The organism is Streptomyces sp. NPDC052682, from assembly GCF_040678435.1.
In the GTDB taxonomy this organism is placed as follows: domain Bacteria; phylum Actinomycetota; class Actinomycetes; order Streptomycetales; family Streptomycetaceae; genus Streptomyces.
This window is the reverse complement of the sequence record NZ_JBFATS010000017.1, coordinates 1-54,414: the sequence shown is the minus strand read 5'-3', so window position 1 is coordinate 54,414 and position 54,414 is coordinate 1. Positions and strand designations below refer to the sequence as shown.

Genomic DNA, 54,414 nt, shown 5'->3' with positions numbered 1-54,414 from the left:
CCTCCACCCGGCGCGGGGTGAACTCCCGCGCGACCAGCTTGCGCAGCCGCGTGTGGTCCGGCGGATCGGCCCTGAGCATGTGCGGACCGGAGGAGACGGCCCCCAGGGGCAGCTCGGGGGAGGCCTTGCTCCAGTCCTTGGAGAGCCTGGGGTCGGTGAGGGCGGCCTGCCCGGCCTCGTACCCGACGACGAGCCACGCCTGAGCCCCGCCTTCCGGCATGCGGATGCGGTGCACCGGCCCCCGCGCCCGTAACCCGGCGTAGACGGGGTGCGGGTCGCGGGTGAAGGACTCACCGAGCGCGGCGAGATCGACGATGTTTACAGGCTTCACGGGGTGCACGGTGTTCACGGGCTGCCTCTCGTGGGCTCGTGTCGGGCTGAACGGGCCGTCCAGGGCTGCTCATTGGAGCAGCCCGACGGTTTCGGCGTCTACGATCCCGCCGCCGCGGATCATGTCCGGTGCCGGCCGCTCGGCGCTCAGCCGCCGCTGCCCGTGTCCGGCGGGGGAGTGGCCCCGGCGGCCAGCAGGACGGCGACGGTCTCCGGGTAGGGACCGGCAAGCGCCCATTCCAGAGGGGACCGGCCGGTGCCGTGGTCCTCGCGGAGGTCCGGGTCGGCGCCGTGCTCCAGCAGGGCGCGCACCGCCTCCGTGTGGCCCCAGCACGCCGCTCCGCACAGGGGGGTGCCCTCGGTGCCGTACCCGCTCTCGCTGTCGGGCGGAGCCCCGGCGGTCAGCAGTAGCCGGACGGTGCCCGCGGACCCGTGCACGGACGCGGCGTACAGAGGGGTGGTGCCGTCGGGGTCGGGCGTGTCCGGCTGTGCGCCGGCGCGCAGCAGGCGGCGCACGCCGTCCGTCTGCCCCACCATGGCCGCCATGACGAGCTTCCGGGCGAGCTTCTTCTGCCGTCGTCGCTTCACGGCCGCTCACGCTAGGCGCGGCTCGCGGGGCATGCCAGTGAATAACGTCCGGGGCATGCCGGTGGCCGACGCGGGCCCTGGCTGGACGGTTTACGCACCGTCCCGCCCGCTCAAGGCGTGTTCCGTACCGGGCGTGCGGCGGGCAGCCGGACCGTGGCGAGGAGGCCGCCTGCGGGGCGGGGGGCGAGGTCGAGTGTTCCGTCGTGGGCGCGGACGACGCTGTGCACGATGGCCAGGCCGAGACCGGCACCGGGGTGCTCGTCGGTGTGCACGCGTTCCGATGCGCGCTGGAAGGGTTCGGTGAGGGTCGGTACCAGCTCGGGTGGAAGTCGGGGGCCCGTGTTCGCCACCCGCAGCAGGCTCGTGTCGCCGTGTTCCTCGGTGTGGACCGTCACGGTGCCGTCGGCGGGGAGGTTGTGGACGATGGCGTTCTGGACGAGGTTCGTCACCATCCGCAGCAGGAGTTCCGCGGAGCCGCTGGTCCGTGCCGCTCCGCCCGTGACGTCGAGTGTGATCCCGCGCTGTTCGGCCAGGGGGAGCAGGGTTTCGGCCGCTTCCTCGGCGAGGAGGGAGAGGTCGACGCTCTCGCGGGTGAAGGTCCCGCGGTCGCTGCGGCTGAGCAGCAGGAGGGCCTCGGTGAGGCCGATCGCGCGCGTGTTGACAGCCCGCAGGCGTGCGAAGAGCTCGTCCTTGTCCTGTGTCGGGTCCGTGCGGGCGACGTCGAGCAGCGTCTGTGAGATGGCCAGCGGGGTGCGCAGTTCGTGGGAGGCGTTCGCGGCGAACCTCTGCTGCTCGGCGACGTGCGACTCGAGTTGTTCGAGCATGGTGTCGAACGCGTCGGCGAGTTCCCGGAATTCGTCCCGGCGGTCCTTCATACGGATCCGGTGGGACAGCGACCCGTTCCCGGCCATCCGTGCCGCGGCCGTGATCTGTGAGAGCGGTGCGAGCATCCGGCCGGCGAGGATCCATCCGCCCAGGAGACCGAACACGAGGAGGAAGGCCAGCGCGGTGGCCGCGGCGGGGGCGAAGCCGCGCAGGAGCTCGGAGCGGTTGCGACCGACGACGATCACGGGACCGAACCTCTTCTGGAGGGATGCGGGATCGTGGGCCGGCAGCCAACGCAGCACGAAGACCCACATGACGGCCAGCAGGAGAGTGCCGGCGACGAAGAGGAATCCGGCGTAGCTGAGGGTGAGTTTCAGTCGGGCGCTGAGTCCTGGGCGTCTAGGCATGTGTGCTGCCGGGGTGGGGGGTGTCGGGGCGGCCGGTGTCGATGCGGTAGCCGACACCCGGCACGGTGGCGATGATCCATGGTTCGCCGAGCCGTTTGCGCAGTGCGGAGACGGTGATGCGCACGGCGTTGGTGAGCGGGTCGGCGTTCTCGTCCCAGGCCCGTTCCAGCAGCTCCTCGGCGCTGACGACCCCGCCCTCGGCGGCGACCAGGACTTCCAGCACGGCGAACTGCTTGCGGGTGAGCGCGACATAGCGTCCGTCGCGGAAGACCTCCCTGCGGAAGGGGTCGAGCCGCAGGCCCGCGATCTCACGGACCGGCGGCCGGGCGTAGGCCCGTCTGCGGTCGAGTGCCCTCAACCGCAGCACGAGCTCCCGCAGTTCGAACGGCTTGGTGAGGTAGTCGTCGGCGCCGAGTTCGAACCCGGACGCCTTGTCGTCGATCCGGTCGGCGGCGGTGAGCATGAGGATCGGGATGCCGCTGCCGGAGGCGACGATGCGCCGGGCGACCTCGTCGCCGGAGGGGCCGGGGATGTCGCGGTCCAGGACCGCGAGGTCGTAGGAGTTGACGCTGAGCAGTTCCAGGGCGGAGTCGCCGTCGCCGGCGATGTCGGCGGCGATCGCCTCCAGCCGCAGACCGTCACGGACGGCTTCGGCCAGAAAGGGCTCGTCCTCCACGATGAGTACGCGCATGTCCGCAGCCTAGGCAGCACCGCATATCGCCGGCGTATGCGAAGACGTGCGCGTACCGGACCGCCCTCAGCCCGCCGTCGCCGACGCGGGTCGGGGCCGGTCCGTCGGCGAGGGGGCCGTGGTGCGCCACCAGCGCCGCGACGCCAGCCCGGCCAGCACCGCGCCGGCGGTGTTGACCAGGACGTCGTCCACGGAGGACACCCGGTCCAGCCGCAGGACGTACTGAGCGGTCTCGACCAGGACCGAGCAGCCCGCCCCCAGGGCCAGGATCCGGGGCACGGACGCCAGCGCCGCGCACCGCACCGGGGCGAAGAAGCCCAGCGCCGCGAAGACCAGCAGGTTGCCGACGATGCCGAGCGGGCCCATCGTGACCAGGTCCCGCAGCGGTACCAGGCTCACCCGGGCGGGGGCGGTGCCGGCCGCGCCGCCCGGCATCAAGGTCAGCCACACGAACGGCACGGTGCCGTGCACCATGCCCACCTCCGCCAGCGACATCCGCCACGCCGACGGGACACCGGCGGCCCGCCGACGGCGCGCCAGGACCCAGGCGGCCAGCGCGGCCAGCGGCAGCGTCACCAACGTCATGAGCACCACACCGTTGAAGGTGTCGTAGCAGCCGTGCCACCGCCCGGCCATGCACACCGGGGCGGACATCATGAGCGGCCGCCGCAGCACGAACACGGCGCCCGCCGCGCCGAGGAGGGCCGCAGCGAGGAGCACGAACCCGCGCGTGCGGCGGGGCCGTGCCGTCAGGGATACGTCGTGAGGCATGCCCTCATTGCAGACGCAGGGCCGTTGCGGCGGCGTATGCGCTTTTCGATACGCCCGCGACACCCGCACACCCCTGGCGCCGGGCAACGGGCACGAGCCGCTTCCCGGGGCACCGGAACGAACTGGCGCTCCTCGGGTTTTACGTATAACCTCTCCCGTCAATCACCCCGCCCGAGAGGTCCCGATGAGACGCATCGCCCTGGTCAGCCTCGTGGTCGACGACTACGACGAGGCGATCCGGTTCTACACCGACGCCCTCGGATTCCGGCTCGCCGAGGACACCCCCCGGCCCGACGGATCCCGCTGGGTCGTCGTCGAACCCGGCACCCCGGGGGAGGGCACCGGCCTGCTGCTCGCCCGAGCCAAAGGGGAGGCGCAGCGCGCCCGGGTCGGCGACCAGACCGGCGGGCGCGTCGGCTTCTTCCTGCACACCGACGACTTCGCCCGCGACCACGCCCGCATGCGCGCCGCCGGCGTGACCTTCCTGGAGGAGCCGCGCCACGAGCCGTACGGCACGGTGGCCGTCTTCCAGGACCTGTACGGCAACCGCTGGGACCTGATCCAGCCCGCCAGCTGAGTACCACCCGACACCGAGAAAGACCGCACATGACCGCGCCCCGCATCGACACCGACACCCTCCGCCGCCTTCCCAAGGCCGTCCTGCACGACCACCTCGACGGCGGCCTGCGCCCCGACACCGTCGTGGAACTCGCGGACGCGGTCGGCCACACCCTGCCCACCACCGACCCCGGCGAACTGGCCGCCTGGTACTACGAGGCCGCCAACTCCGGCGACCTGGTCCGCTACATAGCCACCTTCGAGCACACCCTCGCCGTCATGCAGACCCGCGAGGGCCTGCTGCGCACCGCCGAGGAGTACGTCCTCGACCTGGCCGCCGACGGTGTCGTCTACGGCGAGGTCCGCTACGCCCCCGAGCTGATGGTCCGGGGCGGGCTGACGCTGCCCGAGGTCGTCGAGACCGTGCAGGAGGGGCTCGCCGCCGGTATGGCCAAGGCGGCGGCAGCGGGTACGCCCGTCCGGGTCGGCACCCTGCTGTGCGGGATGCGCATGTTCGACCGGAGCCGGGAGATCGCCGACCTGGTGGTGGCGTTCCGGGACGCCGGGGTCGTCGGCTTCGACATCGCCGGCGCCGAGGACGGCTTCCCGCCCGCCGACCACCTCGCGGCCTTCGAGCACCTGCGCCGCGAGAACGTGCCGTTCACCATCCACGCCGGTGAGGCGCACGGCCTGCCCAGCATCCACCAGGCGCTGCAGGTGTGCGGTGCCCAGCGCATCGGGCACGGGGTGCGCATCACCGACGACATCCCCGACCTCGCGGCCGGCAAGCTCGGGCGTCTGGCCGCGTGGGTGCGGGACCGCCGTATCGCGCTGGAGATGTGCCCCACCTCCAACCTCCAGACCGGCGCGGCGACCTCCATCGCCGAGCACCCCATCACCGCGCTGAAGGACCTCGGTTTCCGGGTCACCCTCAACACCGACAACCGCCTGGTGTCGGGCACGACGATGACCCGGGAGATGTCGCTGCTGGTCGAGCAGGCAGGGTGGACCGTGGAGGACCTGCGCACGGTCACCGTCAACGCCCTGAAGAGCGCGTTCCTCCCGTTCGACGAGCGGAACGCGCTCATCCGGGACGTCGTCCTGCCCGGCTACGCGGCCGCGCTCTGAAGCAGCCCGCGCAGGTAGGCGGCCTGTCCGACGTGCTGGAGATCGTCGGACAGGACGCTGACCAGCCGGACGCCGAGGCTGACCGGCGGATCCCAGCGCTCGTCCACGATCCGCTCCAGATCCTTGGCGGACAGGGAGCGCAGGCAGTCGAGGGTCTGCTCGTGGACGGCGTCGTAGTAACCGGTCAGCAGGTCGGCGGAGTCGACCCGGACCTTGGCGACCTTCGCCGGGCTGTGGCCGTATCCGGTGTCGTGGCGCGGCAGTCCCAGACCGAAGCGTTTCTCCCAGTCCTGGGACAGCCACACCTGGTCCAGGTCGAAGGCGTCGGCGACGTGGTCGTCCTGGACGCGGGTGAGATGCCACACCAACCAGGCGATGGAGTTGGCGTCAGGGGCGGGACGGGCGCACAGGTCGTCGGGACCGAGGCCCTCGACGGCGGCGTGGACCTCTTCCTGGATGCGGCTGTAGCCGTCGATGAGGATGTCCTTCGCATGCATGGCTCCACCCTCCCGCATCCGCGCCCCTCACGCGCCCCCGCCGCCCTCGGGTGCCCGGTCCAGCAGCGCCATCAGGGCGCGGGCCGCCGGGCTGGTGGCCTGCGGGGGCGGCAGCAGGGCGACCGTCTCGTACACCGCCTCGCCCGTGTCCTTGACCGGCAGGGCGGTCAGCGAGGCCCGCTTGTGCGCGAAGTGCCGGGGGACGACGGCGACGCCGAGGTTCTCGCCCACCAGGTCCAGCAGCGTGTGCACGTCGTTCACCTCCAGCGCCACCCGGCGCCGTACGCCCGCCGCGGCGAACACGGCGTCGGTGGTGCGGCGCGGCCCCCAGTCCGGGTGGAAGTCCACGAACACCTCGCCGCCCAGGTCCTGCGGGGTGACGGGCGCACCCACGGCCGCGAGCCGGTGCCCGGGGTGGCACAGCACCGTCATCGGCTCACTGGTCAGCGACACCGACCGCAGCTGGTCCGAGTCCGCCTGCGTCCGCACCCCGAACGCCAGGTCGAGCCGCCCGGCCGCGACCTCCTCGGCCAGCGCACCCGAGCCGGCCTGCCGCAGGCAGATCTCCACGTCCGGGTGGCGGTGCCGGAACGCGGCCAGCAGCCGTGCCGCGTCGATCCCGGCGATGCACTGCTCGGTACCCACCGCGAGCATGCCGCGCAGCACGCCCTGCACCGCCGCCACCGCCTCGTGCGCCGCCCGCACCTGCGCCAGGATCCGCTCCGCCTCGGTGAGCAGCGCCCGCCCGGCCGGGGTGAGCGTCACCCGCCGGGTCGTACGGACGAACAGCGGCGTGCGCAGCTCCCGCTCCAGCGCGCGGATGGAGGCCGACAGACCCGACTGGGAGACCATCAGCCGTTCCGCCGCCCGGGTGAAATGCTGGTCCTCGGCGACCGCGACGAAGTGCTGGAGGTGGCGCAGTTCCATGACTGAGAAGCGTAGTCGCTGAATCTCATCGGATTCTTCTGTTGGACGAATGCTCGCAGGTCGGGCCAGAGTGGCTAGCGGTTCGTCTGCCACCGGCCGTCCCCGGTCGGCACCGAGCCGGTATCCCGTGTGCCCACCCCCTGGAGTCGCGTTGTACACCGCACACCCCGACCGCTACGCGGACATGCCCTACCGGCGCACCGGACGCAGCGGCCTGAAGCTCCCCGCGCTGTCGCTCGGCCTGTGGCACAACTTCGGCCCCGACCGGCCGGTGGAGATCCAGCGGGCCATCCTGCGCCGCGCCTTCGACCTCGGCGTCACCCACTTCGACCTGGCCAACAACTACGGCCCGCCGCCCGGCGCCGCCGAGCTGGCCTTCGGCGAGGCGCTCAGGGCCGACTTCGCGCGGTACCGCGACGAGCTGGTGATCTCCACCAAGGCCGGCTACCTGATGTGGCCCGGCCCGTACGGCGAGTGGGGCTCGCGCAAGTACCTGCTGTCCTCGCTGGACCAGAGCCTGAAGCGGATGGGCCTGGACTACGTCGACATCTTCTACTCGCACCGCCCCGACCCGGACACTCCGCTGGAGGAGACGATGGGCGCCCTGCACTCGGCGGTGCAGCAGGGGAAGGCGCTGTACGTCGGCATCTCCAACTACAGTCCGGAGCAGACCCGCGAGGCCGCCCGCATCCTGGGCGAGCTCGGTACCCCGCTCCTCATCCACCAGCCGCGCTACTCGATGCTCGACCGGCGCCCGGAGGAGGGCCTGCTCGACACCCTCGACGAGCTCCAGGTCGGCTCCATCGTGTTCTCCCCGCTGGAACAGGGCGTGCTCTCGGCCCGCTACCTCGACGGCATCCCGGAGGACTCCCGCGCCGCGAGCGACAGCCCGTTCCTCAGCTCCGACGCGCTCACCGAGGACCTGGTGGCCAAGCTGCGCGACCTGAACGACATCGCGAAGGAGCGCGGCCAGACGCTGGCGCAGATGGCCCTGGCCTGGGTGCTGCGCGGCGGCCGGGTGACCTCGGCGCTGGTCGGGGCGAGCAGCACCCGGCAGATCGAGGACAGCGTGGCCGCGACCCGCAACCTCGACTTCGACGCGGAGGAACTGGAACGGATCGACGCGGTCGTCAACCGGTAGGCCGTGTGACTGCCGGCGACGGCGGCCCGCCTCCGGCATCCGGCCGAACCTACGGCCGAGCCCGGCCGACCGGGACCCGGATCTCGGTTGGCCAACGAGTCGGACCGGGCCGGGCCAGGCCACGCCCTCGGTCGAGGCGAGCCGGACCGAGTCGGACCCTCGGCCAGGTCGGGCCGGATCGCCGCCCGGGCCGATCCGGGCCGGGCCGGGCCCTGGCTCGTCCGCTCCTGGGACCTCCCCGCTCCTCACTCGAGCCGCTCCTCCAGCCGGACGGTGACCGTGTCGCCCGCGCCCTTCCCGATGGCCTCGCGGACTTCGGCCTTCACGGGCAACTTGTGCGTGCCGTCCCCCAGCGCCATGAAGGAGCTGCGGAACGGGTGACCGTCGATGGTGCCCCGGACCTTGACCAGGCCGCGGGTGCCGAAGAAACCGACGGACTCCGGCCAGACGAGATACGTCCAGCCGGCCTCCTTCGGGCTCTTGCGCAGGACGGCGGTGAACTCCGCGTCCAGTTTCCCGGTCTTCGCCATGATGTCCTCCGCTGCCGGTGGTCCGTCCCCGCACGTAAGACCGCCGGAAGCCGGAGAACTCATCGCCGAGCCGCCTCTCACGCCCCCGCGGGCACCCGGTCCAGGAATCCGAGGACGGACCTGATCCGGCCCGCCTCGTCCAGCGTGACCACGTCCGACCCCGCGACGGGCGCCGAGCCGTCGGCCTCGCTGACCAGCTCCCAGGAGAAGCGGGCCGTGTCGTGGTGCCCGTCCACGTCCCCGGTGCGCCGGAAGACGAACCCCGGGAACTGCTCGCGCGCCGCCGCGATCACCGCGGCGATCCCGTCGTGGCCGCGGACGTCGGCGAGCGGGTCGGTATAGCCGCCGTCCTCCGTCCAGGCCGCGGCGACCGCCTTGGCCCGCGCGTCCGGGCCCTCGGCGTTCCACGCCTCGAAGTAGCGGGCGACGGCGTCCTCATAGCGGCGGGTGGCGGGTGCGGACATGGGCGATCAGCCTCCATCGAGGTGGTGTCGGTGCTGGTCAGGACCCGGATCGCCTGGCGGCGACCCGGTACGACCACCATGCCCGCGCCCGCCGCGAGCCGTCGATTACCTCCCAGGTCATACGGCAGGCACCCGGGAGGCGCGTTTCGGCCACCGGCAGCGGCGAGCAGCGGCGAATATGCCAGGAGAGTGGCCGGAAAAGCATGGTGACACTGTTTCAGCAGTGAACATACTCGACTTCGAGAGCGCTTCCACAGGGCGACGGCGCCCTCACGTACAGCACGCGAGCCGCGGGAGAGCGAGGCAGGCCGACAGGCGAGCAGGGCAACGGGGAGGGACAACGTGCACGACGAGTTCCTGTGTCACGTCACCGCGTACGGCGTCTGCGGCGGACAGCGCATAGGCGTTCCGTTGGGCACCTACCGCGCCCCCACCCTGGCCCTCGCCCTGTGGTGGTTACGGGACCGGGCGACCTGGATCGCCCAGCGCCTCGACCCCCAGCCCGACGCTGAGCACGTACCGCCCGGCGCGCTCGTCCCCGTCGCCGACACCGTGCCCGACGTGCCCGCCGTACTGCGCGCCTGGTGCGCCGACGTCTCCCAGCAGGAACTGGTCGCCGAGGAGCTGGCCGCCGGACGCCTGGTACGCATCGCCACCAGCGACGACACCACCGAGTACGAACTGCTCGCGGAGTCGGTCGACGCCCTGCGCATGCAGCGGATGGCCCCGGCCCTCGGCGTCCCCGTCGCCTGAGTCCCGCTGTGCGTCCCCCGCGCTGTACGTTCTCCGCCCAGGCGTACATCCGGGTGAATCGGTAGAATCCTGGCATGGCTGACCGGCCGGCCGTGTCGACCGCGCCCGAGCTCGTCCTGGAGACCGAGACGGGCTCGACGGTGATGAGTCCGGGCCGCGACTACCACGTCGGACGCGACCCGTTGAGCGACATCGTCCTCGACGACGCCCGGGTCTCCTGGCACCACGCCGTGCTGCGGCCCGACGACGGCCACTGGACCCTCGAGGACGAGAACAGCACCAACGGCACCTACGCCGACGGCCACCGCGTCCACGAGTGGCACGTCGGCCCCGGCAGCGTCATCCGCTTCGGCAACCCGGCCGACGGTCCGCGCGCCGTCCTCATCGGCCGCACCGCCCCCGCCCCGGAGCGCCCCTCCGCCGTCTCGATGCCCGGACTGACCGGCACCTTCCGGCAGCCCACGACCGTACGGCCGCTGCCCGCCCGCACCGTCCGCATCGGCCGTGCCGCCGACAACGACCTGGTCATCGACGATCTGCTGGTCTCCCGCCGGCACGCCGAACTGCGTGCCCTGCCGGACGGGACGTACGAGATCGCCGACCTCGGCAGCCACAACGGCACGTACCTCAACGGCCGGCTCGTCACCACCGCCCCCGTCGGCCCGGGGGACATCGTCGGCATCGGCCACTCGGAGTTCTGCCTGGTCGGCGACCAGCTGCAGGAGTACGTCGACACCGGCGAGATCTCCCTCGACGTCCAGGACCTGACCGTCGCCGTCGACCGGGGCCGCAAGACCCTGCTCGACCACGTGTCCTTCCCGGTGGGGGAGAAGACCCTGCTGGCGGTCGTCGGCCCGAGCGGCGCCGGGAAGTCGACCCTGCTCAACGCCCTCACCGGCCAGCGGCCCGCCGACCACGGCACCGTGCTGTACGACGGCCGTGACCTCTACCGCGACTACGCCGAACTGCGCCAGCGCATCGGCCTGGTCCCGCAGGACGACATCCTCCACGCCCAGCTGACCGTCCGCAAAGCCCTCTCCTACGCCGCCGAACTGCGCTTCCCGCAGGACACCGCCAAGGCCGAGCGGCGGGCCCGGGTCGACGAGGTCCTCCGCGAACTGGGCCTGGAACAGCGCGCGGGGCAGCCCGTGCACAGCCTGTCGGGCGGACAGCGCAAGCGGGTCAGCGTGGCCCTGGAACTGCTCACCAAGCCCTCGCTGCTCTTCCTCGACGAACCGACCTCCGGGCTCGACCCGGGCATGGACCGCTCGGTGATGCACATGCTGCGCGGCCTGGCCGACGACGGCCGGACCGTCATCGTGGTCACCCACAGCGTGCTCAGCCTGGACGTGTGCGACCGGCTGCTCGTCCTCGCGCCCGGCGGGAAGATCGCCTACTACGGGCCGCCCGAGGAGGCCCTGCCCTTCTTCGGCTTCGCGCAGTGGCCGGAGGCCTTCGAGGCGTTCGAACGCGACCAGGAGCGGGACTGGGCGGGCGAGTTCCGCGCCTCCGCGCTCCAGCGTCGGTACATCGCCGACGCCACCGTGCAGCCGCGCCGGCCCCGGTCCGGCCCGGTCGTCATCACCCGGCCGCCCCGGCCGCGCAGCCGGGGCGCCCAGCTGGGCACCCTGGTCCGCCGGTACTCGGCGGCGCTCAGCGCCGACCGCACGTTCCTCGCCATCATGATCGCGCTGCCGTTCGTGATGGGCGCGATGGGCCGGGCGCTGGCCGGCAGCGAGCTCACCCGCAAGACGGCGATGAACGCGCTGCTGATCCTGTGCGTCGGCGCGGTCCTCGGCGGCGCCGCCAACGCCGTGCGCGAACTCGTCAAGGAACGCGTGATCTACCAGCGGGAACGGGCCGTGGGCCTGTCCCGATCGGCGTACCTGATGTCCAAGGTCGTCGTCCTCGGCACGATCACCGTGCTCCAGGCGGTGGTGCTGACCGTCGTCGCCCTGCTGGGCGTCGATCTCAACGCGCCCGGGGACGAAGGCGTGCTGATGCCGCCCCTGGTCGAGATCGCGGTCGCCGTGGCGCTGCTCGGCTTCACCGCGATGATGCTCGGGCTGGTCGTCTCCGCACTGGTGCGCAAGGAGGAGGTGACGATGCCGCTGCTCGTCCTCCTCGCCCTCGTCCAGGTGGTCTTCTGCGGCGCCCTGCTGAAGCTGGACGGCGTGCCCGGGCTGGAACAGCTGTCCTGGCTGGTGCCGTCCCGCTGGGCGCTGGCCGCGATGGCCGGCACGGTCCAGCTCTCGCGGATCGTGCCGGGCGACCTGTCCGGCGATCCGCTGTTCCGGCACGAGGCCGGGGTGTGGCTGCTCGACGTCGGCATGCTGCTCGTGCTGTCCGTCCTGTTCGGGTTCCTGGTCTCCCGGCTGCTGCGCCGGCGCGAACCCGCGGTGATGCGGAAGTAGGCGACCCGATGGCGATGCGGAAGGGGGCGGTCCCATGACCGCACCGACCCCGGGGTTCCGGCCCACCCACGTCGTGCCCCCGCACGGCATGCCCGCCTGGGAGGCCCCCGACCCGGACCGGACCACCGTCGCCCTCGACCCGCTGCTGCCGGTGCAGCTCGTCGAACGGCTCGGCGACTGGGGGCGTGTGGTGTGCTCCAACGGCTGGACGGCCTGGGTCGACGGCCGCCGCCTCGTCGCCGTACCGCAGGACCCGCCCGCCGCCGAGGCCCCGCTCGCCCGGACCGCCGACCCGCGCCCTCTGCTGGCCCGCGCCGAGGACACCCTGACCCGCTACCGCGCGGCCGTGGAGGCCCTGGCGGGCGGCGCGCTCGACGGCGCCTCCTTCCGCGCCCGCACGCACGGGCTGCGCATCGGGCTCGTCGTCGACGGCGAGTCCGCGTGGCTGTACGACCCCGGCCACGACCGTTGGGTCTACACCGACGGCACCCGCCTGAGCACGTACGCCCCCGACGACCCACCCCGCGCGACCCCGACCCAGGGCCCCACCCCCACGGACCAGCTCCGCCCGGACCACCCCCCGACCCAGGTCGTGCCCCAGGACCCGGCGCCTGCGGAGTCCCGGCGGGTGGGCGATTCCGGCCAGGCGGGAGACCACGAACCGACGCGGGTGGTGGCTGCGGGGCCGGGGCGGGGGGTAGGTCATGGCTCCGCCGGGGCGGGGGAGGGCGATTCCGGTCAGGTGCGGGCCCATGACCCCACCCAGGCAGTGACTGCCGAGCCGACGCGGGTGGTGGCCCGACACCCCACGCAGGCAGGGGCCCCCGACCCCCACGAGACCGGGTCCCACGGCCCCACGCAGGCAGCGGACCCTGACCCCCCCATGTCCGCGCCCCACGACTCCACCCAGGTAGGGGAGCCCGCCCCCTACGAGACCGGGGCAGACGCCCCCACGCAGGTAGCGGACCCTGACCCCCGCAAGATCGCGCCTCACGACTCCACGCAGGTAGCGGACCCTGACCCCCGCGAAACCGCGCCCCACGACTCCACGCAGGTAGAAGACCCCGACCCCAGCGAAACCGCGCCTCAGCACCCCACGCAGGTAGAAGACCCCGACCCCAGCGAAACCGCGCCCCACGACCCCACCCAGGTCGTCTCCCTCGAGGCCCGGCAGGTCGCGGATCCCGACGCCACCCAGGTCGTTTCCTCCGAGTCCCGGCAGGTCGCGGATCGGGACGCCACCCAGGTCGTCCCCCACGACCCCACCCGGGTGGTGACCGCCGACGGCGGCGTCAGCCGCGGCGGTGACCGTCCATGACCGTGTCCTCCGACGGTGACGCCCGATGAGCGGCGACACCAGTCTGTTCGCGGGACGGCCCTCCGAGCTGGTCGGCCGGCAGGTCGCCGGGTACCGGATCGAGCAGGAGATCGGGCGCGGCGGCATGGCCGTCGTCTACCGGGCCCGCGACCTGCGGCTGGACCGCACCGTCGCCCTCAAGCTGCTCGCCCCGGAACTCGCCCGCAACGACACCTTCCGCCGCCGCTTCACCCACGAGTCCCGGGCCGCCGCCGCGATCGACCACCCGCACATCGTGCCCGTGTTCGAGGCGGGTGAGACCGACGGCATCCTGTACATCGCCATGCGGTACGTCTCCGGCAGCGACCTGCGCCACCTGCTGGACCGCGAGGGCCCGCTGCCGCCCGCCACCGCCCTGCGCATCGCCGCCCAGGTCGCCTCCGCGCTCGACGCCGCCCACGACCACGGCCTGGTCCACCGGGACGTCAAACCGGGCAACATCCTCGTCTCCCGCGGCACCGACAGCGACCACCCCGAGCACGTCTACCTCACCGACTTCGGCCTGACGAAGAAGTCGCTGTCGCTGACCGGCTTCACCACCGTCGGCCAGTTCGTCGGCACCCTCGACTACGTCGCCCCCGAGCAGATCTCGGGCCGCCCGGTCGACGCCCGCTGCGACGTCTACGGCTTCGCCTGTGTCGTCCACGAGACACTCGCCGGCCACCCGCCCTTCCGCCGCGACGACGACATGGCGCTGCTGTGGGCCCACCAGTACGACGACCCGCCCCCGCTGACCCGGGCCCGCCCCGACCTGCCCGAACAGGTCGACGCCGTCTTCGCCAAGGCCCTGGCCAAGAGCCCCGACGACCGGTACCCGTCCTGCCTGGCCTTCGTCGCCGCCCTGCGCAGCGCCACCACCGGCAGGGCGGCCGGCGGACGCGCCCCCACCCACGTGGACCGGCCCGTCCCCGACCCCGCCGACGACCGGCCGAAACCCCCACCCCGCTGGGCCGAACCGGTGTTCCGGAACCGCGCCTGAGCCCTTCCTCCGCGCTGTACCCGAGCTCTTCGTCCGCGCCGTGGAGGACGCCAGCCGCGCCCCGTCAGACGGCGTCCGTCTCGCCCCGCCTGCGCACCCGCCGCGCCAGCAGCGCCCCGGCGAAACCGGTGACCAGCCCCCACAGCACGGCCAGGCCCAGTGCCGACCACAGGCGCGGTCTGAGGAACAGCTTGCCCGCGAGCCCGCCGCCGAGGTCCCCGATGCCGAGGACGGACAGGCCGAAGTGCGCCGAGATCCGGCCGACGAGGCAGATCATCAGCACCGTGAGCGCCAGCGCCACCGCCATGTGCAGCGCGTGCTGCCAGGCCCGGACCCGGCCCGGGGAACGGGCCGCCATCACGAACCCGGCGGCCAGCAGCAGCACCGCGTCGGCGACCAGCAGCCACCACACCCGCCCGTCGTACTCGGCGAGCGAGCCCAGGTTCAGTTCGGAGACGTCCGGGGTGCGCAGCACCTGATCGAGCACATGCGGCATGGGCAGTCCGAACGGCCCCTCCACCCGGCCGTTCCAGGTGGCGCCGAGTCCGATGGTGAGCGCGAGCCACACCAGGTTGGGCACCCCGAGCAACAGCACGGCGAACGTCTCGGCCGTGTGCCCCCGGGTCGCCGCGACGACCAGACCGGCCACGATCCCGATCCCGACGTACGCCAGCAGCAGGAGCACCATCGCGTACGCGGCCGGCCGCACCGACGTCTGGAAGGGCAGCAGCCGCCCGGGCAGCGGTGCCCCGCGCGCCACCACCAGGGCCAGCACCAGCACACCGGCCAGCCACAGCAGACCGAACACCAGCGTCACCGGCACGTCGGTCGTGAAGCCGATCTCGGGACGTACCCCGAGGACGTCACCGATGTCGCCGAGGGTGTCCTCCCCGAGGTCGATGCGGAACGTCTGCCGGGCCGCGAGGGCCAGGCCGAGCAGTCCCAGCAGCCACAGCACGGCGACCCGGGCGGCCCACCCGCCCAGCTCGGCCGCGCCCGCCACCGCCCGGTGCCGCAGCGGCCGAAGGAAGCCGGCGGCGACGACCAGCGCCCCGGTGAGGGTGACCGACAGCGGGATCACGGTCAGGCCGGCGTCCGTCTCGGCGAGCCCGCCGGCGGCCCCGGCCAGCTCCACGGAGCCGCCGACGGACGTGACGACGGTCGCCGCGACGACGCGTGGGAAGGCGCCGTCCGGGAGGTCCGTCGCCCCGGCGGCCCACAGGCCGAGCGCGGCGACCACCCCCATGGCGACCAGCCCCGTCAGCACCACGGCGGCAGCCTGTACCCAGCCGTGCCGGGCGACGGCCTGCGCGGGGGCGGTTCGCAAGGTCACGCTGCCACGCTATGCAGCACCCGCACGGACCGCCCGCCGGGAGGTCCGTCCGCGTCGGCTTGCGGGTGGTGCCGGACCGGAGCACACAATGAACACATAGGGGAAAAGGCGGCACATGCCAGGAGAAGTAGGCGCGGACGTGTGTGCGTCGCCCGGAGAACCAAACGCGGGAAGAAGAGCTCGTGAGTGTCGAACCGCCGTCGTCCGGCCGCCCCACAGGTCCGCCCTCCGGCCCGCTGTCGGGACCGTCCCAGCCACCCGCGCAGCCGCCGCCCGGCGGGCCGCCCTCGCAGCCGCCGGGCGGAGGCGGGCAGCCACCGCGGCCCCGCAGGCCCTGGTGGCGTTCCGCCCCCCGGGTGGCCGTACTCGCCACCGCGGTGGTGGCCGCCGTACTCCTCGCCGTCGTGTTCAGCCGCTCCGGCGGCGGGGGGTCGGACAGGGCCGCGGGCGAGGACGAACTGTTCCTGCAGCCGGCTGCCAAGGCGGGACCGGACCCGTTCACCGAGTCGACGGCGAAGGAGAGCTCGGCACCACCGGTCACCCCCTCACCGTCCACCGGCTCGGCCCCGCCGAACGCGGTGCGGCCCGTGCGGGGCGGGACCCCCGGCCTGTACGGCGGCACCCGCAACGCCGCCAGCTGCGACGTCGAGAAACAGATCAGCTACCTGCGCTCGTCCCCGGCGAAGAACAGGGCCTTCGCCTCGGTCCTCGGCCTCGGCACGTCCGACGTGCCCTCCTACGTGCGCGCGCTGACCCCCGTCCAGCTGCGCACGGACACCTGGGTCACCAACCACGGCTACCGCGACGGCGCCGCCACCAGCTACCAGGCCGTCCTGCAGGCCGGCACCGCCGTCCTCGTCGACGACCGCGGAGTGCCCCGTGTGCGCTGCGCCTGCGGCAACCCGCTGACGCCACCGGTCCCGCTGCGGACCGTGCCGAAGCGGGTCGGAGACTCCTGGCCGTGGTACCGCCCCTCCAACGTCGTCATGATCAAGCCCGCTCCCCGGGTGATCAAGGTCTTCATCGTCCAGGACCCCGACACCGGCGAGTGGTTCCACCGGCAGCGCGGCGACACGGGGGACAAGGACCGCAAGACCGAGCCGCCCGAGAAGAAGACCCCGTCCGCGAGCGTGTCCACCCCCACGCCGCCGTCCTCCGAGCCGCCGTCCTCCGAGTCGCCGTCTTCTGACTCGCAGTCTCCTGACTCGCCGTCGTCCGACTCGCCGTCCTCCGAGCCGCCGCCGTCCTCGCCGCCGTCCTCGTCACCCGAGCCCGGGCCGAGCGAGCCGGCGTCGCCCGACACCTCGTCCCCGTCCGAGAGCGGCACCCCCAGCCCCGAGGGCCCGCTGGCCGGTCCCCGGGCGCGGTGACTCAGCCCGCCCGCACCACCAGCGCGTAGTCGCCCAGCCCCAGCAGCCGGTCGGCCGGCAGCTCGCCCAGGGTCGTACGGACCGCCTGGACGCGGCCGGTGGCCGGGTCGAACACCGCGTCCTGCACAGTGCCGTGAGCGTCGCCCGCCTCGGTCAGGACCCTGCGGCCCAGCAACTCGTGCTGCGGTGGCAGGCCCACGGGCGCGGCCGAGCGGACCAGCACCGCGTCCGGGCCCACGGCGTGCAGGGCGTCCCACGGCAGCACGGTCTCCTTGCGGGGCCGCCGGCCGCGCACCTGGACATGGGTGACCGCGCCGGAGGCCGCGTCGACGATCAGCGACCGTACGACGCCCAGCTCGTCCGCGTCCGTGAGCGTCACCACGGGCAGCCCCCGGGCCTGTGAGAACAGCATCACGACGCCCCCTTCCGGGCGTGGTGGAAGGCGCCGACCCGGGCGACGAACTCCGGCAGGTCGTCGGCGACGTACCGGGTGGCGTCCGCCGGGATGACCAGGGCCCGGCCGGAGACGGCGAGCGTCTCGCCGCGCGGCACGTACACCCGGTGACGGTGCCTCCGCGAGCCCGGCACGAGCGACCGGTGCGCGGCGATACGGAACCCGACGACCCGGCCACTGGTGCCGCCCTCGACCACCAGGTCGAGCACCGTGCCGACCTCGGCGCCCGCGTCCGTCAGCACCTTCGCGCCGAGCACCCGGCCGCGCAGGGCCTCCCGGCGCGCCACCACGACGTCCATGGCCACCAGCACCCCGGGGTCGCGGATCATGACCGCGTCGTGGCCCAGCGCGTAAACCCCGGACCACGGCAGGCTCTGTTTCAGCGGTCCCGACAGCAGGCCCCGGCCGCTGAGCGTGAAGCCCGTCACACGTCCGGCGACGGCGTCGAAGACGGTGTCCTTGACCTGGGCGACCGCGTCGCCGCCGAGCGTGACCACGGGCCGGGTCGTCAGGCTCCGCGCCGCCATCAGCTCGTTCATCGCACGCCCTTCCCGCCGGGCCGGCGCCGGACCGCCACCACCGTGCCCGACCGCCGGGCGGCCTGGACGACGAGCGTCAAAACGGCCACGACGGCGAGCGCCGCGACCACCACGACCAGCCACACCCACCAGGCCACCGCGCACCTCCGGCGATCCGCGCCCGGCCGCCCTCGGCCGGCCCCGTGACTTTTCGAGTGCCCCGCCCGTCGGCGACGATGCCCCGCGGATGCGGCGCCGAACACATGTCCCGGGTGGACTGCGCGGCCCGGCTCTGGGTACGAGCACTGGTGCAGAGCGTCCGGCCAGTCCGGCTTCCGAGAGAGAAACGCATGATCGAGCACCTGGACGGGGCAGTGATACCCACTGGTTTCGACGTGCCCGTGGAACCGCTGCGGCGGGCGGCACACTACACCGGCGATCCGGGATGCATCGCCGAGGCGCGGGCCTTCGCGGCGCACTTCCTGGAGCAGCTCAGGACCGAGTGGTGCGCCACGATCGACGACCGCGCCGACGGTGCCGTCCTGCTGGTGGTGAGCGAGCTGGTCACCAACGCCGACCGGCACAGCAACGGGCCGTACATCCTGGAACTGGAGGGCACGGACACCTCGGTGACGGTGGCGGTCTACGACAGCAGCGCCGCCCTGCCCCGCATCTTCCCCCGCGACCCCGAGCGGATCGGCCGGCACGGCCTGGAGATCGTCCACGCGCTGGCCCGGGAGGTCACCGTCGAACGGGTGCCGGTCGGCAAACGCGTCCGCGCCGTGCTCAGCCTGACCGGGGAATGACACTCACCTGTCCCCCCTACGCACCACGGGCCTCGGCGACTGATCAGTCGGCCGAGGCCCGTGGTGCGTAGGTACGAGGCGTGTACGAGGGTCAGGCGCAGCCGAGCTCGCCCAGCATGCCCTCGCGCAGCCGGCTGATGATCCGCTTGATCAGCCGGGAGACGTGCATCTGCGAGCAGCCGAGCCGTTCGCCGATCTCCGCCTGGGTGGCCTCCTCCACGAACCGCATGTGGATGATCTGCCGGTCGCGTTCGCTGAGCTCGGCCATGAGCGGAGCGAGCGAGTGGAAGTCCTCCACCAGCCGCAGGCCCTCTTCCTCGACGCCGATGAAGTCGGCCAGGACCGCCTCGCCGTTCTCCGGGCCGTCGCCGGTGAGCGCGGCGTCCAGGGACGCCGAGTTGTACCCGTTGGCGGCGATCTGTCCCTCGATGACCTGATCCTCGGAGATGTTCATCAGCGTGGCGAGCTCGGCGACCGTCGGTTCGCGGTCCAGCCGGCTGGCGAGCTCCTCGCGGGCCTTGGCCAGCTCCACGCGCAGCTCCTGAAGCCGCCGCGGCACGTGGACCGCCCAGGTGGTGTCACGGAAGAAACGCTTGATCTCTCCGACGATGTACGGCAGCGCGAAGGAGGTGAACTCGACCTCGCGCGACAGTTCGAACCGGTCGATCGCCTTGATCAGGCCGATCATGCCGGTCTGGACGATGTCCTCCATGTCGTCGCCGCGCCCCCGGAACCGGCCGGCCGCGAACCGCACCAGCGACATGTTCATCTCGATGAGGGTGTTGCGCGCGTACTGGTACTCGTGCGTCCCCTCCTCGAGCTCCGTCAGCCGCTGAAAGAACTGGCGTGACAACTCCCGGGCGTCCCGGGGGGCCACGGTCCTCGGGTCGACGACTCCGGGCAGTGGTGTGTCACCCGTCCTGGCCTCGGCGTTCTCCTCTTCGGCCTGCGCCTGCGACCGGATCACGGCGGTGTCCATCACCTGCTACCTCTCCCACGAAAGTCACGGCTCGACAACTGCTCAGGTTGTTCCGAGTTGCGGGTACCCAGGACGTGGCCGAGCATGCCTCCAGTGTGACCGAGTCGTGAGAAAACCGTGCCGACACCCCCTGCGGGAGTTTCGGGGGTCCACCGACCGGCGGCGGGATTCACCCAGAGCGGAACGCCGCTGCCTTCCCCCGCCGCCGCCCGCTCCTACGCTGAACGGGTGAGCAACCAAGCGCCGAACAAGGCCCGCGGCCAAGCGCCGGACGAAGCCCGCGTCATCCCGCTGCGCCCGCAGCCCCCCGAACTCCCTCCGCGCGGGCGGGGCGTTCCCGCCCCACGGCCCGCCGCCGCACCGCCGGGCTCCGCCACCACCGCGCCCCGCCGCCCCGGACCCGCCGGGTCCCCTGCGAGGGAACCCCTGTGGCGGGACCTGGTCGGTGAGGTGCTGCGCCGCGAACGCCAGGCCCAGGAACGCACCCTGAAGGACGTCGCGGACACCGCCCGCATCTCCATGCCGTATCTGTCGGAGGTGGAGCGCGGCCGCAAGGAGGCCTCCTCGGAGGTCCTCGCGGCCGCGGCCCACGCCCTCGGCCTGAGCCTCGCCGACCTGCTGGCGCGGGCGCAGGGCGAGCTGCTCCGCGTCACCGCGCGGCACGGCGCCCCGGCGCGGCGCAGGGCCGCCGCGCCCCCCTCGCACGGCGGACTCTGCCTGGCCGCCTGAGACGGCCGTGCGCGGCCCGGCGCCTCAGGTCCGCACGAGGCGCCGGCTGAGCACCTCGTCGGCCAGACCGTAGGCCACCGCCTCCTGCGCGGTGAACACCTTGTCGCGGTCCATGTCGGCGCGCAGGGTCGCCACGTCGTGCCCGGTGTGACGGGCCAGCACCTCCTCGACCTGGGAGCGGATCCGCACCATCTCCTTGGCCTGCAGCGCCAGGTCGGAGACGGTGCCGCGGGCCCCGCCGGTGGCGGGCTGCCCGAGCAGCACGCGCGCGTGCTCCAGCACGAAGCGCCGCCCGGGGTCCCCGCCGGCCAGCAGCACGGCCGCCGTGGCGGCCGCCTGCCCGACACAGCACGTCGAGATGGGCGCCTTCACGTACGACATGGTGTCGTAGATCGCCATCAGCGAAGTGAACGAGCCGCCGGGGGAGTTGATGTAGACCCAGATCTCGCTCTCCGGCGCCGCGGACTCCAGGTGGAGCAGCTGGGCGATGACGACGTTGGCGACACCGTCGTCGATCTCGGTGCCCAGGAAGATGATCCGCTCGTTCAGCAGCCGGCTGAACACGTCGAAGGACCGCTCGCCCTGCGCGGTGCGCTCGATGACGCTCGGAATCGTGTAGCTGCCCATCACTGAAGCCCCATCCTGCGCCGTGTGGCGGCCGGGCGGATGTCGGCCAGCGACTCCACGATCCGGTCCACCATGCCGTACTCCCTGGCCTCCTCGGCCGTGAACCAGCGGTCCCGGTCGCCGTCCCGGGAGATGGTCTCCGGGCTCTGGCCGGTGTGCTCGGCGGTGATCCGCTCGATGGTCCGCTTGGTGAACTCCAGGTTCTCCGCCTGGATCTCGATGTCGGCGGTGGTGCCGCCGATGCCCGCCGACGGCTGGTGCATCATGATGCGCGCGTTCGGCAGGGCGTAGCGCTTGCCGCGTGTGCCCACGCTGAGCAGGAACTGGCCCATGCTGGCCGCGAAGCCCATGGCGAGCGTGGCCACGTCGTTGGGGATCAGCCGCATCGTGTCGTAGATGGCCAGGCCCGCGTGCACGGACCCGCCGGGGGAGTTGATGACCAGGCTGATGTCGGTGCGCGGGTCCTCCGCGGACAGGATCAGCAGCTGGGCGCAGACCCGGTTCGCGGAGACCTCGTCGACCTGGGTGCCCAGCAGCACGATCCGCTGGGCGAGCAGCTGGGCCGCCAGCTGGTCGTCGAACCGTGTCGCGGGGGTGTCGCCCTCCTCGGCACGGGGGGCGGACAGCGTGGTGAGTGGAGCCATCGGTTCTCCTCGTCGTGGCGCGGATGCCGTCCACTCCACTGTCGGCCCCGCACCCCGCCCGCACGCCCTCCCTCTGCCCGCGGCAGATTCGCCACCGGCAGAGCGCGGCCCGCACCTCCTCGGGCACCTGGCGGACAACGGCCGTACGTCGTCCCTGCGCGTCGAACCGACCAACGGAGCCGCCGCCTGGCAATCCGGCGGCCCGGCCGCGGCCGGGAACCGCACGACCGGCGGATCACCCCGCCGCCCGCCGATGAGTTTCCCGGCGCCCGCCGGTCGATACAGATGACCGTGCCACCCGCTGCACAGGAGGACCTCATGACCACCGACGGATTCACCACGTGCCTCTGGTTCGACGGCCAGGCCGAGGAAGCCGCGCACTTCTACGTCTCCGTCTTCAAGAACTCCAGCGTCGGACGGACCCTGCGCTACACCGAGGCGGGCCCCGGCCCCGTCGGTTCCGTCGTCACCGTCGACTTCGTGGCCAACGGCCAGCGGTTCGTCGCGCTGAACGGCGGACCGCAGTTCCGGTTCACCGAGGCGATTTCCTTCACCGTCGAGTGCGAGGACCAGGAGGAGGTCGACTACTACTGGGCCAAGCTCACCGAGGGCGGCGGCGAACCCGGCCCCTGCGGCTGGCTCAAGGACCGGTACGGCGTGTCCTGGCAGGTCGTCCCGAAGCGGCTCACCGACATGATCGGCGACCCCGACCAGGACAAGGCCGCCCGCGCCATGAAGGCGATGCTGTCGATGAGCAAGCTCGACCTCGCCGCCCTCGAGAAGGCGTACGCGGGCGAGTGACCCCCCGTCCAGGGCAGGGCCCCGTCCTGCCCCGGGCGTCAGCGCGCCGGCCGCCGGACGGTCGTCACGTTCTTCTCACCCGACGGCTCAGGACACGTCGTTCACCAGGACGGCCGCCCCGTCGAACCGCCCCGCCTCCAGGTCGGCCAAGGCCTGGGCGGCCCGGGAGAGCGGGTAGGTGTGGGTGGTGGCGCGGACGCCGTGCCGGGCGGCCAGGGCGAGGAACGCCCGGCCGTCCGCGCGGGTGCTGGAGGTGACGCTGAGCAGCCGCTTCTCATAGAACAGCTCGCTCTCGTAGCGCAGCGGCGGAGTGTCGCTGAGGTGGATGCCCGCGACCGCCAGGGTGCCGCCCCGGTCGAGGGCGCGCAGCGCGACCGGGACCAGCTCGCCGACCGGGGCGAACAGGATCGCGCTGTCCAGCGGCTCCGGCGGCACGGCGTACGCGTCCTGCGCGGAGGCCGCCCCGAGGTCCAGCGCCAGCCGCCGCGCCGCCGCACCCCGCGTCATCACATGCACCCTCGCCCCCTCGGCCAGCACGACCTGGGCGCACAGGTGGGCGCTGCCCCCGAACCCGTACAGCCCGAGCCGTCCGCCCGGTGGCAGCGCCGAACGACGCAGGGCCCGGTAGCCGATGATGCCCGCGCACAGCAGCGGCGCGAGCGCCACGTCGTCCACCCCGCCCGGGAGCCGGTGGGCGAACGCCGCCGGCACGGTGGTGTACTCGGCGTACCCGCCGTCGGCGTCCCACCCGGTGTACTGCGAGGCCGGGCACAGGTTCTCCGCGCCCCGCGCGCAGTACCGGCAGCCGCCGTCGGTGCGCCGCAGCCAGGCCACCCCCACCCGGTCACCGGCGGCCAGGCCCCGCACCGCCGCCCCGGCCCCCGCCACCACACCCACGACCTCGTGCCCGGGCGTCACCCCCGCCCGGTGCACGGGCAGGTCTCCCTCGGTGATGTGCAGGTCCGTGCGGCACACCCCGCAGGCCCGCACCCGCACCAGCACCTCGTCGTCCCCGGGCACCGGCACGGGCTTCTGCCCCCACCGCAGGGACCCGGCCGCGACCGGCCCGGGACGCACCACCGACCACGCCCGCATCGTTGCGTCCACCATGGCGCTCCCCGTCCCGACGACGATCCCGGACGACGATCCCGCCCCGCCCTTCCCGCACCAGTCTGCGACGGGACGCACCACTCGGCGCGCGGGCGGGCGCCCGGATGACTAGCGTGAGGAACCGGACCATCCACCCGATCCGGAGGAGGCCGCAGCCATGGCCGTCCGACCTGAGGGAGCCCCTTGCTGGGCCGACGCGATGTTCACCGACGTCGAGGGGGCCAAGCGCTTCTACGGCGAGATCCTCGGCTGGACCTTCGGCGAGGCGTCGGCGGAGTACGGCAACTACACCCAGGCCTACCGGGACGGCAAGGCGGCCGCCGCCGTCGTCCCGCCCATGCCCGGCCAGGAAGGCCAGGAGGTCCGGCCGGAGTGGTGCCTGTACCTCGCGGCCGAGGACGCCGCCGCCACCGCGGAACGCATCCGCGAGCACGGCGGCGAGGTGGTGATGGAGCCGATGCGGGTCGCCGACTTCGGCACCATGTGCCTGGCCCGCGACCCGAGCGGTGTGACCTTCGGCGTGTGGCAGGCCGGCACCCACGAGGGCTTCGCGACGGAGATGGGCGAACCGGGCGGCTTCTGCTGGGCCGAGGTCTTCACCCGCGAACCGGACAGGTCCGACACGTTCTTCCCCGCCGTCTTCGGCTACCGCGCCCAGCAGATGCAGGACGACTCCATGGACTTCCGGGTCTACACCCTCGGTGAGCGTCCCGCGCTGGGCCGGATGACGATGAACGAGGACTTCCCGCCCGAGGTGGGCCCGTACATCAACGTCTACTTCGGTGTCGCCGACTGCGACGAGGCCGTCTCGAAGGCCACCAAGCTCGGGGCGACGCTCCAGTTCGGGCCGATGGACACCCCGTACGGGAGGTTCGCGGCACTCACCGACCCGCAGGGCGCCAACTTCTCGGTGATCGACACCACGAGGACCGAGGGCGAGACGCCGCAGATGACGGACGTCTCCTGAGCCGCCCGCCGGCCATGGCATGATCGTGTCCATGCGTGAACGTGTTGTGGCCGCGTGCGACGGGGCTTCGAAGGGCAACCCCGGGCCGGCGGGCTGGGCCTGGGTCGTCGCCGACGAGACGGAGGTCCCGTCCCGGTGGGAGGCCGGGCCGCTGGGGAAGGCCACCAACAACGTCGCCGAACTCACCGCGCTGGAGCGCCTGCTGTCGGCGACCGACCCCGCCGTGCCGCTCGAGATCCGCATGGACTCGCAGTACGCCATGAAGGCCGTCACCACCTGGCTGCCCGGCTGGAAGCGCAACGGCTGGAAGACGGCCGCCGGCAAGCCGGTCGCCAACCAGGAGCTGGTGGTGCGCATCGACGAACTGCTCGCCGGCCGCACCGTCGAGTTCCGCTACGTGCCCGCCCACCAGGTCGACGGCGACCGGCTCAACGACTTCGCCGACCGCGCCGCCAGCCAGGCCGCCACCGTCCAGGAGCCCGCGGGCAGCGCCCTCGGTTCCCCGGAGCCGCCGCCCGCGCCGGACGCCCCGGCCAAGGCCCCGCGCGCCCGGTCGCGCGGCGGTTCCCCGCGCGGTGCCAAGACCGGCTCGTCCCGCACCATCAAGGCGAAGTTCCCGGGCCGCTGCCAGTGCGGCCGCTCCTACGCGGCCGGTGAGTCCATCGCGAAGAACGCGACGGGCTGGGGCCACCCGGAGTGCCGCACCGCGGCCGGCGACGCCTGAGCGCCGCCCGGCGGGATCAGGCGTCGAAGGTGTAGAAGGACGTGTGGTCCAGCAGGTCGGCCGGGCGCACGTCGTTCCACGGCTTCATCGTCTCGTTCAGGTCCACCACGTCCGGCGTACCGGCCGCCGGCAGATAGCCGGAGCCGGGGTGCCGGCGCTGCCACTCGGCCCACAGCTTGTCGATGTAGGCGTGGTGCAGCCAGAACACCGGGTCGTTGGGGGAGACCCCGGTGGCCATCTGCCCGCCGACCCACACGTGCACGCGGTTGTGCAGGTTGACACCGCGCCAGCCCTCCAGGTGGTTGCGGAAGCCGTCCGAGGCGCTGTTCCAGGGCGCCATGTCGTACGTGGACATCGACAGCACCGACTCGACCTCGGCCGGCGTCGGCAGCGGACGGCCCCCGCCGCCCAGCGAGCGGCGCAGGAACGTACGGCCGTCGACCCGGACGTTGATCGGCCAGTTCCCGGTCGAGGCGGCGAACGGCCCGTCCGTCACCTGCCCGTCCCGGCTGCGGCCGGTGCCGCCGAGGAAGTCCGGAGCCCACAGCGAGGAGCGCACCGAACGGTCCGTGCTCCAGTCCCAGTACGGCAGCGCCACCGAGGCGTCCACCTCCTGCAGGGCCCGCTCGAAGTCGAGCAGGAATCTGCGGTGCCAGGGCAGGAACGACGGGGAACGGTGGCCCGTGCGCTCGCCGTTGTCGGTGTCGGCGACGATGAAGGCGTTGTGCGTGGTGACGAACGTGTCGTAGCGGCCGCTGCGCTTCAGCTCCAGGACCGCGGCGACGAATCGCCGCTTCTCGTCGGCGGTCAGGCGGGCCTGGTTCTTGCGGACGGTCATCTGCGGGTACTCCAAAGGTCCGTGCGGGGCGGTCAGTTGGCGGGGAACGGCAGCAGCGGCGCGCCCCGGAGCTCGTCCACCGCGGCCCGGGCGGCGGCACGCGGGGTGGGCACCGGGTCGTAGTGGCTGACGACACTGATCCAGGTGCCGTCGGCGTTGCGCATCACATGCAGTTCCACCCCGTCGACGAACACGGCGTAGCCAGGGCCGTGCCGGTGGTGACCGCCGCCGGCGACGGGCCGCCCCTGTATCCGGCGGCCCTTGTAGACCTCGTCGAAGGACGGCAGGGATCCGTGGTCGTGACCGCTGTCGGCGGACGCGGCGGGAACCGCGAGGCTGTGGGCGGTGACCGCGACGGCGGCCGCGGCGGTGAGCGCGCGGCGACGGCTGAGTTCGGGCATAAGGGGACCCCCTGGGCGATTGCGGCTGGTGACTCCGCATGCCTACCGGCCCGGCCGGGCAGTCCGGAAATCCCCTCCGGCCGGTTGGCCCGGATCCGGGCAATTCCCCTTATGTCCTGCAAGGTTGAACAAAGATGATCTTGCCTGGAGGGTGCTCGCGGTGACACGGAACGGGCAATTCCTTCCGGCGCAAGCGCTGTCCCCGGTGATCTTTGCCCGCCCGGCACGCCCCGAGTGGCCCGCCTCACACCAGAAGGATGACGCGATCATGAGACCCCCGAGGCCCGGCCCGTGGCCGGAACGTCACGTGCTGGGCGCGGCGAACAGCCGGTCCAGGAAGACGTTGCCGAACACCCCGTGCGGATCGAGCCGGTCCAGCACGGCCGAGGCCTCGGTCCACGCGGTGGTGCCCACCCGGCCGGGCACCACCGACCCCATCACCTCCTCGTCGCTCCACACCGACGCGTCCGTGTACGCCCAGCCCTTGGACCACTCGACCCGGGTCAGCGCGTACGAGCCGTCGAAGGTGCGCAGCAGGAACCGCTCGATCTCGCGCAGGAAGGCCTCCGCGTGCGGGGTGCCCGGCAGCGTCAGCACGTCCAGCCACACGGCCGTGTCCCACTCGGGCCGGTCCTCGCGCGGCCGTAGCGCGGACAGCAGCGGGGGACGGGCGCCGGGCAGACCGGTGTCGGCCGGGTCGTCCAGGCCGGTGGCGCGGATCTCCACCGAGCCGTTGACGGGGAAGCGGCCCTGCGCGGAACAGGCGGTGAGCCGCTCCTGGTAGAAGGCGGCGAACTCGGCGACCACCCGCTGCACCTGGGCCCGGCCGGTCAGCACCGCGTAGCCGTTGGCGTGCACCCGCAGCGTGGTCGGCTTCAGATACAGCAGCGTGTTCTTGGACGGCCCCCACAGGTCGGCGGAGCGTGTCGCCACCAGTCCCAGCGCGGCGGCGTCGTACTGCGCGGTGCCGAGCGCCGGTGCCAGGTACCAGGCCGCCTCGGAGGTCATCCGTCCCGCCAGGTCGGCGACCGTGCGGGGCACGGTGTCGGAGAACGGGTAGTTGTACGGGCGCGTCACCTCCCGGGAGGCCGGCGGCCGGGTGGGGGCGACGCTCCACACCTTCAGCCACGGGTGCTCGGTGAAGGCGAACCAGATCGCCTCGGCCCGCCCGGCCTCGTCCAGGAAGTGCGCGAAGGTGCGTCCGCCCGAGCCGGGCGCCGCGAACAGCTCCCCGGCCGGGATGTCCGTACGGCTGACACAGCGCAGGTTCGTGTTCGCGCCCACCCGCAGCACCACCTCGGTCACCAGGGACCGCCCGAGGTGGGTCAGCAGCGCGGCCCCGTCCGCCTCGTCGCGGCGGAAGGTGCGCAGCGCGTAGGCGCCGCGCTCGGCGTCCCACACCACCGCCGTCAAGGAGAGCACCAGATTGCTCAGCGAGCCGTAGGTGTGCCCGGGCAGCCGCGACTCGCCCCGGGCCGGGACGGCGGTGCCGTGCGCGTCGACGGCCAGGGCGCCGCCCAGGGTGAGGTCGCCGGGCGCGGGCGTGGCCGTGACGCCCAGGCCGTGCTCCTCCAGGAAGGTGAGCAGCGCCTCCATCGTGACGCCGGTGCCGGCCCGCACCCTGTCCGGGGCCGGCAGGCTCAGTCCGGTGAGGTGCACGGCGGTGTCGACGAGCAGGACCGGCGCGTCGGGCGGGGTCCCCTCGGTGACCGTCAGCGGGGACCAGCCGTGCGAGGCGCCCCGGGCGCGCACGCGCCAGCCGTGCCGCCAGGCCCAGTCGACGACGGCCACCACCTCGTCCGGGCCGTCCGGAGCGCAGGCCCACAGACCGTCGGCGGTGATCTCCCCGACCCAGTTGCGGTACGCCGAGCGGTACAGGGCGACGTCCGCCGGGAAGTCCGGCAGCTCGGCGGCGGCCACCGCCGGGTCCGCCGGGAGGCCCGGCACCACGGCGAGAGCGGCCGCGGTGCGCAGAAAGCCGCGCCGGGTCCAGGAAGGTTCCTCTGTGCAGTAGTTGCTCGCTAAACGATCAGTCACGCGCTCACGGTAGGTGCCGGTCGGCGGGCGTCGCTCTGCCGCAGAAACGATTCACTCGTGTGGGTGAAAGTCGGGGTGGTGGCCGGTCCCGCCCCCGTCGGCGGCGAGTGACAGACTGGCGCCATGGACGAGCGCACTTTCGACAGGTCGGGCCAGCACGCATCCGTGATCGGTCTCGGTACGTGGCAGCTGGGGGCCGACTGGGGGGACGTCGACGACAAGCAGGCCCTGGCGGTGCTGGAGGCGGCGGCCGAGTCGGGGGTGACCTTCTTCGACACCGCCGACGTGTACGGCGACGGACGCAGCGAGCAGACCATCGCCGCGTTCCTCGCCGGCAGGCCCGACCTGCACGTGCTGGTCGCGACCAAGATGGGCCGCCGGGTCGAGCAGATCCCCGGGAACTACGTCCTGGACAACTTCCGCGCCTGGAACGACCGCTCACGGCGCAATCTCGGCGTCGACCGCGTCGACCTGGTGCAGCTGCACTGCCCGCCGACGCCCGTGTACTCCCGCGACGAGGTGTTCGACGCCCTGGACACCCTGGTCGAGGAGGAGCGCATCGCGGCGTACGGCGTCAGCGTGGAGACCTGCGCCGAGGCGCTGGCCGCGATCGCCCGGCCGGGCGTGGCGAGCGTGCAGATCATCCTCAACCCGTTCCGCATGAAGCCGCTGCGCGAGGTCCTGCCGGCCGCCCGGGAGGCCGGCGTCGGCATCATCGCCCGCGTCCCGCTCGCCTCCGGCCTGCTGTCCGGCAAGTACACCAAGGACACCGTCTTCCCCGAGAACGACCACCGCACCTACAACCGGCACGGCGAGTCCTTCGACGTGGGCGAGACCTTCTCCGGCGTCGACTACGCCACCGGCGTCGAGGCCGCCGCCGAGTTCGCGGCCCTCGCCCCCGAGGGGTACACCCCGGCCCAGCTGGCGCTGCGCTGGATCATCCAGCAGCCCGGCGTCACCACCGTGATCCCCGGGGCCCGCTCACCGGAGCAGGCACGCGCCAACGCGGCCGCCGCCCGGCTGCCGGAACTCTCCGGCGACACCCTCGCCGCGATCCGCGACCTGTACGACCGCCGGATCCGCGATCAGGTGGAATCCCGCTGGTAGCAGGCCCGCCCCCGGCAGCTCGCGCACCCCTGCGACATCCCTACGGCTCCAGCAGCAGCTGCCTCTCCTGCTCCTGGTCGCCGGAGGCGGTGCCCTGAGGCCGAGCCGTGAAGGCGCGGCTGAGCGTGTCGCCGGCCCGCCGCACGGCCTCCGGACTGCCCTGCACGGTGACGGTGACCGGCGCCGACAGGGCGGCGGCGCCCTCCGGGGCCGGGCCGTCCGGGCCGGCGGCGCGGAAGGTCGCCGTGTGAACCGTCGCGTTCTCGTCGGCGGGGAACTCGTCCGGTGCCCCGAACGCCCCCTCCAGGGCCCGTACGACCGCGCGTGCGTCGTCGACCCCTCCGCCGCTGAGCGTCACGGTGAGCTGCGTACCGGACATCCGTCCACGACCTCCTGTCGGCTTCGGTAGGACGGGGTCCGTGTAACCGGCCGCCGATCGCTCAAACCGGACCGGCGGGGAGAGGACGGCCGCGGACGGGGAACCCGCAGGGGACAAGGAAGCGGGACGTCGGATTGCCGGAGAGGGAGGGCACGGTGTCGGACACAGCGGCGGGCGAGACCAGACGCAGGGGGCGCAACGAGACCGAGGAGGAGCGGGCCGACCGGATGTGGCAGGAGCTCATCCAGGAGGTCCGGGTGGCCCAGATGGGCGTGCAGATCCTGTTCGGTTTCCTGCTGACCGTGGTGTTCACCCCGAAGTACGCCGACCTGACCGACACGGACCAGGTCATCTACATCGTGACGGTGGTCCTGGGCGCCTCCGCGACCGGCGCGCTGATAGCGCCGGTGTCGCTGCACCGCCTGGTCTCCGGGCGGCGCGTGAAACCGCAGGCCGTGCGGTGGGCGTCCCGGCTCACCCTGCTCGGGCTGGTGCTGCTGCTCGCCACCACCACGGCCTCGCTGCTGCTGATCCTGCGGGTGGCGACGCACGACGGCTATGTGCCGTGGCTGGTGGCGGCCGTGGTCGCCTGGTACATGCTGTGCTGGTTCGTGTTCCCGCTGTGGCTGCGCCGCCGTCACACGATGCGGTGATCCGTGAGCGCGGCGAGCTGCCGGTCGTGCGCCCGGCCGAGCAGCAGCAGGGCGGCGGTGGCGCCGGTCAGCGCGCAGAACATGTCCCACTGGGTGTCCCAGACATCGCCCTGGGTGGCCAGGAAGGCGTCCGCCGCGTGCCCGCCGGCCACGGCCGCCGCCCACTCGAGCATCTCGAACACCGCGCTGAAGGCCAGGCAGGCGCAGACCGTCAGCGGCGCCATCCAGCGACTGCCGCGCAGCGGGGAGGTGCGCACCAGCAGCTCGCGCACCAGGACGGCCGGGACGAAGCCCTGCATGAGGTGCCCGAACCGGTCGTAGGGGTTGCGGTCGAGGCCGAAGGTGTCGCGCACCCAGTCGCCCAGCGGTACTTCGGCGTACGTGTAGTGGCCGCCCACCATCAGCACCACGGCGTGGGCGGCCAGCAGGCAGCACAGCAGGTCCGTCAGCGGAAAACGCCGCCAGGCCAGCACGACGAGCGGCAGACCGGCGATCACCCACACCGTCTCCAGGAACCAGGTCAGGCGGTCGTGCGGGCCCCAGGCCGACAGGGCCAGCACCCCGACCACCGCCCCGGCGAGCAGCACGGGCAGCGGACGGCGTGGCACGGAACGCGAGGTGGCGGAGGCGGGCGGGGTGGACGTGGGCGGGCTGGACGCGGCGGACATGGCGGGCTCCTCTCGGCGGAGCCCCATCGTCGCGGCGCGGACGCAACGTCCGCATGAGTACGGCTACTCAGCCGGGTAGGCTGCCGAGACCGAGCAAGGGTGCTCAGCTGTGTGCGGCTGCCCGGCTCGCCCCTGGCTCAGCTCCCGGCGATGACATCCGCCAGGAACTCGTCCACCCGGACCTCCTCCCGTCCCGGCGCGACCACCTCGTAGGTCTCCCGCAGGAAGGCCGCGATCGTCGCGGTCCACGCGTACACCACGGCGTGGTGGCGGCCCCCGTCGGGACGGGCGTCGCCCAGCAGCTCCATGCGCAGTTCCTGCCACATGCCCCGCGACTCGGGGCGCAGCCGCACGTCCCCGATGCCGACCGGACGCGTCAGCCCGTGCGCGAGCATCTCCCGGTCCAGCTGCCACCGGGCGAGGACCCGGCCGTCATGGCTGAAGACGACGGTGACGGCGAACGGGTCCGCCGCGTCGTAGCTGAGGTGGGCCAGTACGGGAAAGCGGTCCGTGACGCCCGACTGGAGCTGCACGACCATGGTCTTGTGCACGAAGGAGTTCACGAGAAGGCCTCCGGGGGGAACTGAGGTATCGCCGTCTAGTACCCCCGAAACGCCGCTCATGCTCAGCCACCCGGGTGATTCAGCTCGCAGGAGAGCCGAAGGCGTCCCGCAGGGCCGGGAGCAAGGTCTTCTCCGACCAGTCCAGGTACGCCGGCTGGGACTCGCCGCCGATCTGGACGAGGGCGATCTCCGTGAACCCGGCCTCGGCGTACGGGCGGACCGCATCGACGAAGGCCTCCGGGTCGTCGCCGCACGGGATGGCCTCGGCGACGTCGTCGGGCGTGACGAACTGGGTCGCCGCCTCGAAGGAGTCCGGATGCGGCAGCTCGGAGTTGACCTTCCAGCCGCTGCCGAACCAGCGGAACTGGGAGTGGGCGCGCTTGACGGCGGTGTCCCGGTCGGGGTCGTAGCACACCGGCAGCTGACCCACCCGCGGCTTGCCCGCGCCGCCGTGCCGGTCGAACGCCTCGAGCAGACCGGCCTTGGGCTCCGTGGCGATCACCAGGTCGCCGAGCCGGCCCGCGAGCGCGCAGGACTTCTCCCCGGAGACGGCGATGCCGATCGGCGGCGCCTCCTGCGGCAGGTCCCACAGCCGGGCCGACTCCACGTCGAAGTGGGTGCCGCGGTGGTTGACATGGCCGCCCTGGAACAGGGCGCGGATGATCTCCACCGCCTCCTCGAGCATCTCGTGCCGCACGTCCACGGACGGCCAGCCGCCGCCCACCACGTGCTCGTTGAGGTTCTCGCCCGAGCCCAGGCCCAGCCGGAAGCGGCCCTCGGACAGCAACTGCATCGTCGCCGCCTTCTGCGCGATCACCGCCGGGTGGTAGCGGAACGACGGACACGTCACGTACGTCATCAGCGGAATGCGCGAGGTGGCCTGCGCGGCCGCGCCCAGCACGCTCCAGGCGTAGGGCGAGTGACCCTGCGAGCGCAGCCACGGGAAGTAGTGGTCGGAGGTCACCGAGAAGTCGAAGCCCGCCTCCTCGGCCCGCACCACGTGGTCCACGAGCTCTCGGGGGCCGGCCTGCTCGGTCATCATCGTGTATCCGATTCGCACCATGTCGGCCGAGTCCCCGGGCCGGGGCACCGAAAACGGGGCTCAGCCGGAGGCCGGGCGGAAGGTGCGCAGGAAGGTCCGCAGCGCCTCCCGGTTCGCCGCGTCCTCCCAGTCGGCGGCCGGGGTCGTCCAGCGCAGCGAGAACCCGCGCCCGCCGCCCAGCAGGAAGCCGCGGCCGAAGGTGCGCACGCGGGCGCCGTCGACGTGCGCGTACCACTCCATGTCGGCGGCCTTGCGCCCCTGGTACGTCGTCGCCCGGATGTCGCCGATCCGCCGGTACCCCTCGGTCCGCTCCAGGCGCGGTTCGACATCGTCGCGCCAGACGGCCACGGGGTCCGGGCCGACGCGCGTGCTGTAGGTGACGGCGAGCGTGCGGTGGTCGCCCTCGGCACCGAAGATCACGCGGTACGCCAGGTCGCCCTGGCGCGCGGTGTCGAGCCGTTTCCAGCCCCGGGGCAGGGCGAGGGAGAAGCCCTCCGGCGCGGTGTAGCGGTGATAACCGGGCGGCAGGGCGACGGCCGGGGCGGACCGGGCGGAGGACGGGGCGGGGGAGGAGGGGGCCGGCGAGGCCGAGGGGGACCGCGTGGGGGTGGGCTGCTGGGAGGGCCGGGCGGTACCGGACCGCGTCGCGCCGGCCGTGCCGCCGTCCGTGCCGGCGCCGGTGCCCGTACCGGGCTCGGCGGTGGACACCGGCGGCCGGGACGGCGCGTCGGAGGCGGAGGTGCCGGTGCCGGGCAGCCCCTGGGTCGTGACGAGCACGGCGACCGCGACCGTGACGACGGCCAGCGCGGTCCCGGCCACCACCGTCCGCCGGCTCCACTCCCGGCGCGCCAGGCGCACCGCGCCGGTGCCGCGCAGCCGGGGACCCGGCCCCGCCGCACCGAGTACCGCCTCGGGCTCCTCGCTCAGCGCGCGGGTCAGGGCCTCGCGGGCCGCCGCACGGGTCAGCCGCTCCCGGGAGTCCTTGCGCAGCAGCCCCTGCACGGCCTGGGTCAGCGGCCCGGTCCGCAGCGGCGCGCGCAGCGGCAGCCGGTCCACCCCCTTCAGCGTGGTCTCCGGCCGGCCCCGGTCGCGGAAGGGCGGGCGCCCCTCGGTCATCGTGTAGAGGATCGCGCCCAGCGCCCACAGGTCGGCGGCCGGCCCGACCCGCTCGTTGCGGGCCTGCTCCGGCGAGGCGTACGACGGTGCCGTGAGCCGGGGCGCCAGGGTCGCTCCGGCGAGCCCGTAGCCCGTGACGACGACGGAACCGCCCTCCTGCACGAACACCTGGCCGGGGCTGAGCTCTCCGTGCGTGATGCCCTCGGCGTGCGCGGCCTCCAGCACCTCGAGCACCTCCAGCCCGATGCGCGCGGCCCGCGCGTACGGGAACGTGCCCTGCTCGGTGAGGAGTTCCCCGAGCGGTGTGCCGTCGATCCACTCGGTCACGGTCCACAGGACACCGGCCTCCTCGACCGCGTCGATCACCGTGGCGATCCGCCCGGGGCGCAGCGCGGCCATCGTCTCGGAGGTGCGGATGACGCGTACGGCGGCCCGGCGCTCGTGCTCCAGCGGGTCGCGCGGCAGACCGATCTGCGTGACCAGGCAGGGCCGGGAGGTCTCGCCCGCCCCGGTGTCCTCCGCGTACCAGCAGATGCGGTTGGTCTCGCGATGGATGATCTCGAGCAGCCGGTACCGTCCGGCGACCAACTGGTGTGTGGAGACGTGCGCCCTGCCCATGGCCATCCCTCGCTGCACTTACGGCTCTCACCTTTCCCAGGGGTACGAGAGGAGGGACGGGGTCCGTTCAATTGGGCGCGGAACTCCGCTATTTCTTGTCTTTCGTTCAAGAAAAGCGCGTGTGTGTGCGAGAGGAAAACGCCGTTGCGGGCCGGGACCGGCCCTCACCTCGGCCGGTGGCCCGCGTGCTGCCGTACCGAATTCGGCTGCGCGCCCTCCTCGCACACCCCTGTCTCGCCGCCCACCTGCCGGTAACCGCGGGTAAAGAGACGGCGGCGAACCGGCGAACTGCGCGGCCCCCCGCCGGAATTCGCCCTCAGTGCTGCTGGGCTTTCTGCGGGGTCACCTCGCTGGGCCGTACGACGACGTACCCCTGGCCCTGGAGCATCAGCTGCACCGCCTCGCCGGAGCCGCCGCGCAGCATCGAGCCGAGGGACTGCGAGCGGTGCAGCGAGGTCGCGAGGCCCGCGGTCCAGCCGACCACCGCGTCGGTGTCGACGTACACCGGGTACTCCGGCGAGACGGGGATGACCAGCGGGTTGCCCTCGCAGACCAGCCCGAGTCGGCCGTGCCCCGAGAAGACGCTGTTGAACAGGCCGCCGCCGGCGATGCCCGCCCCCTTCACGGTCGCGATGCGGTACGACAGGGAGGCGTCGAAGCACAGCACATTGCGGCCGTTGACGGTGAACTCGTCACCGGGGTCGACGTCGACGACGAAGACGTTCTGCGCCTCGTGCGCGAACCAGGCCTCGCCCTGTCCGCGCACCGCCATCAGCGGCAGTCCCTCCCCGGTGACCGCGCGCTTGAGCATGCCCCCGACCCCCTGGCCCTTGCGCTCGAACTGGAGGTTGCCCCGGTAGGCGATCATCGCGCCCTGCCGGGCCAGCATCTCGCCGTTCACCGCGTACCGGACGCACTTGGCGTTCTCGACGGTCATGCCCGGCGCGGTGGCGGGCTGCACCATGTGCTCACTGGAAAAGAGATCACCCTTCATACCGGCATCCTCACCCGGAAGGCGTCCCTCCGTCTGGATCACGCACGGATTGAGATCCGGACGTGTCCGCTGTCAGCCGCCGAACACCTGCGTCCAGTACGTGCCCGCCCGGCCGCCTCCGGCGAAGCCGACGCCGATGTGGGTGAACTCCGCCTTGAGGATGTTGGCCCGGTGGCCCGGGCTGTTCATCCAGCCCTCCACCACGTCGGCGGGGGAGCGCTGCCCGCAGGCGATGTTCTCGCCGACCGCCCGGTGGGCGGAGCCCGCGGCGGCGGCCCGGTCCCGGGGGCGGCGCCCGTCGGGCGAGGTGTGGGAGTAGAAGTCGCGGGCCACCATGTCCACGCTGTGCGCCTGGGCGGCCGCGGCCAGCCGCGCGTCCGGCGCCAGCGGCCGCAGCCCGGCCCGCGTGCGCTGCCGGTTGGTCAGCTCGACGACCTCGGCCGCCGTGCCGGCCAGGCCGTCCGGGGTGAGCGGCCGGGCCCACAGCGCCGTCCAGTAGCGGCCGCCGGAGCCCTCCGCGGACGCCGGCCCGACGTGGACGAAGACCGGGTCGTGCAGGGTGCGCCGGGAGGAGTCGGCGCCCAGGCAGTACGCGACGAACTCGGCGGGCGTGCGGGGGCCGAAGACCAGGTGCTCGCCGACCGTGAGATACGGGTATCCGGCGGCGAGGACACGCTGGTACACCGGCACGCCGTCCCGGCTCTCGACACCGAGGCGGCCGGCGGCGGCCATGGCGGCCGCATGCTCCCGGGCAGCGCGGACCAGCCGGGCGTCGAGCGTGACCGGGGGCGAACCGGCACTCCGGCGAACCGAGTTGACCAGGTCCAGGAACGCGTCGGTGCTCAGCGCCGCGGCACCGGGGGAGGGACGGGAGACGTCCGGGGAGGGCTGACGGAGGGTCAGCCGGCCGGGCGGCCGGTCCGGGAGGGTCGGCGGCGGGGGGCCGGACGGCGACGCCGTGGGCGCGGGGTCCTCGTCCACGACGTCCACGCCGAAGTCCCGCGCGAGACCCGCCAGTCCCTCGGCGTACCCCTGCCCCAGGGCACGCAGCTTCCAGCCCCCGTCACGCCGGTAGATCTCCGCGAGCAGCAGGACGGTCTCCTGGCGTGGCCGCGGCGGGGCGAACCGGGCGACCGTGCGGCCGCCGGCGTCCGCGACCTGGAGCACGGGGGAGGGCAGGCTGCCGAGGGGCGTCCCGGGCTCGGCGGGGCTGACGGCCACCGTGATACGGGTGGCGCCGGCGCGCAGCCTCGGCGGATCGACGGTGAGGGTGTCGCCCCGCAGCCGGGCGCCCGGGGCGTCGGGCTGGTTGTAGAACACGAAGTCGGCGTCGTCCCGGACCGTGCCGCCGTCGTCCGTGACGAGCGCGCAGACGTCGAAGGGGCCGGGCACCCGGACGGTCAGGACGCCGCCCGGGAGGGGCAGATTGCCTCCGGGGACCAACTCGCTCATCGCGCCGCCCTGCTGCTCGCGTCGTACCGGACCGAGGGATGGTGTCCGGACAACGCGCGGCGCAGCGCGGCGGTTCCCGCCGGGCATCCGCGCCGGAAGACGGTGCGTGCCCAGCCCCGTCCTCGTGCTCCTGGGCGTGCGCGGGGGCTGCGCAGTCCGGGCCACGCGCGGGCGGACCGTCCGGGTGTCCTTGCGGTCCTGTTCGCATTCCGGTGCGAGATCGATCACACCTGTCCGAAGCAACCCGCTCGCCGCCCGTCCCCTCTCCTTCCGTGACGCACGGTTGGCCAGTGGCTGATCACCGGGCGTGCGGATGCGCACGGTATCGCCGTCGGCGGCACGGAAAACGAGCATGTCGGCTTTACATGTACATGACGGATCCGTCAGGGTTGCCCCGGGGCCCGACCAGCCCCCGTGGCGCCCGACGGCGCCATGTCCCAGGGCGGTCGGTGCCACCGGCCGCCTGCGAACGAAGGACTCCCTCAGCAGTGCGCAGAGCCCACATACGCAGCCTGGCGGTCGCCGTCGCGGTGGCGACGGCCGCCACGGGCCTGGCGGGCACGGCCGTCGCGGACCCGGCCACGGGGACCGGCCGCGACACCTCCACGGTCTCGGCCGGATCCGTCGTCGGCGCCGCCCGCGCCGCCGCCTTCGCCCACGCCGCGCAGACCGGCGTCACCCCCGCGGACGACCTGCGGGTCCAGGACGTGATGATCGACCCGGAGGGCGCGCGGCACGTCCGGTTCACCCGGGCCCACCGGGGCATGCCGGTGCTCGGCGGCGACCTCGTCGTCCACCTCACCGAGCGGCTGGCGTACGCGGGCGTCACCCGCGCCGCCGGCCACTCCGTCGAGCCCACAGCGGACCGGGCCCGCCTGACGCCCCGCCAGGCCGAGCGGAAGGCCGCCGCCGTCGCCCAGGGCACGGCGGGCACCGCCGAACTCGTCGTCGACGCTCGCGGCGGGTCCGCCGTCCTGGCCTACCGGGTCCGCGTGAGCGACAGCGGCACGGCCGGGGCCGGCGGCGCCCGGACGGTCGTGGTCGACGCCCTCACCGGCACGGTACGCAGCAACACGCCCGACAGCGACGGCTTCCTGTCGCCCGGGCTCCTCGACACCCTGCGCGAGCGCGGCGAACAGCTGGACCCCGCGACCGGCACCGCCCCGCAGGCCGGCGGGCTGACCGCGACTCCCGCCGCCGGCGCGGTCCGCTACCCGTCACCCGCCACCGGCACCGGCAACTCCCTGTTCGCCGGCAAGGTCTCCCTGACCACCACCCGCACGGCCCGCACCAGCTACGTGCTGAAGGACCCGGGCCGCTGGAACACCGAGACCCGGGACGCGAAGAACCAGGAACTGGAGAACTTCGCCCGAGGCAAGAAGTTCACCTCCACCACCAACAAGTGGGGCAACGGCGCCGTCTCCAACCGCGCCAGCGCCGCCGTCGACGCCCAGTACGGCATCACCAAGACCCTGGACTTCTACAAGAAGACCTTCGGCCGCAAGGGCATCGAGAACAACGGCAAGGGCGCCCGGGCCATGGTCCACTTCGGCAAGAAGGTCGCCAACGCCTTCTGGGACCCGGCCTGCGACTGCATGCTCTACGGCGACGGTGACGGGGCGATGTTCAAAAAGCCCCTCGTCGTCCTCGACGTCACCGGGCACGAGCTGACCCACGGTGTCGTCGACGCCACCGCCCGTCTGGAGCCCACCTACGTCGACGCGGACGGCAACCAGTATGGCGAGGCGGGGTCGCTGAACGAGTCCCTCGCGGACATCTTCGGCTCGGCCGTCGAGTTCAGCGCCAACAACCCGAAGAACCCGCCCAACTACCTGGTGGGCGAGAAGCTGGGCCTGGCCCAGAAGTTCCTGCGCCGCCTGGACCGGCCCTCCCTCGACCGGCTGGAGGGCGCCATCGACTACTGGTCCCCGGCCGTGTACAACGCGGAGGTGCACGCCGGCTCGGGCGTCTCCTCGCACGCGTACTACCTGCTCGCCGAGGGCAGCGGCCGCAAGAAGATCGGCTCGGTCACCTACGACTCGCCGACCTACGACGGCCGGGCGGTCAAGGGCATCGGACGCGCCAAGGCCACGGCGGTCTACTACCGGGCCCTGACCCGCTACATGGTCTCCACGACCGACTTCCACGACGCGCGCGTCGCGACCCTGAAGGCGGCCAAGGACCTGTACGGGGCGGACAGCACGGAGTACAAGGCGGTGAACCGCTCCTGGGCGGCCGTCAACGTCACCGCCGCGAACACGCCGGCCGCGGGCCGCTGAGGAACGCGGCAGGGGTGTACCGGGTCCCTCACCGCAGGCGACCCGGTCCATCCGGCTCCGCCCGGCGGGATGCCTCGCCCGGGCGGGGCCGGACTCCCCGGCTGACCGGGTCCCGGGCCGCTTTCCCCAGCGGGCCGGGGCCTTGCCCGGTGTGCGGGGCCGGGCCGGGGTGAGCGCCCGGGCGCTGCCGTCAGCCTGACCGCTTCCCGCAGTGGCAACGCGGCGGTACGCGCTCCAGGCCGGGCGCGCGACGGGGGACGGACGCGGTAGTGGGCGTACGCGCTCCAGGCCAGGCGCGCGACCCGAGACACCGCGGTGGCGGTCGACTGCCGCGCGGCAAGCCAGGCACGCCACCGGGGACGCCCGCGGCGCCCTTCCCGGCTCCGCGGCCGGGGCGGTCAGCTTGAGGTCGTCGGCTCCTGGGTGAGCAGGCCCTCGCGGTAGGCGATCGCCACCGCTTCCGTGCGGCTGGCCGCGCCCAGCTTGGCCAGGATGTTGGAGACGTGGACGCTCGCGGTCTTGCCGCTGATGAACAGCTCCTCGCCGATCTGCCGGTTGCTGCGGCCGAGCGCGAGCAGCCGCAGCACCTCCTGCTCGCGGGCGGTCAGCAGGCCCTGGCGGCTGGAAGGGGCCGGTGGGTCCGCGAGGCGGCCGCGGCGGACCAGGGCGTCGACCCGCTCGCGCAGGAGCCGCGCGCCGAGCCGGTCGGCGATCTCCCGGACCGCCCGGGCTTCGGCGGCGGCCTCCGCGCGGCGCTCGGCGACGAGCAGGGCCTCGGCGTAGCGCAGCCGGCAGCGGGCCCGCTCGTACAGGTCGCCGAAGTCGAACGCCTCCACCGCCTTGCCCCAGGCCGCCGCGTCCGGCCCGGACACCGCCCGCGTCCACTCCGCCTCGGCACGGGCCAGCCACGCCTGCCCCTCCGGCCCCTGCGGTGTGCCGTTCTCGCCGTGGACTGCCGTGGTACGGGCCAGCTCCACCAGCTCGTCCGCCGTGACGGCCCAGCGGCGGGCCCCCGCCTCGTCGCCGGCCTGCCGCAGCCCGACCGCCGTGTCGGCGACCGCGGACAGCGCGAGCGCGGCGAGCCGGACGGTGACGTCGGGCCGGGTGCCCACGTCGTCGGTGAGCGCCCTGACCGTGGACCGCATCCGGCCGACGGCGTCCTCCGCGTCGCCCCGCAGCGCCGCCGCGTCGGTCAGCACGATGCCCGCCACCAGCGTCGCCAGCCAGTCGAACGGCCCCTGAAGCAGCGCACGGGCCCGGTCGGCGGCGCCGAAGTCGCCCCGGGCGAGCGCCACGTACAGCGCGGGCCCGAGGGTGTACCCGGCGGTCGCGGACAGCACCTCCGCGTCGGCCGCCGCGGCCCGCAGGCACTCGTCCCAGTGGCCCAGCGTGTACAGCACCAGCAGCCGCAGATACCGCATCTCCTGCGGATACGGCGAGGACAGCAGCCCGGCGCGGCGCGCCCGCTCCAGGCCCTCGGTCAGCCAGGGCAGGCACCCCTCGAGGTCGCCGGACTCGAAGTGGCCCATGGCGAGGTTGAACAGCGCGCGCAGCTCCACGGGCGCGTTGTCCGCGGCCCGCGCCAGCTCCCGGCCCCGCAGCAGCCGTTCGCGGCCCCGGGGGGTGCGGCGGCCGCCGTCCTCCAGGGTGGCCAGCGAGATCAGCAGGTCGGCCTCGGCGTCGGTGAGGCCCAGGCGTTCCGCGGCGCCCAGGGCGCGCCGGGCCACCCGCACGGCGGTACCGGTCTCGCCGACCTGCCGCGCCGCCATGACGTGCGTGGCCGCCGCCCACACCCAGGTCGCCGACGGGGGCTCCTCGGGGATCATGGCCAGCGCCTCGCTGCTGTGGCTGAAGGCCGCCGTCATGTCGTCGACGTTCAGCAGGTTCCCGGCGAGGGTGTAGCGGACCCGGGCGGCGAGCTCGAAGTCGGCGTCCTGGCCGAGGTCGGCGAGCGCGGAGCGGGTCAGGGCCACCGCACGGTGCAGTTCCCCGGCGTGCGCCGCCGCGGCCGAGGCGCGCAGCGTGAGCGTGACGCGGCCGGCGCCCGAGGGGCGCGCCGAGCGGTCCACCGCCGACCACAGGTCGAGGGCGGCTTCCAGGTGCCGCAGCTCCTCGGCCGGCGCACCGACCCGCTGCGCGTGGTCGGCGGCCTCCAGCGAGGCGGCCAGCGCCTCGGCCAGGTCATGGCTCTCCCGGTAGTGGTGGGCGCGCTCGGCCGCGCTTTCCGGGTGCCCGCGCCCGGCGAGCAGCCGCGCGAACGCGCCGTGCAGCCGCGCCCGCTCCCCGGGCAGCAGATCCGCGTAGACGGCCTCGCGGGCCAGGGCGTGCCGGAAGGAGTACGTGTCGTCGTCGCCCGCGACCAGCAGCTGCCGCCCCACCGCCTCGCGCAGCGCCGACTCCAGCTCCTCCTCCGGCAGCCCGACCGCCTCCCGCAGCAGGTCGTGCTCGACGCGCCGCCCGGCGACGGCGGCTGTGCGCAGCACTTGCTGGGCCGTCTCGGAGAGCTGCTCGAACCGGATGAGGAGGACGTCGGCCAGCCCGCTGGGCACCCCGCCCGGCTCCGTGCCGGTCGCCGCGAGGAGTTCCTCCGCGTAGAAGGCGTTGCCCTCGGCGCGCTGCACGATCCGGCTCACCGTGGTCTCCGGCAGCGGGCCCGGCTCCAGGGCACGCACCAGGCGGGCCACGTCGCCGTCCGGCAGCGGCCGCAGCTCCAGCCGCTCGACGACGGGCAGCCGCACCAGCTCGGCCAGCAGCGGGCGCAGGGGGTGACGGCGGTGCAGGTCGTCCGACCGGTACGAGGCGAACACCGCGAGCCGGTGCCCGGCGGCCCCGAGGGCCGGCCGCTGGAGGATGCCACGGCCGAGCAGGAACCGCAGCAGGTCACGGGAGGACTGGTCGGCCCAGTGCAGGTCCTCCAGCACGAGCAGCAGCGGCGCTACGCCCGCCACGTCCGCCAGCAGCCCGGCCATCCCCTCGAACAGCCGCACCCGCCCGTCCACGTCCCGCGCCGCGTCGCTCCCGGAGCCCAGCAGCCGGCCGACCGCGGGATGCGCGGCCAGCACGTCGGCGAACCGCGCGTCGCCCGCGAGCCGCCCCAGCACCTCCGTGAAGGGCAGGTACGGCAGACCGACGTCCCCGAGATCGACGCAGTGCCCGGTGACCACGGTCATCCCCGCGTCGGCGGCCCGCCCGGCCACCTCGTCCAGCACCCGCGTCTTGCCGACCCCGGCGTCCCCCGCGATCAGCACGGCCCGCGCCTCACCCGCCCGGGCGCGCTCCAGGACACCGCAGAGCCGGGCCAGTTCGTCGTCCCGCCCGATCAGCGGCGTGGCAAAGGAGATCAGCGACACGAGGTCCATCCTGTCACGCGGCCCGAAGAGCACGGGGAGGCACCGAAGCGCCCCGGCACCACCGCGCCGCCACGCCGGGCTACGAGCGCAGAGCCCGCGCCCAGTCCGCCGGCACCCGCCCGGCCGGGCCCGGAGCGGGCTGATCCACCGGGTGGCTCAGCGGCGGCGCCAGCTGCGGACCGGACTCGTACAACTCGTCGGTGGCGTAGTCCCAGAACCAGTTCTCCCCGGGCTCGAAACTCCGCACCAGCGGATGGCCGGTGGCCCGGTAGTGCGCCGTCGCGTGCTGCGCCGGGGAGCTGTCACAGCACCCGATGTGCCCGCACTGCGCGCACCGCCGCAGATGGAACCACCATCCGCCCTGCGCCTCGCACTCGGCGCAGCCCGTGCCGCTCGGGGGGACGCTCGGGTCGATTCCGTCGCTCATACCGGCTCCTCCGCCGTGTCGGTCGTGCCCGTCGGGTCTGTGGTGTCCGTGAGTTCTGTGGTGTCCCTCAGGGCTGTGGTGCCCGCCGCGTCCGTGGTGTCCGTCGTCTCGCTCGTCTCCGCCGTAAGCGGAAGCAGCACCTGGAAACGCGTGTTGCCGGGCTCGGACTCCACCTGGATGCCGCCGTGGTGCTTGTTGACCACGATCCGCCAGGAGATGTCCAGCCCCAGACCGGTGCCCTCACCCACCGGCTTGGTCGTGAAGAAGGGGTCGAAGACGCGCCCGCGGACCTCGGGCGGGATGCCGATCCCCGTGTCGTGGAACTCCACCAGCAGCCGGTCGTGCCGCCGCCCCGTCCGCACGGTCAAGGTCCCTTCCCCGCCCGCGCTGTTGATCGCGGAGACCGCGTTGTCGATCATGTTCGTCCACACCTGGTTGAGCTCCGCCGGGTACGCGGGGACGGCGGGCAGCGTCCGGTCGTACTCCTTGACGACCCTGATCCGCTCCCCGATCTTGCCGGACAGCATCAGCAGGGTGCTGTCGAGCAGGTCGTGGACGTCCACGACCCGGTAGGGGGCGCGGTCCAGCTGCGCGTACTGTTTGGCGGCGTCGACCAGGTGCGAGATCCGGCTGGTGGAGTCCTCGATCTCGTCCATGAGCAGCTCGGTCTCGACGGTGTAGCTCAGCCAGCCGATCGCGCTCGGCAGGATCTCCTCGTCCACGGCCGCGGCGACCTGGTCGAGCCAGTCCGTGTCGAGGCCCGCCTGGACGAAGACGGGGGCGATCCGCCAGCCCTCCTCCAGGCCGTGGTCCTCCAGCCAGTCGGTGAGCTCGTCCTCCCGGTCGGCGGCCTGCAGGGGGCTGAGCGAGGGCGCCTTGGCGACGCGTTCGGCGGTGCGTTCCTGGATGTCGACGAGGCCGGCGAGGGTCTCGGGCGTGTACGTCCCCGCCGAGATGACCCGGAGCTTGTGCCGCATCTTGGCCACCCGCTCCCGCAGCGTCGCGGTGGCCCGTACGGCGGCCGCCGCCGGGTTGTTCAGCTCGTGCGTGAGCCCCGCCGACAACGAGCCGAGCGCGAGCAGCCGTTCACGCTGCCCGATCATCCGCTGGGTGGCCTTCGAGCCGAAGAACAGCCCTTCCAGCAGGTGGACCGCCATCGGGAACCACTCCTGCATGACGCTCGCGAAGGTGTCGGCCGGCAGGACGAAGAACCGCGTCGGCTCGGTCACCCGCATCGAGTTGGTGTAGACCTGCCGCACCCGGTCCCCGAGGTAGGCCTGCATGGCGCCCGCGTACACCCCGCGCTGCGAGGTGCGGCTCACCTCCACGTCGTCCCCTCCGACGCGCCGGGACAGCACGACCGTGCCCTCCAGCATCACGTAGAAGCAGGTGGCCGGGTCGCCCTCGGCGTACACCGGCCCGGGCTCGAACTTCTCCACCCGCCCCTGCGCGCACAGCCGCCCCAGCTGCTCGGGGGTGAGCTTCTCGAACAGGAACAGGGAGACGATCTCCTGCGGGCTGCACGGCATCAGCCGCCCGCTCACGACTGCTCCAGATAACGGTGGACCAGCATCACGGCCATGGCTCCCTCTCCGACGGCGGACGCGACCCGCTTGGCGGACTCGGCGCGGGCGTCGCCCGCCACGAACACGCCGGGCACGTTGGTCTCCAGGTGGTACGGCGGCCGGTCCAGCTCCCAGCCCGCCGGCGGCCGCCCGTCGGGCGTCAGATCGGGCCCGGCGAGGATGAACCCGCGCTCGTCGCGCAGCACCGTGCCGTCCAGCCAGTCGGTCAGCGGGGCCGCGCCGATGAACACGAACAGCCACTGCGCGTCGACCCGTTCGCTCACCCCGCCCGCCACGTCGCGCAGGGTCAGCTGCTCCAGGTGCCCGTCGCCGTGCGCGGCCTCGACGACCGTGCCGGTGCGCACCACGATGTTCGGCGCCTGGTCGATCTGCTGGATCAGGTAGTGCGACATCGTCGCCGACAGGGACTCCCCGCGCACCAGCAGCGTCACCGACTTGGCACCCCGGGACAGGTACATCGCCGCCTGCCCGGCCGAGTTGGCGCCGCCCACGATGTACACGTCCTGCCCCTGGCAGGAGGGCGCCTCCGTCAGCGCCGACCCGTAGAACACGCCGCAGCCGGTCAGCTCCGCGCAGCCGGGCGCGTCCAGCTGCCGGTAGGACACGCCCGTCGCGAGGATCACGCTGTGCGCGGCGAGAGCCGAGCCGTCCGAGAACCGGACGATCCGGGCGGCGCCGCTCACCTCCAGGCCCGTCACCTGACGGGCGGTGAGGATCTCCGCGCCGAACTTCGTCGCCTGCCGCCGCGCCCGGTCGGTGAGCTGCGCCCCCGACACGCCGTCGGGGAAGCCGAGGTAGTTCTCGATGCGGGAGCTCTGGCCCGCCTGCCCGCCGGTCGCCGACCGCTCCACCAGCACCGTGCGCAGCCCCTCGGAGGCCCCGTACACGGCCGCGCCGAGCCCGGCCGGGCCGCCGCCGATGACCACGAGGTCGTAGAAGTCCGCCGTCGGGTTCGTCGCCAGCCCCACCCGGGCGGCCAGGTCGACGGCCTCCGGCTCGACCAGGGGCGTCCCGTCCGGGGTGATGACCACCGGCAGCCGCATCCCGTCCTGGCCGGCGGCGGCCAGCAGCCGCCGCCCCTCCGGCTCGTCGGAGGAGTACCAGCGGTAGGGCACCTGGTTGCGGGCCAGGAACTCCCGTACGTCCGAGGAGCGCGCCGAGAAGCGGTGCCCGACGACCTTCGTGCTGGGCACGGGCCGGTGGTCGCTGCGCCGCCACGCCTGGAGCAGGTCGTCCAGGACCGGGTACAGCTTCTCCTCCGGCGGGTCCCACGGCTTGAGCAGGTAGTGGTCGAGGTCGACGACGTTGATCGCGTCGATCGCCGCGTGGGTGTCCGCGTACGCGGTCAGCAGCACCCGCCGCGCACCGGGGTGGACGTCCAGCGCCTGTTCCAGGAACTCGATGCCGTTCATCCGCGGCATCCGGTAGTCGGCCAGGATCACGGCCACGAGGTCGCCGCGGAGTTTGAGCTCCCGCAGCGCCTCCAGGGCGGACTCACCGGACTCGGCCCGCACGATCCGGTACGACGCCCCGTAGCGCCGTCTGAGGTCCCGGGCCACGGCCCGGGAGACTCCCGGGTCGTCGTCCACGGTCATGATGACGGTGCGCGCTGCGTCGGCGGTCGGTGCCATACGTCCCCCACGTCCACGGTCGGATCCACGGCACGGCGTACCGCCACCGCCTTGCGCCCATCGTATGTTCGAACGCCCGGCCGCGCCCCGGCGGACGCGGGTCAGGGGCGCCGCGGGCCCAGCACGCAGAACTCGTTGCCCTCGGGATCGGCGAGCACGACCCACGGTTCCTCACCGGTCTGGCCGACGTCGGCGGGGCGGGCGCCGAGCGCGAGCAGCCGCCGGACCTCCGCCTCCTGGTCGTCGGGCCGGAGGTCGAGGTGCAGACGGTTCTTGACCGGTTTGGCGTCCCGCGACGCCCCGAAGAGCACACCGGGCAGCCGGTCCGGCGCGGGCCGGATCTCGTACTCCTCCGGGTCGTCGTTGACCACCACCCACCCGAGCGCCTCGGCCCACCAGCGTCCCAGCGCCACCGGATCGGCCGCGTCCACCACCAGCTGCTCCCATACCAAGGTCATGGGGGGAGCGTAGTAGGGAAGACTGGCCGCACGCAGGGACCGCGACACAGGGAGACAGTGCGGATGACACGCCCCATCACGGCAGGGATCGACGGATCCGAGGAGAGCCTCGCCGCGCTCGCCTGGGCGGCCCGGGAGGCCGTCCGCCGCGGGCTGGCGCTGCGCGTGGTGCACGCCTGGCGCGTCCAGCGGCACGAGGCGCTGGACGCCGGCCCGGACACGCAGGCGCAGTGGGTGCGTCACCAGGTCACCGAGGCGGTCCGTGCCGTCACCGAACGGCACCCGCGGCTGGAGGTGACCACCGACGTCCTGGAGGGCGACACCGTCGAGACCCTGGTCGCGGCGGCCGGCGCCGCCGAGATGCTGGTCCTGGGCACCCGCGGCCACGGCCCCGTCATGGGCTTCCTGCTCGGCTCCGTCGGCCAGCAGGTGCTCGTCGGGGCGGCCCGGCCCGTCGTGCTCGTCCGGGCCGGTGACCGGCCCTCGGACGAGGTCGCCGGGCACGAGATCGTCGTCGGCCAGCACGGCGACCCGCAGGACAGCGCCGCCGCGCTGCGCTTCGCGTTCGAGACGGCGGCGGCCCGCGGCGCCACCGTCCGGGCGGTGCGGGCCTGGACCCTGCCGCCGGTGTTCGCCTACAGCCCCGGCTCGCTCAAGCTCCTCGACGAGGCCGGGGGCCTGGAGCCGTACGAGAAGAAGGGCCTGGCCAGGGCGCTCCAGCCGTGGCGGGAGCGCTTCCCCGACGTGCCGGTGGTGGAGCACGTGGAGATGGGCAGCGCGGGGCAGGTACTGCTGTCGGTGGCGGGCACGGCCCAGCTGATGGTGGTGGGCCGGCGGGCGCACCGTACGGCTGTCGGGGCCCGCCTCGGGTCGGTCGCGCACGGGATGCTGCACCTGGCGGACTGCCCGGTGGCCGTCGTCCCGCACACCTGAGTCACTCCTGAGTCACTCCGCGGGTTCCAGCGGCCCGGGGGCCGCCTCCAGCGACTCCGGCGTCGGCTCCAGCGTCTCGCGCGCCTTGGGGAGGATGTGGGTGATGTAGTCCTGCACCGCCGTGTCCAGGCCGATGTCCTGCTGGGCCCGCTCGGACAGGTACCAGCGGTGCTCCAGCAGCTGGTGGTACAGCTCGGCCGGGTCCATGTCGCCGCGCAGCTCCGGCGGCACGGCGCGCACGGTGGGCCGGAACACCTCCCGCACCCAGCGGTGGGCGAGCACCTCCGGGCGGGCACCGAGGGGATCGCCGGGGGCGTAGTCGTCCTGGGTGGCCATCCAGCTCTCCAGGTCGTTCAGCAGCCGCCGCGCCTGGTTCTCCTCGGTGTCCAGGCCGGTCAGGCGCAGCAGCTGGCGCTGGTGGTGGCCGGCGTCGACGACCTTGGGCACGAAGGTGACCGTGTCGCCGTTGGAGGCGTGCTCGATCTGCATCTCGGCCACGTCGAAGCCCAGCTCGTTCAGGCGGCGTATCCGGCGCTCGATGTAGTGGTACTTGCCCGCCGGATACACGGAGGTGCGGGTCAGCTCCTCCCACAGGCTGCGGTAGCGGGCGCAGATCTCCCTGCCGAACTCGATCGGGTCGACCGAGGGGTGCAGCGCCCCCGAGGCCTCCAGGTCCAGCAGCTCGCCGCTGATGTTGACCCGGGCCAGGTCGAGGTCGTACGCGCGCTGCCCGTCGCTCAGCTGGGGGTGCAGGTCGCCGGTCTCGGCGTCCACCAGGTAGGCGGCGTACGCGCCCGCGTCGCGCCGGAAGAGGGTGTTGGACAGCGAGCAGTCACCCCAGGCGAACCCGGCCAGGTGCAGCCGGACCAGGAGCACGGCGAGGGCGTCCATCAGACGGTGCATGGTCGCCGGGCGCATGGTCGTCTCGAACATCGACCGGTACGGCATCGAGCCGCGCAGATGCCGGGTGACCAGCACGCTCTCCAGCGGGTCGCCGCCCGCGTCGGTACGGCCGGTGACCACGGCGAGCGGGTCGACCGCCGGGATGCCGAGCCGGTCCAGGTCGCGCAGCAGCTCGTACTCGCGCAGCGCGGGCCGCTCGGCGAGCTCCTTGACGGCGATGACCTCGTCACCGGCACGGGCGTAGCGCACCACGTGGCGGGAGATGCCGCGGGGGAGAGGGACGAGGTACTGCTCCGGCCACTCCTCCAGGGGCAGGTGCCACGGCAGCTCCAACAGGAGCGCGGGGTGTTCCGGGTTCGTCGCGCTGATCTGCAGTGCCATGGGTCGGGTGTCCTTGCCTCGCGGTGATCGGCACCACCTTAGAGGGCGAGCTCCCGGGCCCGGAGGGCCGCGTCCCGTATCGAGCCCCGGTGGACGGGCCCGTGCCCGGGCAGCATCAGGTCGCCCTCCAGGCCGGCCAGCACGTCGAGGGAGGCCACGGCGCGGGAGCGCTCGTGGTGGAACATGCCGGGCAGCAGCTGCGGGCCCCTCACCCGGGACGTGGCGTGCCCGCTGACCAGGGCGTCACCGGAGATCAGCAGGCCCGCGTCCGGCAGGTGGTAGGCGCAGTGGCCGTCGGTGTGGCCCGGGGTGTGCACGGGGACGGGACGGCCGGGCAGGTCGAGCTTTCCGTCGGTGGGGAAGGGACGGGGAGCGGTCACCGGGACGTGGGCCGTGCCGCCGGAGCGGAGCGCGTGCACCGCCCACGGCAGCACACCCGGCCGCCAGCCGTTCCTCAGCACCTGGCCGATGGACACCTGGTGCAGGAACTCCCGCCGCGCGTGCGGCACTTCGGCCTCGTGGAGGTAGACAGGCGTGCCGTAGGCGGCGCTCAGGTACTCGGCCGAGCCCAGGTGGTCGTTGTGCGCGTGGGTGATCAGCACGGCCGCGACCGCCTCCGGCGCACTGCCCACCGCGGCGAGCGAGGCCAGGAGCTGGTGACGGTCGCCGGGGTAGCCGGTGTCGACGAGGGTGACGGCGTCGCCGTCCTTGAGGATCACCCAGTTGGTGTTCGAGCCGTGCACCAGGTAGGTGCCCTCCGCCGCCTGGTGCACGTCTGCCCGCATGATCGCCCCCGCGTGGTGTGGTCGCCGCCCGACGGGACACAGCAAAGCAGACCGGGCCCGGCGGGGGAGCGGCGGGTGGGCCCAACGGCGTTGCGGGGCGTGCGGGGTGGAGGCGTGCTCAGCCCACGCCGTGCGGGCGGAACTGGATGCTGATGCGCGGGCCCGTGGCCCGTGAGGACTTGGGGATCGCGTGCTCCCAGGTGCGCTGGCAGGACCCGCCCATCACGAGGAGATCCCCGTGGCCGAGCGGCCTGCGCACCGCGGCCCGGCCGCCGCCCGCGGGGCGCAGCAGCAGGTCGCGCGGCTCACCCACGGAGAGGATGGCGACCATCGTGTCCTCGTGCGCGCCCCGCCCGATCCGGTCGCCGTGCCAGGCGACGCTGTCGCGGCCGTCCCGGTAGTAGCACAGTCCGGCCGTGGCGAACGGCTCGCCCAGCTCCTCGGCGTAGTGGGCGCTCAGCGCGTCGCGCGCCTCGGCCAGCACCGGATGCGGCAGGTGCTCGTGCTCCGCGTAGAAAGCGAGCAGCCGCGGCACGTCGACGACCTGGTCGTACATGTGGCGCCGCTCCGCCCGCCACGGCACCTCGGCGGCCAGCCGCTCGACCAGCAGGTCCGCGCCGGCGAGCCAGCCGGGCAGGACGTCGATCCAGGCGCCGGACCCCAGCTCGGTCCGGCAAATCCGGTCGAGGGCGCCCAGCCGCACCTCGTCGGCCTGGTCGAAGAGGGAGCCCTGCAGGTGGTGCGTGGCCATGCGTCCAGCCTAGCCCCTGATTCGAGAGCATGTTCGATCAAGCGAGATCTGCCGGACGGGCTTTCGATACACGGCTGTATCGGATACGTTCCTGTATCGAACTAAGGCGGGCAGGGTGGGGCAGAAGACGACCGGGCGAGTGACCAGGCGGCGCGTGCGTACGCGTGCGGACCTGCTGGAGGCGGCCTTCTCCGTGTTCGCCGCCAAGGGCTTCGGGCACGTCTCGATCGAGGAGGTGTGCGAGGCCGCCGGCTACAGCAGAGGCGCGTTCTACTCGAACTTCGGCAGCCTGGACGAGCTCTTCTTCGCCCTGTACCGGGAGCGGGCCGAGCTGATCGCCGAACAGGTCTCCGGGGCCCTCGCCGGCCACGGGCCCGACCTCGACGTGCCCGCAGCCGTCGACCGGGTCACCGAGGCGCTGCTCCTGGACCGGGACTGGCTGCTGGTCAAGACGGACTTCCTGGTGCACGCCGCGCGCCGCCCCGACGTGGCCCGGACCCTGCTGGCCCACCGGGCCCGGCTGCGCCGGGCTGTCGCGGACCATCTGGCCCGCGCCCGCGGGCACACCCGGCTGCCCCCGGTCCTGGGCGACACGGAGGGCGCCGCGCACGCCGTGGTCGCCGCGTACGACGGCGTCACCACGCAGCTGCTGCTGGACCGGGACGTCGACCACGCCCGCGCCTGGCTCAAGCAGCTGCTCACCGCGCTGCTGACCGACGGCGACGGCAGCGACGGTGCCGGCACCGAACCACCCGGGACCGAAGAGCGTACGAACTGACGGGCCGAAGACCCGAGGGGCCGAAGGGCCGAAGCCGAAACACCGCAGAACCGAAGCACCGCAGAACCGAAGCACCGCAGAACCGAAGCACCGCAGAACCGAAGAACCGAAGAACCGAAGAACCGAAGAAAGGGAACAGCCGTCATGGATGCCGACGTCATCGTCGTCGGAGCGGGCCTCGCCGGCCTGGTCGCGGCGCAGGAACTGACCAGCCGGGGCCGCAGGGTCGCCCTCGTCGACCAGGAGAACGCCGCCAACCTGGGCGGACAGGCCTTCTGGTCCTTCGGCGGGCTGTTCCTCGTCGGCTCCCCCGAGCAGCGGCGCCTCGGCATCAAGGACTCCTTCGACCTCGCCTGGAGCGACTGGCGCGGCAGCGCGCAGTTCGACCGGCTGGAGGACGAGGACTCCTGGGCGGTGCGCTGGGCACGCGCGTACGTCGAGTTCGCGGCGGGGGAGAAACGTTCCTGGCTGGCCGGACACGGCATCACGTTCCTGCCCACCGTGGGCTGGGCCGAACGCGGCGACCTCACCGCCCACGGGCACGGCAACTCCGTACCCCGCTTCCACATCGCCTGGGGCACCGGCACCGGCGTCGTCGAGCCGTTCGCCCGCTACGCCAAGGAGGCCGCGCGCGACGGGCTGCTCACCTTCCACCACCGCCACCGGGTCGACGAACTGGTGATCGAGGGAGGTGCCGCGCGGGGGGTGCGCGGCATGGTCCTGGCCGAGGACACCGCACCCCGGGGTGTCGCCTCCAACCGCGACCCGGTCGGCGAGTTCGAGCTCACCGCCCAGGCGGTGATCCTCACCACCGGCGGCATCGGCGCCAACCACGACCTGGTCCGCCGCCACTGGCCCGAGCGGCTCGGCACCCCGCCGAAGGAGATGGTCACCGGTGTCCCCGCGTACGTCGACGGGCGGATGCTGGACATCAGCGCCGAGGCGGGCGTACGCCTGGTCAACCGCGACCGCATGTGGCACTACACCGAGGGTCTGCGCAACTGGGACCCGATCTGGCCCGGCCACGGCATCCGCATCCTGCCCGGACCGTCCTCGCTGTGGTTCGACGCCCTCGGCCGCCGCCTGCCCGGGCCGTGCCTGCCCGGCTACGACACCCTGAGCACGCTCAAGCACCTGCGCACCACCGAGGACATCGCGGGCTACGACCACTCGTGGTTCATCCTCACCCAGAAGATCATCGAGAAGGAGTTCGCGCTGTCGGGCTCCGAGCAGAACCCCGACATCACGGCCAAGGACCGCGCCGGCTTCCTGCGCGAACGCATCCTCGGCAAGGGCGCGCCCGGCCCGGTCGACGCGTTCCTGCGCCAGGGCGCCGACTTCGTCACCGCCCCCACGGTCGAACAGCTCGTCGAGAAGATGAACGCCCTGACCGACAAGCCCCTCCTGGACGCGGCCGAGATCCGCCGCCAGATCGAGGCGCGTGACCTCCAGATCGCCCACCCCTACGCCAAGGACGCCCAGATCCAGGGCATCCGCAACGCCCGCCGCTACATCGGCGACCGCCTCGGCCGGGTCGCCACCCCGCACCGCGTCCTGGACCCGGCCGCGGGCCCTCTGATCGGCGTCAAGCTGCACATCCTCACCCGCAAGACGCTCGGCGGCATCCAGACCGACCTGGACTCCCGCGCCCTTGGCGCCGACGGCACCCCCGTCGACGGTCTGTACGCGGCCGGCGAGGTGGCCGGCTTCGGCGGCGGCGGTGTGCACGGCTACAACGCTCTGGAGGGGACCTTCCTCGGTGGCTGCCTCTTCTCGGGCCGGGCGGCGGGCCGGGCGGCGGCGCGGCAGACCGCTTGACCGCTGCCGGCTCTCGCTAGCCCTCCTCGATGAGGCGGGCCAGGACGGCCGCGTGGCTCCGCTCCGGCGTCTTCACGGCGGTCAGCAGGGTCACCGGCCCCTCGCGGGCCAGTGCGCGCACCTGGTCCAGCAGCGCCACCGCCTCCGGGCCGGCCAGTTCCGCCTCGTACCGGGCGCGGAACTCCTCGTACGACCCCTCGCCCGCGTGGTACCAGCGGCGCAGCTCGGTCGACGGGGTGATGCCCTTCGGCCACTCGTCCACCCGCGCGGCGTCCTTCGACACGCCGCGCGGCCAGAGCCGGTCGACCAGGACGCGCACCCCGTCGTCCGGCTCGGGCGGTTCCTGGACACGGCGTACGCGAACGCTCACGGTCGGGGCCTTTCCTGCGCGGGGGCGGGACGTGCCGCGAGCGTACTGCGGCGGAGTGGTGGAGGCGCGTCGTCCGATTCCGTCGGCGTCCTGCGGGTACTCCGTCCGCCTGACGGCGTCGAGGGAGGTCAACGACATGAGCACTTCGGACGACCTGCCGGTCGTGCGTACACTCGCCGAACTGACGGACCTGGTCGAACGCCATCAGGGCCTGTACGTCCGCTGGTCCCGGGGCCCGCAGACCGACTGTCGCGATTCGTCCAGCAACGACGACCTCACCGGCGTGCCCATGCCGGGCCTGTCCGCCAACCCCCTGGACGTGGAGGAGTGGTGGGAGGGCCGGCCGGTACGGCTGTGGGTGGCGCGGCGCCTGCACGACTACGCCCATCTGCCGCACGAGAAGGGGCCGGGCGTACGGCCCTGGGTGCTGACGGGCAAGGAGCGGGGCCGCGGCCCGGACAACGAGCCCCTGGTGTCCGACGCCGAGGCGATGTGCTGGATCGACCAGCAGGTCATCGAGGAGGCCCGGGAGGAGGTGGCCCGCCAGGAGAACCCCTGGGGGCCACTGCGCCGCAGCGGCCGCTGAGACACGCAGGCGGGTGAGACATGCGGGCGGGCCCCCGCCCCCCCCGGGGGGGGGGCCCCCCCCCGCGCCCACCAGCACGGCGGCGGGG

General features: G+C 73.4%; 55 protein-coding genes and 1 pseudogene (1 of these 56 only partly in view). 20 read left to right on the top strand and 36 right to left on the bottom strand.

The window, feature by feature from the left end; all coding sequences use genetic code 11:
* From AB0K80_RS25285 to AB0K80_RS25265, 5 genes are all read right to left on the bottom strand, one after another.
* A protein-coding gene (locus tag AB0K80_RS25285) for a cytochrome P450 (protein WP_365673318.1) crosses the window boundary here: on the bottom strand, positions 1–331 show its 5' end (the start). The gene continues 875 nt to the left of window position 1, outside the view; only the first 331 of its 1,206 coding nucleotides appear in the window; its start codon is at positions 329–331; the stop codon falls past the left edge of the window.
* A 146-nt stretch (positions 332–477) separates the two neighbouring features.
* Positions 478–918, bottom strand: a complete 441-nt coding sequence (locus AB0K80_RS25280; protein ID WP_365673316.1) for an ankyrin repeat domain-containing protein — start codon at positions 916–918, stop codon at positions 478–480.
* 110 nt (positions 919–1,028) lie between these two features.
* A complete protein-coding gene (locus tag AB0K80_RS25275) occupies positions 1,029–2,150 on the bottom strand; it encodes a HAMP domain-containing sensor histidine kinase (protein ID WP_365673314.1) in 1,122 nt (373 codons plus the stop codon).
* Positions 2,143–2,841, bottom strand: a complete 699-nt coding sequence (locus AB0K80_RS25270) for a response regulator transcription factor (RefSeq protein ID WP_365673312.1) — start codon at positions 2,839–2,841, stop codon at positions 2,143–2,145. Before AB0K80_RS25270 ends, AB0K80_RS25275 begins: the two co-directional genes overlap by 8 nt.
* Positions 2,842–2,907: 66 nt before the next feature.
* Positions 2,908–3,612, bottom strand: a complete 705-nt coding sequence (locus tag AB0K80_RS25265; RefSeq protein WP_365673310.1) for a VanZ family protein — start codon at positions 3,610–3,612, stop codon at positions 2,908–2,910.
* Between the two features lie 184 nt (positions 3,613–3,796).
* Here AB0K80_RS25265 and AB0K80_RS25260 point away from each other — a divergent pair, with 184 nt between their 5' ends.
* Together AB0K80_RS25260 and AB0K80_RS25255 are read left to right on the top strand one after the other, a co-directional pair.
* Positions 3,797–4,189 (top strand): VOC family protein, encoded by a 393-nt coding sequence (locus AB0K80_RS25260; RefSeq protein WP_365673308.1) that lies wholly within the window; start codon positions 3,797–3,799, stop codon positions 4,187–4,189.
* A 29-nt stretch (positions 4,190–4,218) separates the two neighbouring features.
* The gene (locus AB0K80_RS25255) at positions 4,219–5,298 is read left to right on the top strand and encodes an adenosine deaminase (protein ID WP_365673307.1); all 1,080 of its coding nucleotides are present in this window, start codon (positions 4,219–4,221) and stop codon (positions 5,296–5,298) included.
* Here the strand turns inward: AB0K80_RS25255 and AB0K80_RS25250 are convergent.
* Positions 5,280–5,795, bottom strand: a complete 516-nt coding sequence (locus AB0K80_RS25250; protein ID WP_365673305.1) for a DUF664 domain-containing protein — start codon at positions 5,793–5,795, stop codon at positions 5,280–5,282. The two genes, AB0K80_RS25255 and AB0K80_RS25250, sit on opposite strands and share 19 nt — an antisense overlap.
* 27 nt (positions 5,796–5,822) lie before the next feature.
* Positions 5,823–6,722, bottom strand: a complete 900-nt coding sequence (locus AB0K80_RS25245; RefSeq protein WP_365673304.1) for a LysR substrate-binding domain-containing protein — start codon at positions 6,720–6,722, stop codon at positions 5,823–5,825.
* Positions 6,723–6,873: 151 nt separating this feature from the next.
* Here AB0K80_RS25245 and mgrA point away from each other — a divergent pair, with 151 nt between their 5' ends.
* Positions 6,874–7,863 (top strand): L-glyceraldehyde 3-phosphate reductase, encoded by a 990-nt coding sequence (gene mgrA / locus AB0K80_RS25240; RefSeq protein ID WP_365673303.1) that lies wholly within the window; start codon positions 6,874–6,876, stop codon positions 7,861–7,863.
* A gap of 245 nt (positions 7,864–8,108) precedes the next feature.
* Here mgrA and AB0K80_RS25235 read toward each other — a convergent pair whose 3' ends face one another.
* Together AB0K80_RS25235 and AB0K80_RS25230 are read right to left on the bottom strand one after the other, a co-directional pair.
* The gene (locus AB0K80_RS25235; protein ID WP_365673301.1) at positions 8,109–8,393 is read right to left on the bottom strand and encodes a DUF1905 domain-containing protein; all 285 of its coding nucleotides are present in this window, start codon (positions 8,391–8,393) and stop codon (positions 8,109–8,111) included.
* Between the two features lie 77 nt (positions 8,394–8,470).
* Positions 8,471–8,857: a nuclear transport factor 2 family protein gene (locus AB0K80_RS25230; protein ID WP_365673299.1), complete on the bottom strand. Its 387-nt coding sequence runs from the start codon at positions 8,855–8,857 to the stop codon at positions 8,471–8,473.
* 342 nt (positions 8,858–9,199) lie between these two features.
* On the opposite strand from AB0K80_RS25230, the gene AB0K80_RS25225 reads away from it, so the two are divergent.
* The 4 genes and pseudogenes from AB0K80_RS25225 to AB0K80_RS25210 all read left to right on the top strand — a co-directional run bounded on the left by AB0K80_RS25225 (position 9,200) and on the right by AB0K80_RS25210 (position 14,360).
* Positions 9,200–9,610 (top strand): hypothetical protein, encoded by a 411-nt coding sequence (locus AB0K80_RS25225; RefSeq protein WP_365673297.1) that lies wholly within the window; start codon positions 9,200–9,202, stop codon positions 9,608–9,610.
* Positions 9,611–9,684: 74 nt separating this feature from the next.
* Positions 9,685–12,024, top strand: coding sequence for an FHA domain-containing protein (locus AB0K80_RS25220; RefSeq protein ID WP_365673296.1), 2,340 nt, complete (start codon positions 9,685–9,687; stop codon positions 12,022–12,024).
* Between the two features lie 34 nt (positions 12,025–12,058).
* Positions 12,059–12,556 (top strand): annotated as a pseudogene (locus tag AB0K80_RS25215) (hypothetical protein); the annotation flags it as partial.
* An 811-nt stretch (positions 12,557–13,367) separates the two neighbouring features.
* Positions 13,368–14,360, top strand: coding sequence for a serine/threonine-protein kinase (locus AB0K80_RS25210; RefSeq protein WP_365673294.1), 993 nt, complete (start codon positions 13,368–13,370; stop codon positions 14,358–14,360).
* 64 nt (positions 14,361–14,424) lie between these two features.
* Here the strand turns inward: AB0K80_RS25210 and AB0K80_RS25205 are convergent, their stop codons facing one another.
* On the bottom strand, positions 14,425–15,693 hold the full coding sequence (locus tag AB0K80_RS25205) for a streptophobe family protein (RefSeq protein ID WP_365673292.1): 1,269 nt from the start codon (positions 15,691–15,693) through the stop codon (positions 14,425–14,427).
* A gap of 182 nt (positions 15,694–15,875) precedes the next feature.
* On the opposite strand from AB0K80_RS25205, the gene AB0K80_RS25200 reads away from it, so the two are divergent.
* A complete protein-coding gene (locus tag AB0K80_RS25200; protein WP_365673290.1) occupies positions 15,876–17,063 on the top strand; it encodes a DUF6777 domain-containing protein in 1,188 nt (395 codons plus the stop codon).
* Between the two features lies 1 nt (position 17,064).
* On the opposite strand, the gene AB0K80_RS25195 is transcribed toward AB0K80_RS25200, so the two are convergent.
* From AB0K80_RS25195 to AB0K80_RS25185, 3 genes are read right to left on the bottom strand one after another with little or no spacing between them, the layout of a single operon-like run.
* Complete coding sequence (locus AB0K80_RS25195; RefSeq protein WP_365673288.1) at positions 17,065–17,478, bottom strand: PRC-barrel domain-containing protein; 414 nt, start codon at positions 17,476–17,478, stop codon at positions 17,065–17,067.
* Entirely contained in the window at positions 17,475–18,056 is a 582-nt protein-coding gene (locus AB0K80_RS25190) for a PRC-barrel domain-containing protein (RefSeq protein WP_365673287.1), read from the bottom strand. Before AB0K80_RS25190 ends, AB0K80_RS25195 begins: the two co-directional genes overlap by 4 nt.
* Positions 18,053–18,193: a hypothetical protein gene (locus AB0K80_RS25185; protein ID WP_365673285.1), complete on the bottom strand. Its 141-nt coding sequence runs from the start codon at positions 18,191–18,193 to the stop codon at positions 18,053–18,055. Before AB0K80_RS25185 ends, AB0K80_RS25190 begins: the two co-directional genes overlap by 4 nt.
* A 192-nt stretch (positions 18,194–18,385) precedes the next feature.
* Between AB0K80_RS25185 and AB0K80_RS25180 the strand changes: the two genes are divergently transcribed.
* Positions 18,386–18,841 (top strand): ATP-binding protein, encoded by a 456-nt coding sequence (locus AB0K80_RS25180; protein ID WP_365673283.1) that lies wholly within the window; start codon positions 18,386–18,388, stop codon positions 18,839–18,841.
* A 91-nt stretch (positions 18,842–18,932) separates the two neighbouring features.
* On the opposite strand, the gene AB0K80_RS25175 is transcribed toward AB0K80_RS25180, so the two are convergent.
* Complete coding sequence (locus tag AB0K80_RS25175; RefSeq protein ID WP_365673281.1) at positions 18,933–19,820, bottom strand: RNA polymerase sigma factor SigF; 888 nt, start codon at positions 19,818–19,820, stop codon at positions 18,933–18,935.
* 228 nt (positions 19,821–20,048) lie between these two features.
* Here AB0K80_RS25175 and AB0K80_RS25170 point away from each other — a divergent pair, with 228 nt between their 5' ends.
* Positions 20,049–20,549, top strand: a complete 501-nt coding sequence (locus AB0K80_RS25170; RefSeq protein ID WP_365673280.1) for a helix-turn-helix transcriptional regulator — start codon at positions 20,049–20,051, stop codon at positions 20,547–20,549.
* Positions 20,550–20,573: 24 nt separating this feature from the next.
* On the opposite strand, the gene AB0K80_RS25165 is transcribed toward AB0K80_RS25170, so the two are convergent.
* Complete coding sequence (locus tag AB0K80_RS25165; protein ID WP_365673278.1) at positions 20,574–21,176, bottom strand: ATP-dependent Clp protease proteolytic subunit; 603 nt, start codon at positions 21,174–21,176, stop codon at positions 20,574–20,576.
* A complete protein-coding gene (locus AB0K80_RS25160) occupies positions 21,176–21,820 on the bottom strand; it encodes an ATP-dependent Clp protease proteolytic subunit (protein ID WP_365673276.1) in 645 nt (214 codons plus the stop codon). Before AB0K80_RS25160 ends, AB0K80_RS25165 begins: the two co-directional genes overlap by 1 nt.
* A 318-nt stretch (positions 21,821–22,138) precedes the next feature.
* Between AB0K80_RS25160 and AB0K80_RS25155 the strand changes: the two genes are divergently transcribed.
* On the top strand, positions 22,139–22,621 hold the full coding sequence (locus AB0K80_RS25155; protein ID WP_365673274.1) for a VOC family protein: 483 nt from the start codon (positions 22,139–22,141) through the stop codon (positions 22,619–22,621).
* An 87-nt stretch (positions 22,622–22,708) separates the two neighbouring features.
* Here the strand turns inward: AB0K80_RS25155 and AB0K80_RS25150 are convergent, their stop codons facing one another.
* The gene (locus tag AB0K80_RS25150) at positions 22,709–23,716 is read right to left on the bottom strand and encodes a zinc-binding alcohol dehydrogenase family protein (RefSeq protein ID WP_365673549.1); all 1,008 of its coding nucleotides are present in this window, start codon (positions 23,714–23,716) and stop codon (positions 22,709–22,711) included.
* 172 nt (positions 23,717–23,888) lie between these two features.
* Here AB0K80_RS25150 and AB0K80_RS25145 point away from each other — a divergent pair, with 172 nt between their 5' ends.
* Both AB0K80_RS25145 and AB0K80_RS25140 read left to right on the top strand, forming a co-directional pair.
* Positions 23,889–24,698, top strand: a complete 810-nt coding sequence (locus AB0K80_RS25145) for a VOC family protein (RefSeq protein ID WP_365673273.1) — start codon at positions 23,889–23,891, stop codon at positions 24,696–24,698.
* A 19-nt stretch (positions 24,699–24,717) separates the two neighbouring features.
* On the top strand, positions 24,718–25,422 hold the full coding sequence (locus tag AB0K80_RS25140) for a ribonuclease H (protein WP_365673271.1): 705 nt from the start codon (positions 24,718–24,720) through the stop codon (positions 25,420–25,422).
* Between the two features lie 16 nt (positions 25,423–25,438).
* Here the strand turns inward: AB0K80_RS25140 and AB0K80_RS25135 are convergent, their stop codons facing one another.
* From AB0K80_RS25135 to AB0K80_RS25125, 3 genes are all read right to left on the bottom strand, one after another.
* Positions 25,439–26,260 (bottom strand): tyrosinase family protein, encoded by an 822-nt coding sequence (locus tag AB0K80_RS25135; RefSeq protein WP_365673270.1) that lies wholly within the window; start codon positions 26,258–26,260, stop codon positions 25,439–25,441.
* A 32-nt stretch (positions 26,261–26,292) separates the two neighbouring features.
* Positions 26,293–26,661 (bottom strand): tyrosinase cofactor, encoded by a 369-nt coding sequence (locus tag AB0K80_RS25130; protein WP_365673268.1) that lies wholly within the window; start codon positions 26,659–26,661, stop codon positions 26,293–26,295.
* Positions 26,662–26,964: 303 nt separating this feature from the next.
* Positions 26,965–28,698: a cholesterol oxidase substrate-binding domain-containing protein gene (locus AB0K80_RS25125; RefSeq protein WP_365673266.1), complete on the bottom strand. Its 1,734-nt coding sequence runs from the start codon at positions 28,696–28,698 to the stop codon at positions 26,965–26,967.
* Between the two features lie 123 nt (positions 28,699–28,821).
* Between AB0K80_RS25125 and AB0K80_RS25120 the strand changes: the two genes are divergently transcribed.
* Positions 28,822–29,805, top strand: coding sequence for an aldo/keto reductase (locus tag AB0K80_RS25120; RefSeq protein ID WP_365673264.1), 984 nt, complete (start codon positions 28,822–28,824; stop codon positions 29,803–29,805).
* A gap of 40 nt (positions 29,806–29,845) precedes the next feature.
* Here the strand turns inward: AB0K80_RS25120 and AB0K80_RS25115 are convergent, their stop codons facing one another.
* Positions 29,846–30,184, bottom strand: a complete 339-nt coding sequence (locus AB0K80_RS25115) for a hypothetical protein (RefSeq protein WP_365673262.1) — start codon at positions 30,182–30,184, stop codon at positions 29,846–29,848.
* Positions 30,185–30,339: 155 nt separating this feature from the next.
* On the opposite strand from AB0K80_RS25115, the gene AB0K80_RS25110 reads away from it, so the two are divergent.
* Positions 30,340–30,837 (top strand): DUF6328 family protein, encoded by a 498-nt coding sequence (locus tag AB0K80_RS25110; RefSeq protein WP_365673260.1) that lies wholly within the window; start codon positions 30,340–30,342, stop codon positions 30,835–30,837.
* Here AB0K80_RS25110 and AB0K80_RS25105 read toward each other — a convergent pair.
* The 6 genes from AB0K80_RS25105 to AB0K80_RS25080 form a co-directional block, all read right to left on the bottom strand.
* Positions 30,822–31,505 carry a DUF2238 domain-containing protein gene (locus AB0K80_RS25105; protein WP_365673258.1) on the bottom strand — a complete coding sequence of 228 codons (684 nt, stop codon included), beginning with the start codon at positions 31,503–31,505 and terminating at the stop codon, positions 30,822–30,824. The two genes, AB0K80_RS25110 and AB0K80_RS25105, sit on opposite strands and share 16 nt — an antisense overlap.
* Positions 31,506–31,642: 137 nt before the next feature.
* Positions 31,643–32,068, bottom strand: coding sequence for an SsgA family sporulation/cell division regulator (locus tag AB0K80_RS25100; protein ID WP_365673256.1), 426 nt, complete (start codon positions 32,066–32,068; stop codon positions 31,643–31,645).
* 79 nt (positions 32,069–32,147) lie between these two features.
* Positions 32,148–33,131, bottom strand: a complete 984-nt coding sequence (locus AB0K80_RS25095; RefSeq protein ID WP_365673254.1) for an LLM class F420-dependent oxidoreductase — start codon at positions 33,129–33,131, stop codon at positions 32,148–32,150.
* 39 nt (positions 33,132–33,170) lie between these two features.
* Entirely contained in the window at positions 33,171–34,844 is a 1,674-nt protein-coding gene (locus tag AB0K80_RS25090; RefSeq protein WP_365673547.1) for a serine/threonine-protein kinase, read from the bottom strand.
* Positions 34,845–35,160: 316 nt separating this feature from the next.
* Positions 35,161–35,838, bottom strand: a complete 678-nt coding sequence (locus AB0K80_RS25085; protein ID WP_365673252.1) for an AIM24 family protein — start codon at positions 35,836–35,838, stop codon at positions 35,161–35,163.
* Between the two features lie 72 nt (positions 35,839–35,910).
* Positions 35,911–37,290 (bottom strand): CAP domain-containing protein, encoded by a 1,380-nt coding sequence (locus AB0K80_RS25080; protein WP_365673250.1) that lies wholly within the window; start codon positions 37,288–37,290, stop codon positions 35,911–35,913.
* A gap of 488 nt (positions 37,291–37,778) precedes the next feature.
* Between AB0K80_RS25080 and AB0K80_RS25075 the strand changes: the two genes are divergently transcribed.
* Positions 37,779–39,569 carry a M4 family metallopeptidase gene (locus AB0K80_RS25075; protein WP_365673248.1) on the top strand — a complete coding sequence of 597 codons (1,791 nt, stop codon included), beginning with the start codon at positions 37,779–37,781 and terminating at the stop codon, positions 39,567–39,569.
* Positions 39,570–39,967: 398 nt separating this feature from the next.
* Here the strand turns inward: AB0K80_RS25075 and AB0K80_RS25070 are convergent, their stop codons facing one another.
* The 5 genes from AB0K80_RS25070 to AB0K80_RS25050 all read right to left on the bottom strand — a co-directional run bounded on the left by AB0K80_RS25070 (position 39,968) and on the right by AB0K80_RS25050 (position 47,021).
* On the bottom strand, positions 39,968–42,928 hold the full coding sequence (locus AB0K80_RS25070) for an AAA family ATPase (protein ID WP_365673246.1): 2,961 nt from the start codon (positions 42,926–42,928) through the stop codon (positions 39,968–39,970).
* 70 nt (positions 42,929–42,998) lie between these two features.
* Positions 42,999–43,346, bottom strand: coding sequence for a UBP-type zinc finger domain-containing protein (locus AB0K80_RS25065; RefSeq protein WP_365673245.1), 348 nt, complete (start codon positions 43,344–43,346; stop codon positions 42,999–43,001).
* Positions 43,343–44,890 (bottom strand): ATP-binding protein, encoded by a 1,548-nt coding sequence (locus AB0K80_RS25060; protein WP_365673243.1) that lies wholly within the window; start codon positions 44,888–44,890, stop codon positions 43,343–43,345. Before AB0K80_RS25060 ends, AB0K80_RS25065 begins: the two co-directional genes overlap by 4 nt.
* Positions 44,887–46,563: an FAD-dependent oxidoreductase gene (locus AB0K80_RS25055; RefSeq protein ID WP_365673241.1), complete on the bottom strand. Its 1,677-nt coding sequence runs from the start codon at positions 46,561–46,563 to the stop codon at positions 44,887–44,889. Before AB0K80_RS25055 ends, AB0K80_RS25060 begins: the two co-directional genes overlap by 4 nt.
* Before the next feature lie 101 nt (positions 46,564–46,664).
* Positions 46,665–47,021 carry a VOC family protein gene (locus AB0K80_RS25050; protein ID WP_365673239.1) on the bottom strand — a complete coding sequence of 119 codons (357 nt, stop codon included), beginning with the start codon at positions 47,019–47,021 and terminating at the stop codon, positions 46,665–46,667.
* Between the two features lie 63 nt (positions 47,022–47,084).
* On the opposite strand from AB0K80_RS25050, the gene AB0K80_RS25045 reads away from it, so the two are divergent.
* Positions 47,085–47,954 carry a universal stress protein gene (locus tag AB0K80_RS25045; protein WP_365673237.1) on the top strand — a complete coding sequence of 290 codons (870 nt, stop codon included), beginning with the start codon at positions 47,085–47,087 and terminating at the stop codon, positions 47,952–47,954.
* A 12-nt stretch (positions 47,955–47,966) separates the two neighbouring features.
* On the opposite strand, the gene AB0K80_RS25040 is transcribed toward AB0K80_RS25045, so the two are convergent.
* The 3 genes from AB0K80_RS25040 to AB0K80_RS25030 all read right to left on the bottom strand — a co-directional run bounded on the left by AB0K80_RS25040 (position 47,967) and on the right by AB0K80_RS25030 (position 50,774).
* On the bottom strand, positions 47,967–49,238 hold the full coding sequence (locus AB0K80_RS25040; protein ID WP_365673236.1) for a DUF4032 domain-containing protein: 1,272 nt from the start codon (positions 49,236–49,238) through the stop codon (positions 47,967–47,969).
* A gap of 38 nt (positions 49,239–49,276) precedes the next feature.
* Positions 49,277–50,023, bottom strand: coding sequence for an MBL fold metallo-hydrolase (locus tag AB0K80_RS25035; RefSeq protein WP_365673233.1), 747 nt, complete (start codon positions 50,021–50,023; stop codon positions 49,277–49,279).
* Positions 50,024–50,141: 118 nt separating this feature from the next.
* The gene (locus AB0K80_RS25030; protein WP_365673231.1) at positions 50,142–50,774 is read right to left on the bottom strand and encodes an alpha-ketoglutarate-dependent dioxygenase AlkB; all 633 of its coding nucleotides are present in this window, start codon (positions 50,772–50,774) and stop codon (positions 50,142–50,144) included.
* A gap of 139 nt (positions 50,775–50,913) precedes the next feature.
* Between AB0K80_RS25030 and AB0K80_RS25025 the strand changes: the two genes are divergently transcribed.
* On the top strand, positions 50,914–51,552 hold the full coding sequence (locus tag AB0K80_RS25025) for a TetR/AcrR family transcriptional regulator (RefSeq protein ID WP_365673230.1): 639 nt from the start codon (positions 50,914–50,916) through the stop codon (positions 51,550–51,552).
* Positions 51,553–51,696: 144 nt separating this feature from the next.
* Positions 51,697–53,370, top strand: a complete 1,674-nt coding sequence (locus AB0K80_RS25020; RefSeq protein ID WP_365673228.1) for an FAD-binding dehydrogenase — start codon at positions 51,697–51,699, stop codon at positions 53,368–53,370.
* A gap of 16 nt (positions 53,371–53,386) precedes the next feature.
* On the opposite strand, the gene AB0K80_RS25015 is transcribed toward AB0K80_RS25020, so the two are convergent.
* Positions 53,387–53,740: a DUF488 family protein gene (locus AB0K80_RS25015; protein ID WP_365673226.1), complete on the bottom strand. Its 354-nt coding sequence runs from the start codon at positions 53,738–53,740 to the stop codon at positions 53,387–53,389.
* Positions 53,741–53,876: 136 nt separating this feature from the next.
* Between AB0K80_RS25015 and AB0K80_RS25010 the strand changes: the two genes are divergently transcribed.
* Complete coding sequence (locus AB0K80_RS25010; RefSeq protein WP_365673224.1) at positions 53,877–54,326, top strand: DUF6098 family protein; 450 nt, start codon at positions 53,877–53,879, stop codon at positions 54,324–54,326.
* Positions 54,327–54,414 lie beyond the last annotated feature (88 nt).

What these genes read in the sequence shown, in the direction of transcription:
- AB0K80_RS25150 (WP_365673549.1), bottom strand. Translation starts at nt 23,716, where the DNA reads ATGCGGGCGTGGTCGGTGGTGCGTCCCGGGCCGGTCGCGGCCGGGTCC.
- AB0K80_RS25160 (WP_365673276.1), bottom strand. Translation starts at nt 21,820, where the DNA reads ATGGCTCCACTCACCACGCTGTCCGCCCCCCGTGCCGAGGAGGGCGAC.
- AB0K80_RS25210 (WP_365673294.1), top strand. Translation starts at nt 13,368, where the DNA reads ATGAGCGGCGACACCAGTCTGTTCGCGGGACGGCCCTCCGAGCTGGTC.
- AB0K80_RS25190 (WP_365673287.1), bottom strand. Translation starts at nt 18,056, where the DNA reads ATGAACGAGCTGATGGCGGCGCGGAGCCTGACGACCCGGCCCGTGGTC.
- AB0K80_RS25055 (WP_365673241.1), bottom strand. Translation starts at nt 46,563, where the DNA reads ATGGCACCGACCGCCGACGCAGCGCGCACCGTCATCATGACCGTGGAC.
- AB0K80_RS25260 (WP_365673308.1), top strand. Translation starts at nt 3,797, where the DNA reads ATGAGACGCATCGCCCTGGTCAGCCTCGTGGTCGACGACTACGACGAG.
- AB0K80_RS25245 (WP_365673304.1), bottom strand. Translation starts at nt 6,722, where the DNA reads ATGGAACTGCGCCACCTCCAGCACTTCGTCGCGGTCGCCGAGGACCAG.
- AB0K80_RS25140 (WP_365673271.1), top strand. Translation starts at nt 24,718, where the DNA reads ATGATCGTGTCCATGCGTGAACGTGTTGTGGCCGCGTGCGACGGGGCT.
- AB0K80_RS25155 (WP_365673274.1), top strand. Translation starts at nt 22,139, where the DNA reads ATGACCACCGACGGATTCACCACGTGCCTCTGGTTCGACGGCCAGGCC.
- AB0K80_RS25035 (WP_365673233.1), bottom strand. Translation starts at nt 50,023, where the DNA reads ATGCGGGCAGACGTGCACCAGGCGGCGGAGGGCACCTACCTGGTGCAC.
- AB0K80_RS25045 (WP_365673237.1), top strand. Translation starts at nt 47,085, where the DNA reads ATGACACGCCCCATCACGGCAGGGATCGACGGATCCGAGGAGAGCCTC.
- AB0K80_RS25175 (WP_365673281.1), bottom strand. Translation starts at nt 19,820, where the DNA reads ATGGACACCGCCGTGATCCGGTCGCAGGCGCAGGCCGAAGAGGAGAAC.
- AB0K80_RS25030 (WP_365673231.1), bottom strand. Translation starts at nt 50,774, where the DNA reads ATGGCCACGCACCACCTGCAGGGCTCCCTCTTCGACCAGGCCGACGAG.
- AB0K80_RS25095 (WP_365673254.1), bottom strand. Translation starts at nt 33,131, where the DNA reads ATGGTGCGAATCGGATACACGATGATGACCGAGCAGGCCGGCCCCCGA.
- AB0K80_RS25105 (WP_365673258.1), bottom strand. Translation starts at nt 31,505, where the DNA reads ATGTCCGCCGCGTCCAGCCCGCCCACGTCCACCCCGCCCGCCTCCGCC.
- AB0K80_RS25020 (WP_365673228.1), top strand. Translation starts at nt 51,697, where the DNA reads ATGGATGCCGACGTCATCGTCGTCGGAGCGGGCCTCGCCGGCCTGGTC.
- AB0K80_RS25230 (WP_365673299.1), bottom strand. Translation starts at nt 8,857, where the DNA reads ATGTCCGCACCCGCCACCCGCCGCTATGAGGACGCCGTCGCCCGCTAC.
- AB0K80_RS25010 (WP_365673224.1), top strand. Translation starts at nt 53,877, where the DNA reads ATGAGCACTTCGGACGACCTGCCGGTCGTGCGTACACTCGCCGAACTG.
- AB0K80_RS25065 (WP_365673245.1), bottom strand. Translation starts at nt 43,346, where the DNA reads ATGAGCGACGGAATCGACCCGAGCGTCCCCCCGAGCGGCACGGGCTGC.
- AB0K80_RS25275 (WP_365673314.1), bottom strand. Translation starts at nt 2,150, where the DNA reads ATGCCTAGACGCCCAGGACTCAGCGCCCGACTGAAACTCACCCTCAGC.
- AB0K80_RS25040 (WP_365673236.1), bottom strand. Translation starts at nt 49,238, where the DNA reads ATGGCACTGCAGATCAGCGCGACGAACCCGGAACACCCCGCGCTCCTG.
- AB0K80_RS25265 (WP_365673310.1), bottom strand. Translation starts at nt 3,612, where the DNA reads ATGCCTCACGACGTATCCCTGACGGCACGGCCCCGCCGCACGCGCGGG.
- AB0K80_RS25165 (WP_365673278.1), bottom strand. Translation starts at nt 21,176, where the DNA reads ATGGGCAGCTACACGATTCCGAGCGTCATCGAGCGCACCGCGCAGGGC.
- AB0K80_RS25135 (WP_365673270.1), bottom strand. Translation starts at nt 26,260, where the DNA reads ATGACCGTCCGCAAGAACCAGGCCCGCCTGACCGCCGACGAGAAGCGG.
- AB0K80_RS25130 (WP_365673268.1), bottom strand. Translation starts at nt 26,661, where the DNA reads ATGCCCGAACTCAGCCGTCGCCGCGCGCTCACCGCCGCGGCCGCCGTC.
- AB0K80_RS25250 (WP_365673305.1), bottom strand. Translation starts at nt 5,795, where the DNA reads ATGCATGCGAAGGACATCCTCATCGACGGCTACAGCCGCATCCAGGAA.
- AB0K80_RS25255 (WP_365673307.1), top strand. Translation starts at nt 4,219, where the DNA reads ATGACCGCGCCCCGCATCGACACCGACACCCTCCGCCGCCTTCCCAAG.
- AB0K80_RS25220 (WP_365673296.1), top strand. Translation starts at nt 9,685, where the DNA reads ATGGCTGACCGGCCGGCCGTGTCGACCGCGCCCGAGCTCGTCCTGGAG.
- AB0K80_RS25120 (WP_365673264.1), top strand. Translation starts at nt 28,822, where the DNA reads ATGGACGAGCGCACTTTCGACAGGTCGGGCCAGCACGCATCCGTGATC.
- AB0K80_RS25090 (WP_365673547.1), bottom strand. Translation starts at nt 34,844, where the DNA reads ATGGGCAGGGCGCACGTCTCCACACACCAGTTGGTCGCCGGACGGTAC.
- AB0K80_RS25115 (WP_365673262.1), bottom strand. Translation starts at nt 30,184, where the DNA reads ATGTCCGGTACGCAGCTCACCGTGACGCTCAGCGGCGGAGGGGTCGAC.
- AB0K80_RS25085 (WP_365673252.1), bottom strand. Translation starts at nt 35,838, where the DNA reads ATGAAGGGTGATCTCTTTTCCAGTGAGCACATGGTGCAGCCCGCCACC.
- AB0K80_RS25180 (WP_365673283.1), top strand. Translation starts at nt 18,386, where the DNA reads ATGATCGAGCACCTGGACGGGGCAGTGATACCCACTGGTTTCGACGTG.
- AB0K80_RS25050 (WP_365673239.1), bottom strand. Translation starts at nt 47,021, where the DNA reads ATGACCTTGGTATGGGAGCAGCTGGTGGTGGACGCGGCCGATCCGGTG.
- AB0K80_RS25270 (WP_365673312.1), bottom strand. Translation starts at nt 2,841, where the DNA reads ATGCGCGTACTCATCGTGGAGGACGAGCCCTTTCTGGCCGAAGCCGTC.
- AB0K80_RS25145 (WP_365673273.1), top strand. Translation starts at nt 23,889, where the DNA reads ATGGCCGTCCGACCTGAGGGAGCCCCTTGCTGGGCCGACGCGATGTTC.
- AB0K80_RS25070 (WP_365673246.1), bottom strand. Translation starts at nt 42,928, where the DNA reads ATGGACCTCGTGTCGCTGATCTCCTTTGCCACGCCGCTGATCGGGCGG.
- AB0K80_RS25080 (WP_365673250.1), bottom strand. Translation starts at nt 37,290, where the DNA reads ATGAGCGAGTTGGTCCCCGGAGGCAATCTGCCCCTCCCGGGCGGCGTC.
- AB0K80_RS25235 (WP_365673301.1), bottom strand. Translation starts at nt 8,393, where the DNA reads ATGGCGAAGACCGGGAAACTGGACGCGGAGTTCACCGCCGTCCTGCGC.